We start from the raw sequence: 56,825 nt of genomic DNA, 5'->3' as shown, positions 1-56,825 counted from the left end.
GCACGAGAGGCGCTTGGGGAAGTAACGGATGCCTGAATTCGATCACGAGGAAGTAGGGAAATGATGTCACTCAAGGGAAAGAATGCGGTTGTGACCGGCGGTGGCCGCGGGCTGGGACGGGCTATCGCCTCCGTTCTGGCTGCGCAGGGCGCGGCGGTCGCGGTGTGGGATCTCAACGCGGAGGGCGCACAGGAGACTGTCGCGGCGATCACCGCCGCAGGCGGACGAGCGATCGCCGTCGCAGGTGATGCGGCCGATGCCGCGGCGGTTGCGGATGCAGCCGACCGCACGAGGCAGCAGTTGGGAGCGATCAACATTCTCGTCAACAACGCCGGTATCACCAATTACGTGCCCTTCACGGATCTCACCGAGGAGGCGTGGGACCACATGATACGGATCAACCTGAAGGGGCCCTACCTGGTCACGCGCGCCCTCGTTCCCGACATGCTCGAGGGTGGGTGGGGTCGGATCGTCAACATCTCCTCGTCCTCCGCGCAGACCGGTGCGCCGGCGCTGGGCCACTACGCGGCGTCGAAGGGTGGTGTCATCGGGTTCACCAAGGCGCTCGCCATCGAGTTCGCCGGCAAGGGAATCACGGTGAACAACGTGCCGCCCGGGTTCGTGGACACTCCCTTGCTCCGTGAGGGTTTCGATTTGGACTCGGTGGCTGCGAAGATGCCGATGAAGCGTCCGGGGAAGCCGGAGGACATCGCCTACGCGGTGGCCTATTTGGTGTCGGAGGAGGCCGCGTACGTGACCGGGCAGACGCTCAGTGTCAATGGTGGTCGGTACCTCGTGTGAGTTCCGCTCCGTAGGTTGGGATTCGATCGACACATGCGGCACAGCCAGCAGTTGATTTGAATGACCGGTCGAGATATGATCGTAGTCACATTCGTTCGCCAGTGAATACCGGGCCCAGTGATGCCCGGCTGCTGGAGTTCGGTGCGCCAGGCAGGGTCGCGTGAGTGAAATCAAGTGCGTCCCGTGGTGCGGGGATCGCCGCGCTCGCGGTTCTCTATGGCTGAAACAGTACGAGGAGAGTCATGAAGATTGTGATCGACGAGGAGAAGTGCGTCGCTGCCGGACAGTGCGTCGCTGCAGCGGGGGAGGTGTTCGATCAGCGCGACGAGGATGGAATCGTCGTGCTGCTCAACCCTTCTCCCTCTGCTGAGTTGGCGGAGGATGTCCGTCATGCGGCTGCGGTATGCCCGGCTCTCGCCATTGCCATCGAGGAATAGTCGCGCTCCCGCGATGTAGTGCGTAGAAGACTAGAGATAGAGGACGCATATGAATGAGACCGTCAAGGCTGCGGACCAGGTCGAGTTTCCGATGGCCAGGTCGCAGGAGTGCCCGTTTGCGCCGCCCCCGGAGCTTCTCGAGCTGCACAAGGAAGACAAGCCGCTTCGCCGAGTACGGACGTGGGACGGCAACACGCCCTGGCTCGTGACCGGATATGCGGCAGGGCGTGAGATCCTGACCGACCCGCGGGTGAGTTCGAACGTGTGGCGCCCGGGATACCCGCACACCACGATGGCCATGCAGGCACACGCCGGCCAGACGCTTCCGTCGATCAACAACACCGACGGTGCCGACCATGCTCACTGGCGGCGAATGCTGACGAGCTCCTTCACCCGGCGCCGGATGGAGAAGCTCAGGCCTGCCATTCAGCAGATCACCGACGACCTCATCGATCAGATGCTCGCCGGCCCCAATCCGGCCGAGCTGAACGAGGCCCTGTCGTTGCCGTTGCCGTCGCTGATGATCTGTGAGCTCCTGGGGGTCCCGTACGAGGATCATGATTTCTTCCAGGAGCACGCCGGCGTCACCAATGCGCTGAACAAGACGCCTGAGCAATCCGCTGAAACCTCCGCGACGCTTCGCCGGTACATCGCAGGACTCATCGAGGCGAAGATCAAGAGCCCCGACGAGGATGTCCTGTCCGATCTGGGTAAGCGCGTCCAGGACGGCGAGCTGACGCTCGAGGAGGCATCTCGCCTGGGTCATATCCTCCTTGTCGCCGGGCATGACACCAGCGCCAACATGATCACCCTGGGCACGGCACTGCTGCTGCAGAATGACGAGCAGCTCGCCCTGCTGCGTGAAAAGTCCGACGACGCGAAGTTCGTGACGAACGCGATCGAGGAACTGCTGCGGTACCTGACAATTCCGCATCTGATGGCGAAGCGCGCCGTGATCGATGACATCGAGTTCGGGGGCGAGACGATCCGGGCAGGAGAAGGACTGATCGTCTCCCTGCTTGCAGGGAACTGGGATCCGGAGGCTTTCCCCAATCCCGAAAAGGTGGACCTGGCCCGCCCGGCAGCGCACCACATCACCTTTGGGTGGGGTCCGCACCAGTGCATCGGGCAGCAGTTGGCCCGGATCGAGCTGCATGTCGTCTTCAGCACCCTCTTCCGTCGTATTCCGACACTGCGGCTGGCATGTGATCTCTCCGAGCTGAAGTTCAAGGAAGACTCGCAGGCATACGGGATCTACGAGCTTCCCGTGACCTGGTAGTCGGCCAAAGACGTGTCTTTGCGCATTGATTCATGCGTTCGAGTGCAAGACGGTTGTCAACGCCGCTCGAGCGTCTGAATCCGAGTGAAGGAGAGTACTTGTGTCGGATACTGACACGCAGAATTTCCGTGTAACGCGGCTGTACCATCCCAGTCATCACGTGACCGACCTCCGTGTGGCAGAGGAGTGGTTCGAACGGGTGTTCGGCCGTCCGAGTAGACCCATCTCGGAGATGACCAGTAGCGCTCCGGTGAGCGAGGGCTATCCGACGAACTACTCGATCTTCACCCCGATCAGCGACGTGCTGTTCGACACCATCGACCCGAAACGGTACGTCCTCAACGGCGTTCAGCAGTATGCGGACGTCGACGGGCCGACGCTCAAAGGATTCGGATGGTACGTCGACGGCATCGCCGATGCGTACCGCAGGTTCAAGGAACTGGGCATCGCAATGGTAGGGCAGCAGGGGGAGGTTGCCGACGGTGACAATCCCCCGTCTGCGCCGGGCTCCCCGATGCCCATCTTCTTCACCGTTCCGGAAAGCACAGGCCTGCGGTACGAGTTCCTGCCACAGATTCCGTTCCCCCTGGACCATCGTCTGGCGCCGGGCTGGGAAGTGCCCGCGGTATCCGACGACGACCCGCTCGGCATCGAGCGGGCCTCGCATCACACGATCCTGACCGATCGGCCGGATCGGGCGCTGCGGATGATGGTGGACGGACTTGGCGGCACGGTGATCCACGAGGGTCGCAACGAAGTGCTCAGTGCCACAAGCATCTACGTGCACCTCGCTGACGCGGTCTACGAGTACGCAGTCCCCGATGCAGGCAGTTCGGCCCACGAGGCATGGACGGTCAATGCGCCGAACGACACCTACCACTCAATCACCTGGAAGGTCGAGGATCTCGACCGGGTGGAGCGTCATTTGAAGGAGCAGGGTGTCGACCTTCGGGTTCGCACCGGCGAGGTCATTGTCACCGAACCCGCTACGAGCCTCGGAATCCCGTGGGGATTCACCACCGCACTGACGACCGGCGACCCGCGGAACGCGGGAGCGCATCGATGAGCGACAAGAGGGAAATGTTGATGAGTTCGTTGGATTCGATCACGAACGTCGATGTACTGGTGATCGGTGCCGGAGTCACCGGTATCCACCAGCTGTACCGGGCCCGCGAGGCGGGATTCTCCACCATTGCGTTGGAGGCGGGCGAGGGCGTCGGTGGAGTGTGGTTCTGGAACCGCTACCCGGGTGCGCGGCTGGATTCGGAGAGCTACACCTACGGATACCTGTTCTCCAAGGAACTGTTCGACGGGTGGGAGTGGACCGAGCGGTTCGCCGGTCAGGCCGAGAACGAGCGGTACTTCAACTATGTCGTCGACACGCTCGATCTGCGTCGCCATATCCGGTTCGGTGCTCGTGTGACTTCCGCGGTTTTCGAGGAAGACACGACGACCTGGTTGGTCCACGCGAGTGACGGGTCCGTGGTGCGAGCGCGGTTCCTTGTCGCGGCGACCGGTGTGCTGTCGATTCCGGCGTTCCCGGCGGTGCCGGGCCGAGAAACCTTCCGCGGCGTGTCACATCACACCGGACTGTGGCCGGACGAGCCGGTGGATTTCACGGGCAAGCGGGTTGCCGTCATCGGAACTGGTTCGAGTGGTGTGCAGGTCATCCCGGTCATCGCCGACCAGGTCGAATCGCTCACGGTCTATCAGCGGACACCGAACTGGTGTACTCCACTTGCCAATGAACCGATCTCGACCGAACAGTACGCACAACTCAAGGCCGACTTCGAGCAGATGCGAGACTGCCTGAACGAATCCGCGAGCGGCTTCCTGCATCAGCGTGACTCCCGAAAGGCGTTCGAGGACACCAAGGAAGAACGGTGGGCACACTACGAGAAGATGTGGGTGAGCCCCGGCTTCTCGAAGGTGATCAGCAACTACGCCGACACGATGACCGACTCTGCCGCCAACGAGGACTGGTGCCAGTTCATGGCAGAGAAGATCCGAAGCATCGTCGCTGACCCGGAGACCGCCGAGAAGCTGATCCCCAAGGACCACGGCTGGGCGGCCAAGCGGCCCCCCTTCACGACGGACTACTTCGAGGCGTACAACAACCCGAAGGTCTCGTTGGTTGACATCAAGGAAACTCCGATCACTCGTGTGACGGAGACCGGTATCGAGACTGCCGACGGGCTGCGGGAATTCGACGTCATCGTGTGGGCGTCCGGGTTCGACTTCGGGACAGGTGCGTTGACGAGGCTCGGTGTCCGCGGTCGTGACGGTTTGGCGTTGGAGGATCACTGGGCGGGCGGTCCGCGCACCTTCATGGGCGTCATGTGCCGAGAGTTCCCGAACCTCTTCTTCCCGGGTGGCCCGCATGGTGCGGCCGGCAACAACCCTCGCTACGCAGAGGATCAGGTCGACTTCGTTGCCGACGCGATCGAGTACATGCGCGAGCAGGGGTTCGTGAAGATGGAAGTGCCTGCCGATCTGGAACAGAAATGGAACCAGATGGTCGAAGAACTGGCCGTCCATTCATCATTCGGGGACGGTAGCTACTTCTACGGCACGAACATTCCGGGGAAGGCCCGTAGCTTCCTGCTCAATCCAGGCGGCAGGCCGAAGCTGCGCGAACAGCTGCGCGAGGTCCTGGATTCGAAGTACGCGCGTTTCCTTTCGTGAACCGGCGACCAACAGAGAGCATGGCAATGCAGGAATACAGATTCGACGGCCGTGTTGCAGTGGTGACCGGTGCTGGTCGCGGGATTGGGCGGGCATACGCCCATCTGCTGGGTGATCTCGGCGCGAAGGTCGTCGTGAACGACCTCGGCGGCACGATCGAAGGTTCGGGTTCGGACGCCACTCCTGCACAGATCGTCGCGCAGGAGATCATCGACGCAGGCGGGGTCGCCGTTGCCGATGTCAGCGACATTTCGACTGTGGCGGGCGGCAAGCACGCGATCGACACCGCCCTGGAGAACTTCGGCAGGATCGACATTGTCGTCAACAATGCGGGCAATGTCCGGTTCGGCGGACTGCCCGATGTGGATGCGGACAACATCGAGAACCATCTTGCTGTCCACGTCATGGGCGCGTTCAACACCTCGCACGCCGCGTGGCCGCACATGATCGAGCAGAACTACGGTCGCATCGTCATCACGTCCTCGATCGGGATGTTCGGGCTCCCGGACAACACCGGGTATGCCACTGCGAAGGCAGCTGTCCTCGGTATGGCGAACAGCATGACGCTTTCCGCGGGCGAGCACGACATCAAGATCAACGTGATCGCGCCGAATGCGATGACGAGGATGGGTGGCGCGCCGTCGGACGGGATGGCTCAGATACGCCACAAGACGGACGAGCCGAAGTCCGACATGGATCCTTCGCTCGTCGCGCCCATGGTGGGATACCTTGCCCACGAGGTGTGCAACGTCAGTGGCGAGACCTACCTCGCGGGTGCCGGACGATTCGCGCACCTGTTCTCGGGTGTCACGGAGGGCTACCTGCACCCCGACCCGCACAACGCCGGTATTGCGGATGTCGTCGACAACCTGTCGCAGATCAAGGACCGTACCGGCTACTACACTCCCGACAGTCTCATGGACTGTGTGAAGCACTACATGGCACACCGATGAGGAGGAACCATGAGCGATGAGAACGTTTGGCCGCATCACGAACTCGGTCGGAAGCTGAACAACTGGGGCCGATGGGGTGACGACGACGAGATCGGTACGCTGAACTTTGTCACACCCGAAAAGCGTATTCAGGCAGCACAACTCGTCCGTACCGGTCGCGCCTTCGACCTCGGGATGCCCTTCGACAAGGATGGACCCTTCAAGGGTGGGGGGTTGCGGACCAACCCGATCCATGTCATGACCCTCCTCCCGTCGGACACGGCGAAGTCCCCGGACGGATTGATCTCGGCCGACGACATGATCGTCACCGGACTCCAGTCGGCGACGCAGTGGGACGGCCTGGCGCATGTGGGTTACGGCGGAAAGTTCTACAACGATGTGCCGTCCGGCGCCGTCAACAACTTCATGGGTGCTTCCCGCAACTCCTTCCACAAGGCGGTCGATCGTCTGATCTCCCGTGGTGTCCTCCTCGACATCGCCCGGCTCAAGGGCGTCGATCGGCTCGAGGATTCCTACGAGATCACAGAGGCGGATCTCCTTGCGGCCGAGGAACGTCAGGGGGTGCGTGTCGAGTCCGGCGACGTGGTGTTGCTGCGTACCGGCTCGTACAAGTGGTTCCTCGAGGGCGACCGCGAGCACTTTCTCGGCAACGCTCCCGGCCCCTGCCTGGACACGTGCCAGTGGCTGTACGACCGTGAAGTTGCGGCACTGGCCATCGACAACCATTCGGGTGAGGTGTGGCCGAGCCCGATCCCCGGCGCCACGATCCCCTTCCATCAGGTCGTCATTCGAGACATGGGACTCACGCTCGGCGAGATGTTCAACCTCGAGGAATTGGCTGAGGACTGCGAAGCGGATGGGGTGTGGGAGTTCCTGTTCTGCGCTCCGGGCCTGAAGGTCACCAATTCCGCCGGCTCGCCCGTCACCCCGATCGTTCTCAAGTAGGGACCGGTTGATGGGGACATTTGCCGAGGTGTACGCGCAGATTCAGTCGACGATCGCGGAGCACGCCCAGGCTCAGGACGACGGCCGTGTCGATGACATGGTCGCGCTGTACTGGCCGGACGGTGTGGTCGAGATTCCCGGCTTTCCGCTGATCGAGGGCGCCGATGCAATCCGAGCAGCCTTCTCACAGCCTGGATGGCAGCCGGATCCGGCCAAGCCTCAGCGTCACGTGGTCACCAACACGGTGCTCACGGAGTGGACTGACAGCGAGGCGAAGGCGACCAGCGACGTCGCAATGCTCAAGAACGACGGGGTCGGGTGGTCGGTGGCGATCGTGGCGCGCTACCACGACCATTTCGAGCTGTCCGGAGAGCGCTGGCTGCTCCGTCGCCGATCCGACGAGTACGTCGGCTTTCAGCCTGTAGCCGGATAGGTCGCTACAGAAGGTTGGCCCGGCAGGACTGCTACTGCCGGGCCAACCTTTCTGACAACCGGGCTCGTAAGATATTCGACTGGCGCACAACGGAACACGTCTCGCCGAGGGTTCGGCATCGTGTTCCGACGACCACTCGAATCCGCCCCACGCAGTACTGACGCGCACGTGCGAAGTTCCTCTGGTTGAGGGTGGTGTTGGTAACCCCGAAACCCAGAGTCACCGCACGTGCGCGTCGCTCATTTCACCGGCGACAGGCCGAAGATCACAGGTGTCGGCTATCCGAGTGCGCCGGCATGTGAGCCAGTTCCTCACTGGCACGTCGGCGGCCTGGCCGGGTGCATGGCTCACGCAGGGAAACGTGCCGCGAAGTGCGGCGATTGTTCCTGTGTCACTGATGTAGGAGCGCACGTTCAAGCGGCGAGCGCACAGCGTCTCAGCGCACCGCCCGCTACGCCGGTGACGTGCGGCGCTTCCGCGGACGGGCTGACGCTTCGGGTGCAGAGGTTTTCCTCCGGCCCAAGTAGTCGAGCATGCGGTTGTCCAGTCCGTCGATCTCGAAGCTCTGGCTGCGGAAACCGGAGATGAGCGTCGTGCAGTACTCCCGGGACAACGTCTCCGCATCCCACTCGCCGCCGGGTTTCACCCACTGATACGTGTGGTTGTGCATGTTGAGAAACTGAAGGGTGGCCAGACGTGGGTCGAGTTTCCGAAACGATCCATCGTCCATGGCAGCGAGAAGAATCTGTTCGATGATGTCCTCGAATTCCCGCCGTTGCCCCAGGAGGCGGGAACGGTTCGCTCCACGCATACTCTTGTAATCGTGTTCGTAGACCCAGACGTGATCGAGGCGGGCGAGGATGTTCTCCAGCAGCGACTGGGACAGCATGCGCAGCTTCAGTACGGGGTCGACCTCGAGATCAGCTATGCGCCGGGCGGCCGTGAGAAGCGGGTTCATGACCCGATTCTGGATCTCGACGAGAAGATTCTCCTTGGAGCCGATGTAGTAGTACAGCGCTCCGCGTGCAGTCCCGGTCGCCTCGCTGAGTTCGGCGATGCCGGTACCGGCGTACCCCTTCTTGGCGAAGAGGCTCGCAGCGATGTCGATGATTTCCTGACGCTTCACTTCGTAGGCGGGGCCGTGCCCTGGTGGTCTTGCCATGCCGTCGCAGCCCATCTCCGTTGTTCGGTCCAACTCCAGTGGTGCCGACGCACCACGTTGACGTCGGCCTATCGGGGCTCAGTGTGTAATACCGACCGGACATCCTAAATCAACCGATCGTATTATCTCATATTCGTCCCACTCTGGACGAAGTGGGCGCCGGGGATCCGTCTGTCACGTCTGGGGGAGGACTCGTTGCCGCGAAGGCAGAGGGATGCCGTCCGTCCGCCCCGTCGCAATGACCGCTCTCAGGGTGTGTTCGGTTCCCAGATTGCAGGACTATCCGTTGGGCGGCAACGGTTGTCGGCGTCAAATTTCTTTGCCCGATCGGTCGGCTGATTATACGATTTCGCGAGAGGTTCATGTGGGTATTCGACGAGAAGAGGAACAACAGTGACGAAGAGGTGGCAGCATCGCCCGCCCGGATCCACTTGGGGAGATTGGGGCGAGGACGATGAATTGGGGCGAATCAATCTGCTCACCCCGGAGAAGGTCCTCCAGGGCGTGCGGGAGGTCGAGCACGGGATCAGCTTCAGCCTGAGCCTTCCGCTCGACTACCCCGGCGGATCTGCAATGAATCAGCGTCGTTATCCGCCAATCTTGCGGCCGACCGAGGACCTCGCACACAATCAGGACACCTTCTACAACGTTGTCGCGCGGGACGAAATCGACCCGAACTTCATCGATGTCTGGTCCGACGACGTCGTGACCATGTGGTTGCAGTACTCCACTCAGTGGGATTCCCTCGCGCATCAGGGTGCTCTGTTCGACGCAGACGGCGACGGCGTCGCCGAGGCCGTGTACTACAACGGTTTCCGCGCCGGAACGGACATCGTGGGCCCGAAGGAGGACGCGAAGGGTGATGGCAGCGGCAGCAAGAGTTTCGCCCGCCACCTCGGGCTCGAGCACATGGCCGCCCACGGTGTTCAGGGACGAGGCGTCCTGGTCGACATCGCCCATCATCTGAACTCCGACTGGCAGCCCGTCGACCTGAAGACCCTGCAGGACATCATGAAGGCGGACAACGTCGTTGTCGAGCCCGGTGACATGCTGTTGCTGCACACCGGGTTCGCGACGCAGGTTCTCGCGTGGGAGAAGAACCCGGACCCGGACAAGATCAAGGCGATGTATCCGTACCTCGATGCAACGGACGACGACCTGCTGCAGTGGATCACGGACTCGCAGATCTCGGCCCTCATCGCCGACAACTACGCGGTCGAAGGCTGGCCGCCGGGCAGCGACACCCCGCACTCGCTTCTGCCGATCCACAATCTGTGCCTGTTCAAGCTGGGTGTCCCGCTGGGAGAGCTGTGGTACCTCCACGACCTCGCGAAGTGGCTCCGGGAGCACAATCGGAGCAGGTTCCTGCTGACTGCGCCGCCGCTGTACCTGCCGGGAACCCAGGGGAGTCCGCTCACTCCTGTCGCGACGGTCTGAGCGAGTCGCGAGACCGCTCACACCCGGAGTGAACAGTTCGGTGCAGATCGGGGCTTCCGATCTGCACCGAAACTGTTTCCGTGGGTGGACGCACGACGAATTGCCGGTGGGTCAGGCGGCCACACCCGGCAATGTCGTCACATCACAGCAGCGAGTATCCGCCGTCGACCGTGAGCGTGGACCCGGTGACGTATGCCGACGCCTGAGAAGCGAGGAAGAGATAGATCCCCGGCAGGTCTTCCGGAGTGCCCCACCGCCCGAGCGCGGTGTGCTGGGCGATGTCGTTCTCGCGCTCGGAGTCGCGATGCCAGTGAGCGCCGAGACCGGTGTCGAACCATCCCAGGGCGACCGCATTCACGGTGATTTCCCGCGGTCCGAGTTCCTGCGCCAGAGCCTGTACGAGTGCGTGGGAGCCGCTCTTGGAGGCGGCGTACGCGGCCAGCCCTCCGCGGGGTCGGACACCGACGACCGAACCCGTGACGATGATCCGTCCGCCCGCTTCCATGACCTTGGCTGCTGCACGCGCGCCGAGGAAGGTGCCCGTCAGATTGACGTCGACGATGTCGCGCCACACCGCGGGATCCGTCTCCTCCACGGTGGCGACCTCGGGTGACACGCCGGCGTTGCAGATCCACACGTCGATGCCGCCGAAGCGGTCGACCATTTGTTCGGCGACGCTTTCGTTGAAACCGTCGGCGCGCACGTCGCCCGCACAGATCAGTGGGTCGCCCTCGAGGGCGGACGCCACCTTCGTCAACGCCTGCTCCGACCGTGCCACCAGGCCGAGTTGAGCTCCTGCGGCATCGAAAGCCGTTGCCAGAACTCGCCCGAGCCCGCGCCCGGCCCCGGTGACGACCACTCGTCGCCCCGCCATGTCGGTGTTCGTGAAGCCCATTCCTTCTCCGTTCATCGCTTCCCGCGTTCAGGCGGGAGTTTCGCGCAGGACCCGCTTGAGCACCTTCCCCGAAGGCGTTCGGGGAAGTGACTCGATGCACTCGATCTCCGCGGGAACCTTGTACTTGGCCAGTCGTGTACGGCAGAACTCCTTGAGTGCCTCCGAGTCGGCGGTGCTGCCGGCACGCAGCACGACGAAGGCCCGGGGCACCTCGCCCCAGCGTTCGTGAGGCATGCCGACCACCGCGGCTTCGACGACGTCGGGGTGCTCGTAGAGCACGCGTTCGACCTCCGGCGTGGCGATGTTCTCCCCACCGGAGACGATCATGTCCTTCTTCCGGTCCTCGATGTAGAGGTACCCGTCGGCATCGAGACGACCGATGTCGCCCGTGTGGAACCAGCCGTTCCGGATGGCTTTGCGGGTTGCCTCCTCGTCCCGCCAGTACCCCGCCATGACCTTGGGTCCGCGAACGACGATCTCGCCGAGTTCCCCCGATGCGACCGGCGTCCCCTCCTCGTCGACCACCGCCACCTGGACGTGGGCCACCGGCCGCCCGACCGAACCCACCTTCGAACGCATGTGCTCTGCATCGTTGACGGTGTCGCCGGACACCGTTTCGGTCAGGCCGTACGCATCGGCGAACCAGGCGCCGGGAAAGGCCTCGGAAATGCGGTCCAGCAACGGGATCGGCATCTTCTCGCCACCACCGGTGATGAAGCGGATCGACGAGGTGTCGCGAGTGGAGATGTCGGGCAGTTGCAGGAGCGCATTCATCATCGAGGGCGCCAGCCAGACGTTGGTCGGACGCAGGGTCTCGATCGCGTCCGTGACGCCCGCCGCGTCGAACTTACGGAGCAGGCTCAGCCGTCCACCGACATGGAAGGTGGCCAACCCCGGCAGATCCATCCCGCCGACGTGGTACAGCGGACCGCAGATCAGGGTGTTGTCGTCGGCGGTGAGTGAGAACTCCAGGATGTGGGCCAGGTTCTTCCAGATGAGGTTCTCGTGAGAGATGATGACGCCCTTGGGACGTGACGTGGTCCCCGAGGTGTACATCAACCGTTGCAGTGAGTCGGGCGTGACATCGACAATCTGTGTCGTCCGACCGCGGCCCGCGTCGACGAGCGTCGCGTACTCACTCCAGGTTGAATCGGCGGCACGGTCCAGCGTCACCTTGTTCCGGAGGTTCGGCAGCGACACCGCGACAGTGTCGACGGCGGCAACGAATTCTGCCTCGGTGACGATGACACTCGCGTCCGAGTGCTCGAGGATGTACTGCCACTCGGCGGGCGAGAGGCGGTAGTTCAGCGGCAGAACGGCAGCACCGATCCGGTTGGCTGCCAACATCGTTTCGATGAACTCGATCCTGTTGTACAGCAGCACCGCGACGATGTCACCGGACGCGACGCCGAGGTCGCGGAGGGCGACGGAGGCGGACTGCACGCGCGATTGCAGGTCACGGTACGTCAGCTCGCGGTCGCCCTCCGACACGGCGATCCTGTCGCCGAACCGGTGTGAGTTCCGCTCGAGCACGGAGGCGAAGTTGAACATGGTGAGGGCCTCTATCGGGTCGGAACCTGCCGGCCGGTCTGGCCGGTCAGGCTGCGTGATCGGGTGTGAGTCCGTCAGGGCAGGGAGTACCCGCCGTCGACGACGAGTGAGTGACCTGTCACCCACCGTGATTCGTCGCTTGCCAGGAAGGTGACCGCCCCGGTGAGGTCGGCCGGTGCGCCGAAGCCGAGTGGATGCCGAGCCTCGATCGCACCCAGCGCCTCAGCGGGCAGGCTGTCGTGCAGCGCGGTGGGGAAGGTACCGGGGCACACCGTGTTGACCCGAATGCCCTCCTTGGCGTACTCGAGCGCGGCAACTCGGGTCAGGTGGATCACGCCCGCCTTCGACGCGCAGTAGGGGGCGGCGTAGGTCCACGCGGTCAAGCCGCTGACCGACGCGATGTTCACGATCGACACGTTCGCCTTCTTCCGCAGGGCACGCGCCACCGCCCGGATACCGTGGAACGTACCGGTGAGATTGACCGACATCGATCGCTCCCAGTCCTCTGTGGACAGGTGGTGGATCCGCGCGTTCGGCGACACGATTCCCGCGGTGTTCACCAGGGTGTCGACCGTGCCGAATCGTTCTGCTGCGTTGCTGACCACCGCATCGAATGCATCGCCGTCCGTGACGTCGAGGCGCTCGGTGACCACTTCGATCCCCTGGCCCCTCAGCGTCTCCGCGAGTGCGTCGACGGCGTCGAGGTTCAGGTCGGCGAGAACCAGCGCCCGCACGCCTTCGGTGGCGAAGTGTGTGGCCACTGACGATCCCAGCGCGCCGGCCGCACCTGTGACAACAGCGGTCTTGCCTTCGAGTCTTGTGCTCATGGAGCACTCCTGTCCTTGGATTCGAGACGAATGTGGGGTTCGCGACGGAAGCGTCACGGGTGGGCGTCGAACGACTCTCGGATCGCCGCTTCGATTCGGGCCTCGTCGGGCAGCCATTGTTGTTCGAGAGGCGGTGTGTACGGCGCAGGCGTCGAGCCGGCGGTCACCCGGATCACGGGCGCGTCGAGATGCCAGAACCCTTCCCGCACAGCTCGGGCCGCGAGTTCTGCTCCGACACCGAACTCACCGACGGCCTGGTGAACGACGACCAGGCGGTTGGTCTTGCGGAGCGATTCGAGCACGGTGTCGAAGTCCAGCGGACTGATCGTGCGAAGGTCGATGACCTCCACGTCGATGCCCTGGTCTGCGAGTCGATCGGCGACAGCCAGGCAGTCGTACATCATCTTCGAGTAGGAGACCACGGTGACATCGCGGCCGGGGCGGCGCACGATCGCCTTGCCGAGCGGAACGATGTGGTCCGCCGGCGGCGTCGGCCCCTTCTTGCCGTAGAGGAGACGGTTCTCGATGAAGATCACCGGGTTGGGATCCTGGATGGCGGCCCGCAGCAATCCGTAGGTGTCGGCGGGTGTCGACGGCATGACGACGGTGAGACCCGGGATGTGCGCCAGCAGGGCCTCGAGGCTCTGCGAGTGCTGACTGCCCGAGGACTTTCCGGCGCCGAACTGCGTCCGAACCACGAGGGGCATCGAAACGGCCCCACCGGTCATGAAACGCATCTTCGCTGCCTGGTTCATCAACTGATCGAGGCACACGCCGATGAAGTCGAAGTACATCAGCTCGACTACCGGCTTGAACCCAGCCATCGCCGCGCCGACCGCGGTTCCCATGATCGCGCTTTCCGAAATAGGCGTATCCCGCACTCGTCCGGGGAACCTCTCGGCAAGGCCGCGTGTCAGGCCGTAGACGTTTCCGCCCTTGCCGACATCGATTCCGGCAAGGAACACCGCCGGGTCGTTCTCCAGCTCGTAGGTCAGTGCGTTGGTGATCGCGTGCATGACCTTCGCCGATCCGTCGGTGGGGGCCGGTGGCTCAGGGATGAAGGTTCTCGGGGTCGAAACATAGTCAGCCACAGTGCTGTCTGACGGGTAGGGAGCGTCGGAGGCTTTCGCGACGGCGTCCTCGATCGTCGCCTCGACCTCGGCCTCGATCGCTGCGATTTCCGGAGCCATCCCGACCTGGCGCATAGTGTCGCCGAGAACGATCAGGGGATCGCGTTTCTTCCACTCCTCGAGTTCGTCCGTGGTCCGGTAGCTCTCCGGATCGCCCTCGTAGTGGCCGTGCCACCGGTACGTGGTGGCTTCGACGATCATCGGGCCGCCGCCCTCTCGTAGCCGGTGCACGAGGGTCCGCTGCAGCCGGGCGACCTGTAAGACGTCGTTGCCATCGACCTCGTGGAACTCGACGCCGTAGCCGGCTGCTCGCTCTCGTAGCGTTGCGCGATGCTGGTCGGCTGCAGCAGAGAACTCGGAGTAGCCGTTGTTCTCGCAGAAGAAGATCACCGGAAGGTCCCACACCGCGGCGAGGTTGACCGATTCGTGGAACACGCCCTGGGCGACTGCGCCGTCGCCGAAGAACGCGACCACCACCCCGCCCGTGTCCCGCAGTTGGGCTGCTGTTCCCGCACCTACCGCGATGGGCAGCCCGGCGCCGACGATCCCGTTCGCACCGAAGATCCCCTTTCTGGGATCCGCGATGTGCATCGAGCCACCGCGGCCCTTGCAGGTGCCGGTCTCCTTCCCCATCAGCTCCGCGAACATTCCGTGGACGTCGAGACCTTTGGCAATGCAGTGGCCGTGCCCGCGATGGGTGGATGTGATGACGTCCCGGTCGTCGAGCGGCCAGCACGCGCCGACGGCGGTTGCTTCCTGTCCGATGGACAGATGGAGGAAGCCGGGGATCCGGGTATCGCGGTACAACCGGGAGGAGTGCTCCTCGAATCGCCGAATCGTGAGCATTCGGCGGTACAGCTCTGCCAACGTGGCCGGGTCATCGAAAAATTCTGTAGTCATTGAGCTTTCAACGATGGTCATGGTGTTGTGCCGATCCGTGGGGGAGCCTCGCGCGTGAGTCGACGCTTGACTGGGACGCAGTGCGCTAAATATTATACCGAATGTTCTAAAAAACAAGAGTCGCCGTCGGCGACCTATTCACGGGACGGACCCGACATGGATCTAGACCTGCCTGCCGAAGCAATCGAGCTTCAGAAGCTCTGCCGCGACTTCGCCGAGAAGGAGATCGAACCCTACGCCGAGTCCTGGTCAGAGGAAGAACGCTTCCCTTCGGATGTCTTCCTGAAGATGGGCGAACTGGACCTGACCGGGCTGCTGATTCCCCACGAGTACGGCGGTACCGATGCAGGCTATGTCTCCTACGTAGCAGCAATGGAAGCGATCGGCGCAGCCGATCAGTCGTTCGCCGCAGCATGGAACGCGCACTCCACGATCGCGTCGCTGCCGCTTGCGGTTTTCGGCACCGAGGAGCAGAAGCAGAACTGGCTCACGCCGCTGGCCTCCGGGAAGAACATCGGCGCATTCGGGTTGACGGAACCCACCGCGGGCTCCGATGCGGCCGGAATCAGGACGAACGCGCGGCGGGACGCCGGTGGCTGGCTTGTCAATGGCGCAAAGATGTTCATCACCAACGCCGGAACCGATGTGAGTCTGGGTGTGACGATCCTTGCGGTCACCGGGACGAATGAGGACGGATCCAAGCGGTTCGGCACCTTCTTCATCCCCACTGGGACCGAGGGTTACACGGTCGGACGTCCCCTTCGAAAGCTTGGCTGGCACGGGATGGACACCCGGGAGCTGATCTTCGACAACTGCTGGATTCCCGACGGCAATCTGATCGGTGAAGAAGGTAACGGACTCCGGCAGTTCCTCGACGTACTCGACGGTGGTCGGATCAGCGTCGCCGCGCTGGGGCTGTCGCTCGCCCAGGAAGCACTCGATCTTGCGACCGTGCACGCGACGCAGCGGGAACAGTTCGGCCGCCGGCTCGCTGACTTTCAGGCGGTGCAGCACAAGCTGGCCGACATGGCCACCGAGGTCGAAGCTGCCCGCAGTTTGGTCTATCGCGCCGCGTGGCTGGCCGACAACGGTCGTCCGTTCGCCAAGGAAGCAGCGATGGCCAAGCTGTACGCTTCGGAAGTTGCCAATCGCGCCGCCAGCGCCAGTGTTCAGATCCACGGCGGGTACGGCTACGTTCGTGAATCGAAGATCTCTCGTTTCTACGCGGACGCGAAGGTGCTCGAGATCGGTGAGGGAACGAACGAAATTCAGCGCAACGTGATCGCTCGAACCGTGATCCGGTCTGCTCGCGCCTGACAGGCGCGCCGCTCGGTGGCCACTCCGCCCTGCTCGTCGTATGGGGGAGTGGCCACCGGTGTGTCGACCCGAAGACCCGGAGAGGGCTGTCTTCACAGATGCGCATGGCCTCTTGCTCCCGATGAGGAGGGCAGTCTCCGCGACCTCGGGATCTTGCTCTTGCACTGTTCGGGGCAAGGTGAGATCGCGGGCGACGATGGACTTCCCGGATCCGTTCAAGTCGCTCAATCCGCGCGCCCAGATCAGGTACTCGGTATCCGAGCAATGCTCGCGCAGGGCGGAGACACATCGGCCAATCGTGGTTCACGTGAGATCTGCTCGGCGGAGGCGTCCGCTCAGTCCTCGTCGGACCGCAGACCGTAGTGCTCGATTGCCATGATCGAAGTCATGTCGAATGCGATGGGATGTCATTCGTAGGCTCCGGTGGGTGGAAGGCGCGCCGCCGAGGGTGGGTCCATTCCGCTTGGTGGAATTTCGACAGCGGCGGGGTGCCGCGCTGCGCCTAGCGTTTCGGGGGATGGCCCGGCGGCGGGCTGATCGCGGAAGCAGCCAACGGAATGGAAGAACAGTGGACGATCCGGCACAGGGCATTGTCGAGGCGGGTGACCGACGCTCGATCTACGAGAAGATCATGGCAACCACGAAGGGTGGTGGCCCGACCTCCGTGCTCGCGCAGGCAGGGGAGGACTTTCTCTTCGGCGAAGTGTGGACGCGCCCTGGACTTTCGATCCGTGAACGTCGGCTGATCACGCTCTCGTGCATTGCCGCTGTCGGGGCCACGAAACCGATGGCAGCGCACGTTGCTGCGGCGCTCGACACTGGTGATCTCTCCCGTGAGGAACTGGAGGAGGCAGCGCTGCAGTGCGCGGCGTATCTCGGGTGGCCGCTGGCCTCGTCGCTGGATCAGGCGATTCGACGGCACGAGGGAGGATCGTCGTGAAGCCAGAACCGCCGTGTGCCTCCGATCAGTGCGACCGAAGCTCGGACAGGAATTCGAGCAACCCGACGCTGAGGACGTCGTTGTCGTCACCGCTGACCATGTGTCCGGCGCCGCTGACATCGATATGACGCGAGCCGGGAATCAACTCGAGAAGTTCGCGCGCGCCCTCGGTGCTCACAACATTCGACTGCGCGCCTCGGATCAGCAACGTCGGAATCGTGATGGTTCGAGCCGCGGCGCGGGCACGCGCTTCCCGCGCCGGCGCCAGCGCCAGGGTCCTCTCACGATCGGAGATCAGTTGAGGATCCCAGTGCCAGTACCAACGACCGTCGCGTTCACGCAGGTTCTTGAGCAGGCCCTCGGCTCGCGGCGGTCGGCGACGCCGGGGGTTGTACGCGACGACGGCGGCGAGGGCGTCGTCGAGGCTGTCGAAGCCGGCGAGGCCGCGTTCGAGGAATCCGGTGATCTTCGCCAGCCCCTCCGCTTCTGCCTTGGGGACGACGTCGACCAGTACGAGTGCACGGCTCGAGCCGGGATTGTCGGCCTCCGCGATGAGTGCGGCAGTCCCGCCCATAGAGGCTCCCACCAGGACGGGCTTTTCGCCGAGCGCGCCGATCACAGAGACGAGGTCACGGGCGTATGCCTCGGTGGTGTAGTCGCCGTCGACGGCCCACTCGCTGTCGCCGTGGCCGCGGGCGTCCACGGAGTAGGCGCGCCAACCGTGTTCGGCGATGCGAATCCCAGTGCGCTGCCACGAGTGTCTGGTCTGGCCACCGCCGTGCAGGAGCACGACGGTTCCCTTGACGGTCGGCGATTCCGGGCTCCATACATCGGCGGTGAGGGTGAGTCCGTCGCCTGGAAGGACGGCTCTGTCGGTGGTGATCGGCATGTCTGAGGGCCGCCCTTCGTTCGTCGACCGCTCGCCGAAGGCTGCCCTCCGGTTGCGCCGACCGGTGCACATCGGGATTCTCTCGCGAAATGTATCAGCCAGGTGACATAGATAACTAATTGCACTAGGTCAGCGCTGGCTTCAACGGCGTATCTGATAGGACAGTGCGGACGGCCGATCCGGCTGGCTCCTTCCTGCCGGATCAACCGTCCTTCTGCTCGTTGCACAGCGTGCTCATAAAGGAGTAGGAATGCCCATCCGGCAGGCTCTTCACGGCAAGGTGCTCGTCATCACCCTGGATCGTGAAAACAAGCGCAATGCGATCGACCCGGAGATGGCGACGGGGATCAGTGCCGCGCTGGACCGACTGGACGACGACGACGACATCTGGGTCGGCGTGATCACCGGAGGCGATTCGGTGTTCTGCGCCGGATCGGACCTCAAGGACGGTGCGCAGGCCCGTACCGAACGTGGCGGCGAGTACGGGATCATTCGGCGTCGCAGGATCAAACCACTGATTGCGGCGGTCGAGGGCCCGGCCCTGGGCGGGGGATTCGAGATCGCGCTGGCGTGCGATCTCATCGTCGCGTCCACCACGGCGCGATTCGCGCTCCCCGAGACGCAACGAGGAGTCGTCGCGACGTCGGGTGCGTTGTTCCGCGCGATCCGCGCGCTGCCGATTCACGTGGCCAAGCAGCTCCTCATCACCAAGGACGGACTCACCGCGGAGCGTGCGTTCCAACTTGGACTCGTCAGTCGTGTCACCGAACCGGGTGACGCCCTCCGCCAGGCCCGCGATCTCGCCGACGAGATCTGCGAGTCGGCTCCGGTCGCCGTCCGACAGACACTGGCCGCGATCACATCCCAGTACGAGGAGGCCGACGAGCGAGGGTGGGAAGCGACGGCCCGAGCGATCGCGGCGGTCAAGGCATCGGACGACATGGCAGAGGGCATCACTGCCTTCTTCGAACGTCGCGCTCCGCAATGGCGTGGGCGCTGAGAGAATCGAGGCTCCAAATGACAGAAGTGAAGCAGCAGCGTCGCGGGCGATCGATCGCGATGACATCGGAAGAGATCGACGTCTTCCTCGGTGAGGAGCGGACCTGCCGTGTCGCAACGGTGGACGCCAACGGGACGCCGCATGTCGCACCACTGTGGTTCGTCTGGGACGGTTCCTGCCTGTGGCTCAACTCGATTGTCCGAAGCCAGCGTTGGAAGGACATCGCCCGTGACTCCCGGGTGTCGATCGTCATCGACGCCGGGCACGGGTTCGGAGAACTTCGCGGAGTCGAGATCTGCGGGCACGCGGAGAGCGTCGGCGAGGTACCTCGGGGATCGTCCGAGGACAGCCGACTCACCGACCCCGAACTGCGCTTCGCGCGAAAGTACACGGGCAGTGACACCTTCACCGCTGACGGTCGTCACGGATGGCTGAGGGTGACGCCGAACAAGATCGTGAGCTGGGACTTCCGGAAGACACCGAAGCGATGACCATGGTGGCGGCTCGTCGCGCGGACCGACGTGGAGACGTACCCCGGTGACTGCGGACAACATGATCGGTTGGGCGCAGGACGCCGACGGCATTGTCGTACTCACCATGGACGATCCGAATCAGCGCACCAACACGATGAACGATCTGTGCAAGCGATCGTTCCTCGCGACAGTCGACCGACTGTACGCAGAGCGGGACACCGTCACCGGTGTCGTGCTCACCTCCGCGAAGAAGACCTTCTTCGCGGGCGGCGACCTCAGGCGCACGATCACGATCGGGCCGGACCAGGCCGACGAGGTCTACGCGAACGTCGAGTCGTTCCGAACGATGCTGCGTCGCCTCGAGACCATCGGCAAGCCAGTGGTCGCCGCCATCAACGGCGCCGCCCTCGGTGGTGGTCTGGAGATCGCGTTGGCGACCCACCGCCGCATCGCCGCCGACGTCCGGGGCGTCAAGATCGGCTTCCCCGAGTCCACTCTCGGAATGCTGCCGGGCGGGGGTGGACTGGTGCGCAGCGTGCGGATGCTCGGCCTGCACGCCGCCGTCCTGCGTGTGCTCGTTCCCGGGGTGACGCGAGGACCGTGGGATGCGAAGGACGTGGGCCTCGTCGACCAGGTCGTCGGTTCGGTCGATGAGCTGGTGCCCGCCGCGAAGGCGTGGATCAAGGCGAATCCCGACGGGGGTGTCCAGCCCTGGGACAGGGCGGGCTACCAGATTCCCGGACCAGGCTCCGACACGCCCGCGGATCCCGCCGACCTGGTGCTGCCGGCGAACCTGCGAACGCCGTTCAGGGGAGCTCCGATGCCTGCGCCCCATACGATCCTGACTGCCGCTGTCGAGGGGTCACAGGTGGACTTCGAGAGCGCGATGGACATCGAGGCCCGCGGATTCGTGTCGCTCGTCACCGGCCAGATCGCGAAGAACATGATGCAGGCGTCGTTCTTCGACCCGCAGACGATCAGGGCTGGACACTCACGGCCCACGGGTGTCGCCACGACACCGATGGCGAAGGTCGGGATTCGGGGCGCGGGTGCTCTCGGCGCGGCGCTCGCGTACCAGTCCGCGAAGGCGGGGCTCGAGGTCGTCCTCGTGGATGACACACCCGACGCCGCGCTGGCAGGCAAGTGGCACGCGGAACGTGCGGAAGCCGAGTTGCTTTCGACCGGAAGCACCACGAAGGAGCGATGCGATGAGCTGTTGGCCAGGATCGTATCGACCGGCGACGCCGCCGATCTCGCCGGAGTCGACCTCGTCGTCGAGACCCGGCCCGAGTCGGTCGAACTCGAGCAGGGGGCATTCCGCGGAATCGAGGGCATCGGGGAGTGCACTGCGGTGCTGTGGTCGACGATCACGACCGTCCCCGGCGCCGATCGCGCGCGCGAGGACCGGGTGGGCCTGCACTTCCCCGAGCAGGTCGGCGAGGTCCCGCTCGTGGAGGTCGTTCACGGTGAGATGACATCCGACGAGGCGTTGGCTCGGGCATTCGACTACGCCCTGTCGATTCGTCGAACCCCGATCGTGGTCACCGCCTCGCCCGGGCTGTTCGTCTCGCGCCTTGTCGGTGCCTATCGCGCAGAGGCCGCGGCAATGCTCGACGAAGGCGTTTCCCGGACGGCCGTCGAGGATGCTGGGAAGCAGGCGGGTTACTCCACCGCGCCACTGCCGACGAGTGCACGGAACCCTCCTGGTGACGGTCGCTCCGGGCAGCCTGGTGTGGACGGCGTCGACGGATCCAGGACCCCGAGCACGTCGCCTCGCGACCTGATCGACCGCCTGCTGTTCATCGTGGCTGTCGAAGCGGTCCGCTGTCTCGACGAGGGCGTCGTCACGTCCGCAGCGGAGGCGAATCTGGGTTCGATCATGGGCGTCGGCTACCCGGTCTGGGCTGGCGGCGTCAATCAGTTCGTGACAGCATACGAGAGCGGGGTCGCCGGTTTCGTGGCCCGTGCGCACGAGCTCGCCACCAGGTACGGCGATCGGTTCGCTCCACCCGAATCGTTGATGTAGGAACGCGGGAAAGTATCAGGTGTGCCGAGCCGAAGTTGGCGCACCGCCGCACTACGCTTGTGACTTGCGGCGCCGGGGACTGGTCGACTCGGGTGCGGAGGTCTTTCTACGATCCAGATTGGCGCACATACGGCCGTCGAGGCCGTCGATGGACAACTACTCACTGCGGAATCCGGAAATCAGTGTCGTACAAAACTTCCTGGACAGCGTTTCCGCGTCCTACTCGCCGCCAGGCTTGATCCACTGACAGGTGTGGTTGTGCATGTTGAGGAACTGCAGCGTGGCCAGCCGCGGGGTCGAGTTTGCGGAAATGAGCCGTTGTCCATCGCGGCGATGAGGATCTGGTCGACGATGTCCTCGAATTCTCGTCGCTGTCCGAGGAGACGTGAGCGGTTTGCGCCCGCAGGCTCTTGTAGTCATGCTCGTTCCGATGGCGAATCCTGTTGCCAGAAGAATAAACCCGACGGTGACGGTGATCTTCGCTCCGACCAGAGCGGCGACCCGGTCCGCGGGAGCTGCGCCGACCACGAGACTGAACCGCCTGTAAGTGTTGGCAGTGGCCGGCCCGGGGCTGGCTGACAGGATCGGTGTCGTCGCCTCGTCCGATGTGACTCGTGAATCGCCTTGCCCCCTGCCTGGGTGCACTTCCCGGGATCTGTCCATCGTTCGAGGGCGGCGACGCCGGCCCGGTCTCGCTTCGGTGGCTTGATTAGAAGCCTGCCCGACCTGTTGCCTCAGGTCGTGGCCCGTTACAGGCCTGCCTCGAAGTTTCCTTCCGGGCCGACGCCGGAACACGACGTCCGCCTCTGGAAGGAGAACCGCCGCAATGCCCATCGTCGCAGACCAATACAGACAAGTCATCGGCGTCGACACACACGCCGCGACCCACACGTTGACCGTCGTGACCGCAGCCACCGGTGCCCCCGGGGTGTCGGCGACCTTCCCCACCAGCACAACAGGACTCGACCGCGCCCGCGACTGGATCGCGCGATGTGCCGAGCAGGGTCCGACGCTCGTGGTGGTCGAGGGCATCGGATCCTACGGTGCCGTGCTGACCGACCGCCTTCTCGCAGCCGGGTTCCCCGTCGTCGAACCTGCGGCGATGGCCGCCGCGGACCGGCGGGGCGTGGGCAAGACCGACGCCCTCGACGCCGTCCGGATCGCACGATCGGTATTGAGCATCGATCTGGCGAGACTTCGGACGCCCCGGGCAGATGGTCCGCGCGTTGGCGATGCGTGTCCTCGTCGTCGCCCGGGAGCAGATGACCTGCGAACGCACCCGCATGATCAACGCCTTGACAGCACTCGTCCGCACCGTCGAACTCGGAGTCGATGCGCGAAAGCCCTTGACCGGAAACCAGATTGCAACAGTAGGGGCATGGCGACGTCGGGCGGAGAGCCCCGTTCTGCAGACGTGCCGGGACGAGGCGATTCGCTTGGCGAAGAGGATCGTTGCCGCATCCTTGTGAGTTGGAAGGATGAGCACCATGCCTGAGAAGATCGACGCTGGGATCCTCGCCCGTGCGGTCCGCCTGGTGATCGAGCACCGTGATCAGTACCCGTCGGCGACCGCCGCGTGTGCTGTGTCGCCAAGCAGATGGGTCTCGTGAGCCGGTCTGCTTCGCGCGACAACAAGGGGGATACGGAAGCCTGCTCCCAACAGCGCGTGACGTGCGACTGCTCGAGCATCCCCGAGGGTGGTGGGGCCTGAACATCAAGTCCCGGATCCGGCGAGCGCCGGATCCGGCACATTCACTGTCGAGGACGACGTCTCCGGTGCTCGGGCCCTTGCTTGCACACTGACCAGAGTGCCGGAGACGTCCTGCCTCAGAGGGAAGTGCCGATCACGCCGTCGCTTGCCGCAACAGCGTGTCGAGCCCCCCTACATGCATGTCTTCGATCAGCGGCCCTGCCAGCGCGGTGCGCGGCGCTCGGTGAAGGCTGCGGCACCTTCGACCGCGTCGGCGGAGGCGAAGACGGGGTCGGTGTACACGGACTGCCGTTCGAACGACTCCTCGTCGGTCCAGGTGCGGGCATCGAGTGCGAGCGCCTTGCTGGCCCGTACGGCCAGTGGCGCGTTCGCGCTGATGGCAGCGGCCAGCGACCGAGCGGCCTCGAGCGCGGAGCCGTCCTCGACCACGCGATTGACCAGACCGTGCGCCTGCGCATCCTGAGCCGTGATCGGCTCGCCGGTCAGCAGCATCTCGAGCGCCACCGCCCGGGGCAGCACCCGCGGCGCTCGGAAGATTCCCCCCGCGCGCGCGGCGAGGCCACGCTTGACCTCCGGCAGTCCGAACTTCGCGCCGGCACCGGCGACGACGAGGTCGCAGGCGAGGACCATCTCGAAACCGCCGCCCAGCGCCCAGCCCTCGACCGCGGCGATCAGCGGCTTCGCCGGGGGTGCCTCGACGAGACCGCCGAAACCGCGGCCCTCGACGATCGGTCGTTCCCCGAGCTGGAACCGCTTGAGATCCATACCGGCACAGAAGGTTCCGCCGCCTCCGGTGAGGACTGCCACCGACAGGTCGGGATCCTCGTCCAGCCGTGTCAGAGCCTCCGCGATGAGGGTCGCCGCGGCCAGGCTCATCGCATTGCGCTGCTGGGGCCTGTTGATGGTGATCGTGAGAATCCCCGAGTCGGCCTCTACGAGAACTTCACTTGTAGCCGCCGTGGTCATCGCGGAGGCATCCGGATCGCACCGTCGAGACGGATCGTCTCACCGTTCGCGTAGCCGTTCTCCAGCAGGGCCAGTGCAATTCCGGCGTAGTCTTCCGGACGGCCGAGTCGCTTCGGGAAGGGCACTCCGGCGGCGAGGCCGTCGCGGATGTCGGAGCGCAGACGCGCGAGCATGGGCGTGTCGAACGTGCCCGGAGCGATCGTGTTGACACGGATGCCGACACTGGCGAGGTCACGCGCCGCGACGAGGGTGATGCCGTGCACGGCCGCCTTCGACGCGGTGTAGGCGGTCTGGCCGATCTGGCCGTCGAAAGCCGCCACAGAGGCGGTGAGAACGATGCTGCCGCGTTCGCCGTCGATCGGTTCGTTGCGGGCGATTCGCGCTGCGGCGGCGCGAAGCACGTTGTACGTACCGATGAGGTTGATCTCCAGGATGTTCCGGAAGCTCTCCAGGTCGTTCGGATTGCCTTCCTTGTCCAGGATGCGGAGCCGGTCTCCGCCGCGGCCGGCGCAGTGCACGACGCCCCGCAGGGGGCCCAGCTTCTCCGCCGCGTCCAGGGCGGGGGCGAACGAGTTCTCGTCGGTGATGTCGATAGGAGCGAAAATCGCGGCGTCGCCCAGGCGTTCGGCGGTCGCTTCGCCGTCGGAGGAGGCGAGATCGGCGACGACGACCCGAGCGCCCGCGGCGACGAGCGCAGCGGAGGTCGCCTCGCCGAGGCCGGACGCACCGCCGGTCACCAGGAATGTGTTGTCCTTGAGTTGCATGCTCTGGCTTTCTGTGGAGTGAACGAAATCTGCAGGGGTGTGGTCGGCTACTGGGAGGGGTATCGTCCGGCGATCTCGCGGCCGATGATCTCCTTCATGATCTCGGTCGTTCCGCCGACGATCGTCTGCACGCGCGCGTCCGCGTAGGCCCGCGAGATCGGGTACTCGTCCATGTACCCGTATCCGCCGTGCAACTGCAGGCATCCGTTGACGATCCGGTTCTGCAGCTCGGTGGCCCACCACTTGGCCTTCGCGCCCTGCGTGACGTCGAACGTGCCGTCGTTGTAGGCGAGAATCGACTGCTCCAGGAACGTCCGGGTGACATCGATCTCGGTCGACATCTCGGCCAGTCGGAACCGGGTGTTCTGGAAGTCGATGATGCGTTCGCCGAACGCCTTCCGCTCGCTCGTGTACCGGATGGTCCACTCCAGGGCAGCCTCGGCGGCGCACAGTGCACGCCATGCGATCGAGAGCCGTTCGAGTGGAAGCTGCGCGGTGAGGTGGTGGAATCCGCGCCCTTCCTCGCCCACCAGGTTGGACACCGGAACACGGACGTTGTTGAAGGCGATCTCGGCGGTGTCCTGCGAATGCAGACCGAGCTTGCGGAGTTTGCGTCCGCGGGAGAAGCCGTCGGTGGAGGTCGGGACGAGGATCAGGGAAAGGCGGGGACGTCCCTCGCGCTCGCCGGTGCGCGCGGCGGCGAGCACGACGTCCGAGGAGAACCCGCTCGTGATGAAGGTCTTGGCGCCGTTGATGACCCACTCGTCCCCGTCGCGCACCGCGGTGGTCTTCATGCCGCGCAGGTCGCTGCCCGCCGCCGGCTCGGACATGGCGATGGACGCGACGATCGTTCCCTCGGCCATGCCGGGCAGCCACTCGCGCTGCTGCTCCGCCGTACCGAATGTCGTCAGGTACGAGGCGACGATGTCCTCGTTGATCGAGAAGCCGGAAGCCAGGGATGCTGCGCCGACCGCGGCGAGCTCCTCCTGGACGACACACCGGAACCGGTAGTCCTTCATTCCGCCGCCGCCGAGCTCCTCGGCGATCCGGATGCCCAGGACGCCGTGCGCACCGGCGGACTTCCAGACCTCTCGGCCGGTGGCGCGGTCCTCTTCCCAGCGGTCCAGGTTCGGGGTGACTTCACGCTTGACGAACTCCCGGACCACTTCGCGGTAGCGCTCGTGATCCTCGTCGTAAAATGATTGAGGCACTTGGATTCTCCTACATCAGTGTGCTCCGGGCTCATCGCTGGCCCGCTTGTCTACTTGGGTAAACCTGCGGTTCAATCTACCGACAGGAAAATTGATTCCAAGGGATGAAACTATGAAATATCCTGCACCACTTGCGGGTTTGCGGGTCGTCGAGTTCCTCGGCCTGGGTCCCGCGCCCTTCGGTTGCATGATGCTTGCGGACCTCGGTGCGGAGGTTCTGACGCTGCGTCGGCCGGGATCGGAACTGCCCGCGCTGGTGCGCAATCGGTCCACGCTGGAGGTCGATCTCAAAAACGAGGATTCGATTCGTCAGGTGCGTGAGGCGATCGCGTCCGCCGACGTTCTGGTCGAGGGGTTCCGTCCCGGAGTGATGGAGCGTCTCGGGTTGGGACCCGCCGAGATGTCGGCCGTCAACGAACGCCTGGTGTACGCCCGGATGACCGGTTGGGGACAGTCCGGGCCGTTGGCGTCGACCGCCGGCCACGACATCAACTACATCGCGTTGTCGGGTGCGCTGCACTCCGCGACGCGGCGCGGCGGTACCCCGATGCCGCCCGCCAACCTCCTCGGCGATTTCGGTGGCGGCGCCATGTATCTGGTCACTGCCGTGCTCGCGGCGGTGTACGAACGTGACCGCACCGGGCTGGGGAGCGTGCTCGACATCGGAATCCTCGATGGCACGACGTACCTGACGTCGATGCTTCACGAGTACCGCTCCACCGGACGGTGGTCCGACGAACCCGGAACGAACAGGCTCGACACCGGTGCTCCCTACTACGACGTGTACCCCTGTGCCGACGGGAAATTCGTTGCCATCGGCGCGCTCGAGGATCCGTTCTTCGCCGTCCTGCTCGAGGTTCTCGGGCTCGAGCCGGAACTGGCGAACGGCAGGCACGACCCGTCCTCGTGGCCGGCGCTGCGAGAGCGTATCGCTGCTGCGGTGCTGCTGCGGACCCGCGACGAGTGGGCCGAGCTGGCCGAGCCCACCGATGCGTGCCTGACTCCCGTCCTCGGCTTGGACGAGGCCGCGAGCCACCCACAGGTTCGCGACCGGGAGATCCTCGTGGAGGACGGCCGAGGCGGATGGACGCCGCGCGTCCCGCTCGGATACCGCGAGAGCGGACCGTCCGCGCAGGACCTGCTCCGCTCGTGGACCTCGGATTCCCGGGTTCCGGTCACACCGGACGCCGCCGGGCGTTAAAGCTGCACGAGATCCCGCCCTGCCGGTCCGTGAACCGGGCACGGCAGGGCGGATCACGAGCGCTGGTCCGACGAGATCACTCGACGAGTTCGTAAATCGTGGCATTGGCAGTTCCGCCACCCTCGCAAATGGTCTGCAGCCCGTACTTGATTCCCTGCTCGCGCATGTGGTGAACGAGTCGGGTCGTCAGGATCGCGCCGGATGCGCCGAGCGGGTGTCCCACCGCGATGGCGCCGCCCAGCGGGTTGACGCGTTCGGGATCGGCCCCGAGCTCGATCTGCCACGCCAGCGGAACGGGCGCGAACGCCTCGTTGATCTCGATGGCACCGATGTCGTCGATGGTGAGACCGGCTCGTGCGAGGACCTTCTGGGTCGCCGGAATCGGGGCGGTGAGCATCAGGATCGGATCGGCACCGACCACCGAACCCGCGTACAGGCGGACGATGGGTGTCAGGCCCAGCTCTGCCGCCTTCTCCGGCGTCGTGATCATCACGGCGGAGGCGCCGTCGGAGATCTGCGAGGCGTTGCCCGCGTGGATCACACCGTCCTCACGGAACGACGGCTTCAGCTTGGCCAGGCTCTCCGGGGAGGTGCCCCTGCGCAGGCCCTCGTCGACGTCGAGTTTCGCCTCGCCGATGGCCACCGGAACCAGCTGCGAGTCGAAGGCCCCGCGATCGATCGCATCGGCTGCGAGCTGATGAGACCGGGAGGCGAACTCGTCGAGGGCGTGCCGCGACAGGCCCCACTTCTCGGCTATCAGTTCTGCGCCCGTGCCCTGGTCGAGATGATCGGTCTCGTACCGGTCGAGGACGGTCTGACCGTAGGGGAACCCGCTGGCGCGGGTCGCGCCCAGCGGAACCCGGGACATCATCTCGACGCCGCCCGCGATCGCGATGTCGTAGGCGCCGGACATGACGGCGTGCGCGGCGGACTCGATGGCCTGCTGCCCCGACCCGCAGGCCCGGTTGATGGTGACGGCGGGGACACTTTCCGGCCATCCGGCGGCCAGGGTTGCGAACCGTGCGACGTTGCTGGACTGGTCGCCGAGCTGCGTGACGCATCCCCACATGACGTCGTCGATCGATCCGGGGTCGACGCCGGTCCGCGTGACCAGTTCGTTCAGGACCAATGCCGACAGGTCGACGGGGTGGACGGAACTCAGCGAGCCGTTCCGCTTACCGATCGGGGTACGCACCGCCTCGACGATGACGGCTTCTCTGATTCGCATGCTTCGCTCCTGGGATGCGGCGACCACGTATCTAACGATCTGGACCCTAGCAGGCGAGGCGGTGTACGTCACTCATGCCGTGAAGCCGATGAAGTGAAGTCTCCGCCTCGTGGGCAAAATTGCGCATACCCACCTGGTCGTTCCAGGAAGTCTGCTGCTCGTGGAGGGGCGCCGGGGAGCGTGCGGTGTGTACTTCGAGGAGCGGATTCCAATTGGACGGCGGCTCTGATGAGAACTGAAAGTAGTTAACTAAGTGTCCCTCGTCGGTCTCGATCGAGGACATAGTGGGTGCGGTGGCGCCGGCGACTGGGTTGGGGAACGGGCTCCGATGTTTCCGGTGCCCAGCTCCTTCGGGGCGGTGATGGTTGTGAAGTCGACCTCGGCTCAGTGCACTCTACTTGTATGAGCAGGATCACATTCAGCCGTAGGTGTCTCAACGGTGCCGGTGTCGACCGTGCTCACGGAGGAGTTGCACTGTCCAGCGCGCATGACCATGCGGCCGCCTATGGCCGCGGCCAGCGACCCGAGCAGCACACCGCACAGACCGTTGTATCGAGTCGGATCGGCTTCTTCGAGCGGTGTCAGTGAAAGCAGGGCCGTCTGAGTCAGGACGAGAAGGATCAGCGCGGCGGCAAGGCTGGTCAGCTTCACGGCTTCCTGGACGACGTCCGCGCTGCGTCGAGCCGACACGTATCCGTACAGGGAGAATCCGAGTTCGAAGAACGCTACCGTGGCAATCGCGAGCGCTACAGAGTGCTCGTAAGCGTCGGCCCGCTCCGTACGCAGGAGCATCGGAACGCAGGCGACGACGTACAGGACGGAGCACCCGAGCACCGTCCACCCGGCGGCGCGGTACGCGCCCGCTTCAGCGTTCGGATGCGCCCCGGGGTTGCGTGACGCACCGCCGCCTCGTCGGTGGGCGATGACTGCGACGGTCTTCACGCCTGCAAGTGCCAGCGTGAACAGCACGTTCGCGAGGAGGAACGCAGACGGAGCAAGGACGAACACCGAGGCCTTCCACGCGGCAAGCGCCAGGTGGCCAGGGACCGCCGCCGCCGTGACAAAGGCGGTCCGCCGCCTCCTGTCGGTCAGCGCGCTGCGGCAGCGGTGCCACCTCCGGGCGCCGGGCGTACCCGCCGCCCGTGCAGCGAACTCGAGTGGCGTCGGCATGGGGGTTCCTCTGCTCGGGTGATGCCCGCGTCACGGGCCCGATGGCTTCACCGGCAAGTTCAGCCTCACAGAGCCATGCGATTCTCGAATCGTCTCGATGGATCCGCCGTCGTACTGCGTACGCAGTAGCTCTCGCTCAGCGTGTTCCTCGGATACCTGCTCGGACTGCGAGCGAGACGAGTTGAGCACGATCGCGGGCACCGACCTTGACCATCGCGCGATTGGCATGTGTCTTCACCGTGTACGGCGAGATGAACATGATGCGTCCGATCTCGGCGTTGCTCAGGCCGTCGGCGATCTGCTCGACGATTTCGAGTTCGCGGGGAGTCAACTCTGAGAATCGCTCCGCGACCTCGGGGTCCGCCGGCTCGATTGGCGGAGACGTCACGTGGCCGACCACGGCCTCGATGGCGTTCTGGGACAGGACGCGTCCGCCCTGTGCGGTGCGTCGGATGCCGTCGGTGAGTTCGGCCGGCCCGGCGCCTTTGCCGAGGAAGCCGTCCGCGCCGGCTCGGAGTGCTGCGAGTACGTTCTCGTCCTGATCGAAAGTGGTCAGGACGAGTATCCGGGGTCGAGGACCATCGTGCTCAGTGCGGATGCGCCGAGTCGTCTCGACTCCGTCGATTCCGGGCATGTTCAGGTCGAGGAGCACGACATCGACATCGACCCGGCGGAGTTGCATCAGCGCGCTCATGCCGTCGGCGGCTTCGGCGACCACATCCATGTCGGGATGTGCGTCGACGATGACCTTCAGACCTGTCCGGATCATCTCCTGATCGTCGACGAGCATGACCGTGATCACAGTTCAACCTTTCCTCGGGCGGGGAGCACTGCTGTGGTTCGGAAGAGCGGCGGATCGGCGTGGATTTCGAGTCGGCCTCCGACGGAGGCTGCGCGTTCCCGCATTCCGACGAGTCCGTTTCCGATCCGTCCTGGTGCGTCGGTTCGAGCGGTGTACAAGTTGGCGACCTCGACCGTCACCGTCCCGTCGCCGCTCTGCTCGACTTTCACGGACACCGCGCCGCTCCCGTGGCGTTGTGCGTTCGTCAGTGACTCCTGGACGATGCGGTAGGCGGCCACGCTGACCCGCGGACTCACGGCCTTCTCGAAATCGTCGACCTGCGCTTCGACATTCATACCCGCCGTGCGATACGAATCGATCATTCCGCGAATCAGTTCGTGCCCGGGGGTGGGCTCGAGCTGCTCACCGCGGTCGCCGACGCGCAGAATTCGCAGTATCTCCTGCACTTCGGTCAATACGGACTGCACGGCATCACGAGCACTGTGGAGATCATCGCGCACGGCCGAAGGGTCTGTCTCCAAGTGGACCTCCGCAACCCCGAGTCTCATGTTGACGACCGCGATCTGGTGTCCGACGCTGTCGTGCAGATCACGGGCAATACGTAAGCGTTCCTGTGCGATTCCGCGCTCGACGGACGCAATCCGGGTTGTCTCCGCCACACGCATGCGCTGCTCCACTTCGCTGCGGTAACGCCAGTTGTCCCGCACCGCGCTCCCCGCTGCTGCGGCGGCGAGGGCCGCGAAGGCCGCGATCGATGCGCTCGCGTCGACGCTCACGTCGACTGTCCCCGCATGTAGGCCCACAGCAGCGAAGTTCGCCGCGGCGAGGGTGCCGCCCGCAACGAGTGCCCGCATACCGTGCAGGGTGAACAGGAGTGCGGCGAAGCACGCCATCGACCAAACCGCCGTCGGTTCCCGATCTCCGAGAGCGGTAACGAGCGGGCCCGTGGCCACCAGCACCAAGCCTCCGTACGGCTGCCAGCGACCCACGATCGTGCCGGCCACCACGAGAAGGACGCCTACGAGTCCGATCCACGCTTCCTCGCGGATCGCGGAAACGATGTCCACGACCGCCGCAATCGCGATGACAGCCGACACCGCATAGGTGATCACTGATGGAGCGAGTTTCCACAATGGTGGCAGCGTCCGGCCCTTCTGTGGCGTGGTGGTGTCGTTCACTCGCTCATCGTCCCATTCGGATACGACGGTGGGGTACTGCAAACGCAGTAGTCAGGGGAGTGCGTGTGGACGATTCGCGATCGTCGCCGCGACGCCACTATCGATGGTGTACCGAATCGACGAACACACCGAATGTCGTCGCCGTCGTTGAAATGAATGGAGAGATCGTGACCGTCTCGACCCCTGAGCCCGCAGCGACACTCAATACCTTCGTCGCCTACGACTACGCCACAGAGCACGTTCCCCACGCGGTTGAGTCGATTTACCGTGACACCTATGAGGGATTCGGGTGGAAGACCGAGTCTGTGGAGTCGCCTCGGGCGATTCGTCCGCTGCCCCTGCTTCCCGCGATCCGACCTGACCGCGTGACCTTGAAGTTCAAGCGAGACCAGCGAATCGGGAACAGCCCGATGGTGCAGGAGATGCAGAAGAAGGCCGATGACTCACTCGCTGCGATCGGTCGGATGGAGCGGCAGAAGAACCTGGCACCTCGGATCGTATCCGCAGCACTCGGAGTGATCGGTGCCGTCTTCCTCGCCCTCTCGATGTTCCTCGGCCCGGCCGGAGGGCTCGCAATCGCGGTCGGCGCAGTCGGTCTTGCCACCTGGATCGGCGGCTGCGCCGCATACTTTGGGGTCAAAGCGCATCGCCGGTCCGTACTCGCGCCCAGGATTCAGCATGAGAAGGACATCATTCGCAGTGTCGGCGAACAGGCCACACGAATGATGACGTAGCACCGTCGCTGCACCAACAGCCATGGGCGTTCGAGCGTAGTCCGCTGTCACGTGCACCGATCGCATGTGACATTCCCGGGACGAGGAGGTGGTGCCAGCGTGAGGCCGCCGACTCGCCGAGCGCCGGCTGCTGTTGGAACCAGGCCGTGTTTCGAATGTGCGCGGCGCGAACCCACTGGCTGATCGCGGCGATTCGAACGGTGGCGGTGTAGCGGACAGTGAGTCCGTCGTATCTCGTTGCCACCGTGGGGTTCTGCTTGATCAGATTGATGCCGCACCCGACAGCGTGCCGCTGCTTGTAGTGCTCGAGATCGAACATCGGAGGTCGTCCACCGGGGAACCTCTACGTTTGCGGTTGGCTGCAGACCACGATCTCCTACAGGAATTGAACAAGTTGATACGAGGTGATGGCCGCGTTTCACGGCGCCGCGCAGAAGCTCGTCCCGAGCATGTAGCCCGGGCAACGGCTACGCACCGATGCCCGGGCCGCCCCGGTTGTCGCCGGCGTGAGGTTACGGCGTGCCGCTCGCGCAGATCGCCTCGACGAACCGCCCGACCGCCTCCTCGGGAAGATGGGACGCCAGATCGGCTTCGCTGATCATGCCGACCAACCGATGCTCTTCGAGCACCGGGAGACGGCGGATCCTGTGCTCCTCCATCACGCTGAGCACCTGGTCCACGTCGGCGTCGGCGTCGACGACAAACGGCTTGCCTTGCGCCAGTTCGCCGGCGGTCATCGTTTTCGCGTCCAGGCCTTCGGCAAGGCACTTGAGCACGATGTCGCGGTCGGTGATGATGCCGTGCAGACGATCGTCCTCACCACAGATCGGTAACGCGCCGACATCGAGTTCGCGCATCCGTTTCGCCGCGGATTCGAGGGTGTCACGCTCGCCGATGCAGGTGGCGTCGCGGTGCATGATTTCTCGGGCAGTGGTCATCATGCCCTCCTTGGTCGAATAGGAAGATGAGCAATTCTCATTGTCCGTCCGGCGTCAGGGGATCAGGAAGAGGAACGTGGCCTCGGGACGAGCGCGCACCGCGGGTATCGACGGCATCGACCCCCGAACCGACCCGGCGCGAGACCGCGTTGGACACGCAATGAGACGGCATGGACGCCGCAAGCGGGATGTGCGGCGCCACCGGTGCCGATGCCGGGAGTGAGACCGAAGCCGGCCGAGGGGCCGGGCGCGGGGAGGTGTTCGGCAACCTCGTCCGCTGGGACGCATCGGGCTGCGAGTGGCTCAGGTCGTGGTTGGTCGCACCGCCCCGGCGTGGCCTGTTTTCCTGGGGTTGGTCCCGGAAGCGTCGACTGGCTTCGGCCACTGCGCTCGCCGGACGTGGTGGTCGGTGCTCGACGTTTCGAGGGAGCCGTACAGTGGGTTGCGAGCCACGTGGGTTTCAACCCCGGCGACCTCAGTACGCCAGACGACCGCTTTCGGTGATCGAGCCTTTCGGCCGTGTACAGGACGTCTTCGACAAGGCTGTGGAAGTCTCGTGCGGGCTTGTAATCGGCCAAGTTCCGGCTGCTGCCATATATGCCGGACGACAAGTGAGGACCACTTTTGATCAAGACGACTGATCTGGACGGACCACTGTTCTCCGACCTGCGGGCCGAGCGTGCCCGCGGGAACGACATGCCCGCAGGAGCATTCGTCGGCGGGCGTGCTGCCGAACCCACTCCCGGGAAGAGGACCAGCGAGGAAATCCACCGCGCTCTTTTCAGCGCGCAATAGCAGTTGCGGGTCATGACGTTGTAGACACCGGCCAGGATCTGGGCCGAAGGAGCGGAGGGGTCTTCGGCGGCAGGATGAGAAGTGCCACCAACTCGTCCGCCGACAGAAAGACCCGTCCGTGACCCACGGTAATGCGCCGCTGTCCGTTGAAGGACGCAGACTCGTCCAGCGATGCCAGCACCGCCCGATCGCCCACATCGCCGCCGAAATAGGCATATCCCGAGCCTGCGCCAGCAAATGGGTGAACCGGGACCGCCAGTCGCCAACTGGCGTTCTTCGCCGCCCACGGTATCGCCCGGTTCACCCGGGTGGTCACCGACAACGGCGCCTGCTGCCGCTCAGCGGTGTTCGCTCGCGCCCCCACCGGCACACGACACCAGTTGATCCGGCCCTACATCCATCCACTCGTCTCACGAGCGATCCCGAATCAGTTCTGCCTGCCATCGGGTAGCGTCGCGTCATGTTGATCGAGAGGTCGATTGCACGATCGTTGTCCGCCTACCGGCCGGCGAAGCCGACCTCGTCGACCACCTTCCCGGTGTACCACGATCTCGGTGCGACCCTTGCCGGGGTCGAGCAGCAACCGGACCCGACCGTGGCCCACACCCTTGCAGTCGCAGCCGGTTACGCCTACTCGGACGCCGAGACGGTGGCGATGATGCTCGCGCGGATGGGCCTGGTCGACAATCACTGCCTGCGGGTGGAGATGTCCGTGGACGCGATGTTCATCAGGTCCACCGCGTACCTGATCCAAAGCAGCGACGGCAGTGTCGTGATCCTGGCCTACCGCGGCACCGAACCGACGAACGTGGTCAACTGGTTGACCGACGCCGACGTGCACCCCGACAAGATCGCCTTCCCATTTCCGAAGACCGAGGGCGCGGACGCAGTCGAGGCCGGGACGTATGCCGTCCATGCCGGGTTCTACCGCAACGTGCGCGCGACCCGGTTCGCGGTGGTCGCGGCGCTGCAGCGGGCGCTCCAGGGGCGCTCGGTTCTCGACGACGACGAGGAAACACCGTTGAAGCCGATGCCGGGTCCGATGACCACGCTCTACCTCACCGGTCACAGCCTCGGCGGTGCGATGGCCGCGCTGATGGCCGTGATGCTGTCGGTCGAGAAGGGGTACATCGAACCCTTCGAGCCGGTATTCAAGGGCGCCTACACCTTCGGCGCACCGATGGTGGGCTCGCCGGAGTTCGCGGCGGCCTGCGCCGCGCACGACTTCCTCGACCGGAACGTGCTCCGCTACGTCTACCGGAAGGACCTCGTGCCGCACCTCCCGCCGAGCGACTCCGACCACTTCGAGCACTTCGGACGCGAGTACCGCTACGGCGACGCGTGGCGGGACACCTCCGACGACCCGATCACGCAGATGGGCGATCTTCTCGGTCTCGTCGAGGCCCCGTTGGGGTTCGTGGCGAGCAAGTTCCGGCTGCTGCGCGGCCTGCCGTTCCGGTTCTCGCTGAACGACCACGGCCCGCAGCACTACATCGCGGCCCTGACCCCGCGCGGGACACCCAACGAGTTCGGCGACGCCCATCTGATCCCGGCGACGTGATCTCGTCACGTACTCGCCGGCGCGGCGTTCCGATGTTTCGTGACGCCGAAGGCCGAGATTGCCCGTTGTGCTCGGGTTCGGTGGCAGGTGGTCCACGGCCGGGGCCGTGGTGCGTCGTTGCAATCGCGAGGATGTCGTCGCGATCGAGGCGGATCGTCACGCCAGCCGCTCGTTCAGCTCGGCCGACTTCGTGAAGATGTCCGCCAGGAGCCGACCTCGCATCTTCTTCCTGCTGCTCGCGGCCTCGACCACCGCGTGATGGGCGAAGGTCTTCGACAACCCTCGCTGCGATGCAGCCGACGGATCTCTGCCCAATCCTCCACTGATATCACCCTCCCGGCATTGGAGAGGGGTCAGTTCCCGTCGTTACGGGGTCATTCTCAGCCCGTCGTCGACACTTGTCGATCGGCGACGGGAGCTGGTCGACAAGGGTGTCGGTGACGGTGCGGGCCTCGTCGTCGGTCAGCCGACTGCGCAGCAGCGCGATCAGCGGAATGTAGTCCTGCTCGGGCACACCGCCTCGATACCCGGCGCGGAGTCAGCCGAGAACCGAGGTGAGAATCGGTGGAACGCTCTCGGGGGACCCCGTCCTCACGGTGCGGCGTCGCGAACGGTGAGGGTGAGCGAGGCGGCCCGCCCGTCGATGTCGGCGGAATGGTCACCCGCCCGTCGTCCTCGCCGCCGGTTCTGCCGGCGGTGAGGACGCGTGGTGTTCCTGTCCGTGCGGGCGCATGATGTGTTCGCCGAGGCGGATCGGCCTGCGGCGGGGGCCGCGCCGGTCGCGGCGGCGGAGGGTCGCCTGGGCCGCCGCCGTGCCTGCGATCCCGGCGGTCAGGACCAGCAGCAGCTGTGCGACGTTGGTGTTCACGCGGACCTGCTCTCGCGGGTTCGGCGCGGGGCGGGTGCGGGACGGTCCGCGTACATGGCCTCGATGCGGGCCTTGATCTCCTCGGTTCTCATCGAGCCGCCGTGCGTCGTGGTGCGGCGGGGGAGTGCTGGGGTCGCCGATGCGGTCATGGGTGGGTGTCCTGTCGCTGGTTTCCGATGATTCCGGTTGCGCCGGAAACGATTTCGATTGCCTGTGGGTCACGTGTGGGTTTCGAGGGTGACGCAGGCGACGGTGAGCACCGCCGCCGCAACGCCGAGGGCAACGGATCCGCTCGACACGACGGCCGTGCCGGCGGTGGCCGCGGCCACCGCCGGGGAGGGCGCCGCCGCGGCACTGGGTCGCGCGCGGCCGGTGCCGGGCCGGTCGGGTCCGTGGCGGTTCATCGCCGCGGCCACTACAGGCCGACGGCGTGTTCGAGGGCGCCGAGTTCGTCGTCGAGGTGGTCGAGCATCGGCGCCAGGTCGGGCAGGGTGCGGCGGCAGCCGGTGAGCCCGAACGCGATCTCGTCGTCGGTGCTGGTGCAGGTGATGTTCAGGGCCTGCCCACGGACCGGGATCGACAGCGGGTACAGGGCGGTGAGGCGGGCGCCGTTCCAGTACAGGGGCTCGCTCGGCCCCGGCACGTTGGAGATCATCACGTTCGCGGGGCGGATGAACGAACCGATCCCGAACATGCCCAGAGCCAGCGGGACGGTGCCGAGGGCGCTTGCGGCCAGGTTCTGGGTGCGGCTCATGGTGCGCATCGCGTTCTTGCCGTCGGTCATGGCGGCGTGCACCGTCTCGAGCCGCAGCGCCGGATCGTCGAGATGGGTGCCGAGGTTGCACGAGAGCATCCCGATCTCGTTGCCCGTCTTGGTTTCCCGCTTCTCACCTCGTAGCGAGACCGGAACCATGGCGATCAGCGGATGCTCGGGCAGCACCCCGAGAGCGCCGATGAACGTACGCAGAGCGCCCGAGCACATCGCGAGGACCACGTCGTTGACGGTGGCGTCGGCGTGCTTGGCGACCAGGCGCAGCCGTTCGAGTGGCCAGGAGCGGGCCGCGAATCGTCGGGCCCCGCCGATCGGCACGTTGAGCATCGAGTGCGGTGCGGCGAGCGTGAGCGCGCCGCCGCGGTGGTGCAGCGCCCGGTCGACGGTGCCGGCGAGGGCGGGCAGCAGACCGGCCACCTCGCCGACGGTGTCGCGGGCCACGCGCAGGGCCGCCGCGGGCACGTCGAGGAGGGGGTTCGTGCCGCCGGTGGGTGGGTCCGTGACGAGTCGCAGCGCGGGGCGCTCGCGCACCGACGGTTCCCAGGGTGCGGGCATCTCTCGTGCGTCCGGGTTCTCGCTGAGCGCGGCGCGCAGCAGCTTCATCGCCGACATCCCGTCGGCGAGGGCGTGGTGGATCTTGACGTACACCGCGAGGCGTCCGTCGGCGAGGCCCTCGATCAGGTGGATCTCCCACAGTGGGCGGCTGCGGTCGAGGAGGCCGGCGTGCAGGCGGGCGACCAGATCGAGCAGTTCGGTGATGCCGCCGGGTTGGGGGAGGGCGTCGTGGCGGACGTGGTGGCCGAGGTCGACCTCGGTGTCGGATTCCCAGCCCCACTGGCCCAGCGTGGTCAGCGACCGTGCGGCCCGTTTGCGCAGCAGCGGGGACACCTCGCCTCGCGTGAGCGCCGCGTCGAGCATCGCGCGGACGTCGCGCGCATCGGAACCCTCCGGTGGGTCGAACACCGCCAGGCCCCCGACGTGCATCGGATGGCGGCGGGACTCGCCGATCAGGAACATCGAATCGGTCGGCGACATCGGGAGCAGCACGAGCCCTTGCCTTTCCGTTCCCCCGGACCCGGATCAGGCAATGGTCCCCCCCGGAAGAACTGTGGTTGCGGTGTGTTCTGGACGTGTCCGGCCGTAACGGCTAGATGTGAGTCAAGTCACGAATCGGCGTCTGTTGTATCCCAAGCCATACCTCTCGGTCCACTTGGACATTCGTCCAGTCGGGGCCGCCTGGTCAGGGTCCCGCGGCCGGCCACGCCGCCCCTGGCGCCGGAACCGGCCCCTTGTTTCGTTTTCGCTTTCGCCTGCTCGCCCCGGTGTTTTCGCCCCTGTCCGGGCTCTCGTACTCAGGCAGCATCCGGCCTGCGTGACACCCGGTCTGCCAGCGGTGGCGTCGCCGAATGTTCGTGCACCCGACGCGGCCCGTTGGCGTCGTCGTCAGGCGCGATTTCCTGCCACTGTCACTGCCACTGCCCACTGCCACTGCGGGAGGACCGCCCTCTCGGGGCGACAACGCGGCCGATCGAACACAGGTGCACTGCGCACCACAGATGACAACGCAGGTCCCGCTGGTCAGTTCTCGGGTTCTGGCCCACTTCCGTGATGGATTCTGAGTGCGTCAGTGGCTGAGGCGAATTCGCTTTCGGAGTAGATCGAATCCGGCGCGACCGTACATCTGCCGTGGGAGCATCTTGATGCGGTTGACGTGGCTTCGACGGTGCCGGAGCTGTAGGGCAGAGTAAGCCCGTTGCGGACGGCGTCATGGTCGGTTTCCAGGCCGCGGACGAATCGGTGCAGCTTCGTTCAGGTCGTCAGCTCTGACCGCGGCCATCCAGGAGTGGAATTCTCGCCGCGGCGTTCGGCGAGTATCTCCGCGAATGCCGCGATCATCTGGTCGGCAGTCTCCCGCTGCTCTTCACTGTGTACGGGCGTCACCCGATTCCGGTTCGAGCGCAGTACACAGGCAACGATGATGGGCGGCAACGGTTTTCTCCACCACCTCGGCCAAGCTGTGCCAGAGGTGCCATCGGTCGGCGACCTCGACCGCCTCCGGTGCGCCGGCGCGGGCCGCTTCGGCACAGGCGCCGGCGCGATCACGACAGATCACCTCGGTCCCAGGTGCGCTCTGAGCCGCTCGGCGACGGTCTCGGCTCTGCGGTCGGCGAGAACATCGATCGGCCGGTGGGTGCTCATGTCGATGAGCACGGTGCCGTATCGATGCCGGCGCCGCAGCGCACAGTCGTCGACGCCGAGTACCTCGACAGAGTTCGGCGGCGGGTCCGGCAACGCTCGGACCAGTCGCAACAAGGTGCCTGTCGACGACGGGGTGAAAACTAGTTCTAACCCGCCGTTGACACGACCCCCGGTATTGGCGGAAGCCGCGTTCTTTCCGCGCGGGGGGTGACGGCATCCGGCGTCGGAATCGGGGCGGTGACGGCACGAGTGGTCGTCAACGCGATCTCGGTCAGCCCTGGTGCGGGTCCTGCTCGTGGTCCCACGGGTCGGCGAGTGGCCGGCCGCCGCTATTTATTGGGTGATCGACCGGCGGCGCCGATACCGCAGCTCCTCGAGCCGCTCAGCGAACCGGCGGGGTGTCATCCCGAATTCGACGAGGATTTCGGCGGTGCTCGGACCACCGAAGGGCTCCCAGCGTCGTGCGAATTCGAGCAGTTCTTGGTCGTGTGGGTTCATACGATCCTTCTCCTGGTGTTGGCAGGCCCTCTGATCAGCGGGGCCAAGGGATCTGCCCGGCGGTACCCGCGTCGCGAGACCGAGGCGGCTCGAACGGGTCGAAGCAGGCGGGTGGATCGAGGTTGACCCCGTCGTCGGGCGTGATGCCGGCGAACAGGGTCAGTACGTCGTGGTCCTCGAACAGGTGGTCCAGGGGCCGACCCGGTCGGGCTGCTCGGGAAGGCCGGCCAGTTGGTCGTCGAAGTGACCGTCTGGTGTGGGGCGGGGGGCGCGTTGCACGGTCAGGCGTAGTGCCATCTCCTGACCGGTACACATGTCGGTCGAGGTGGATGGCCGGTGCAGCCCTGACCCGATCCTCGGGGCGGCAGCCCTCCCCGATCCTCGGGGCGGCGGCCATCACGCGACCATCTGCGGCCGCTCGTCCAGCACGGCGGCCATCGCGTTGCCGAAGCCGTCCGGGTCACCGATCAACCAGCCGTGACATCCGGCGACCGTGTGCACCGGCGGGTTACGCAACGCCGCGCGCAGCGACTCGAAGCTCGCGCGTGGGATGAACGTGTCGCAGTGGCTCCACAGCAGCGTCACGGGCAGCCCGCGGTCGGCGAGCTCGACCAGCTCGCGCCGTAGGTCCGCGGTCCGGGCGAGGTCCGCGATCCGGAGAACGGCACGCGGGTTGCGCACCGCGTTGACCGCCGTGTCGATCGCGATGGTCACCAACGCGGCCACGGGCGTTCGGGTCGCCAGGGCGTCGCCGGTCGCCGCGGCGCCCCACTGCCACAACGGCCGCTCCCGGATCGGGCGCACCCGGCCGCCGGCGGGCGACCACGCGGCGCCGCCGACCGAGTTGATCAGCACCAGCCGCGCGACCCGGTCGCCGAGGTCGTGGGCCGACTGGATCGCGACGCCACCGCCGAACGAGTGGCCGACGAGGGTCACCGGCTCGTCCAATCCCAGCGCGTCCAGGAACGCCGCCAACCAGTGGGCATAGCCGGCCAGGTTCCGTCGGCGCGGTGGGAGTTCGGGGGTGCCGCCGAATCCGGGCAGTGCGGGTGCGTACACCCGCACGCCCATGCCGGACAGCCGCCGCAGTGCGCTCGCGTAGGTGCGGTGGGTGAGGCCGAACCCGTGCAGGAACACGACGGGCGAGCCGTGGCCCACCACCCCGTACGCCACCGGGTGGCCCCCGACCTCGACCTCTCGCCAGGACATCTCGGCGGTGAGGCCCGCTTCCGGGCTGTGTTTCGGCTGGTGCTCGTACATCGGGGACCCCTGGGGTGACTGTGGTGAACTGGATCACAGGGTTCCATCCGCGTAGGCCTGCCCGCGACGGTGGAACTACCGGGGCCATATACCTGTCTTTCCGGAACGTACCCACTCACTCGACCCCATCGGTGCTGGTCACGGCCCAGCTCTACGACCAGGGCGGTCTGCGTAGGCGAGGGAATTCAAGCTTGGACAGCACGTGCTCCACCTGCCTGCACGCGGTTACCTGGGAGATCAGCAACATTTCAGCGATCGCCTTGGTGGTCAGGATCTGCCAGATCGGCCACCTGGCGCCCGGAAGAAGAGACTCCGGCGGATGCAGGATTCCCTTCAAGGCGGTCCTGTCTCCTGCCGTACAGCTCTCCCGGAATTGGCGGTTCTGATCACAACGGACGCTCTCGGCACCCTCGCCCCACTGGCGGTCATGTGGAGGTGTTGTCTCTACTGGTGGAGTGAAGTTGTGGCGGTTCACCGGAGACATCGACCGAGACAGTTGCGGTCACTGATGGTTCGTCGCGCAAGCGCGCGGTCATGGTGTGGCGGCCGGGAGTCATCGGGGGCAGGACGGTGTAGAGACCTGCCGCGGTCAACACTCCGTCGATTAGCCATTCGACGGGCATGGCGTCGTGGCCAGTGTCGGGGCGGTCGCGATCTGCCCCCGGTGCCGGACATCGACGGGCTCGAGATCACGGTCGGTGGTCACGTCGGTGCGCGCGCTGGCGCTGCAGGAACAGGGCCCGGTGACGGGCGAGGGTCGCGTCGGCGGCGGCCCGGGTGCGGAGCTGCTCGCGGGCCAGGGCGTAGCGGACCGGGGTGGTCCGTGCGGACAGGTCGGCGGCGTGCGCGGCGGCCGACTCGTCGTCGAGCAGGCCCGCGGCAAGGCGGTCGCAGTCGATCAACAGCCGTTCGAACGCCAGTCGGACCGGCCTGTCGGCATCGAACAGGACCGGCACGATCAGACCATCGGCGATCCGCAACGGCAGCATCGTCAGGCGGTAGCCGATCCGCGCCACGGCCCGCGATGCACCGAGTAGCTGGGCACCAGGATCGGGGTGACAGGGCCAGCTCACAGGGTGCGCCCGTGCTCCGCCCCCGCGGCGGTGACCGACCGCCCCCGATCGAAGTCCGCCGCTGACAGCAGTATCAGCAGTTCGGGCACGTCGGCGTTCACGGGCGTTCGCCCGGTGAGGAGTCGTCGGACATCCACCCGTATGCGGCGTGCACGCTCAGATAGCGCAGGCCGGTGGCGTCGATCTCGTGCAGGATTCGTTCCTGCGCAGGTGAACGGGACCCACCCAGGACCTCGGCGGTCGCCACGACGTACCGCACCCCACCTGCGGTGGGGGTGCGGGTGCACTCGAATCCTCGCTGGGTCGCCAACTCCCGCAGTGCCGCCCACTGTGCCACTTCGTCGGTGCCGGGGCTCCCGACGAACAACACTCGCTTCTTCGGTGAGCTCATCCGAACCCCTTTCCCGACGTCGTCCGTGTGCGAGTCTCCGGTCCCGATCGGGTCCGGACACGGTGGGATCGGGACGGCGGCTGTGGCCGCCGACCACATCCGTGGCCGTACCTCTCGTCACACGAAAGTGACTGGTGTCACACATTGTTTCTATCCCGGGGCGCGGCGGACCGCCACTCGAACACACCCCGAAGGCCCGTGCCACGTGGTCTGACTCTGTCCGCGGATGTGCGGCAGGCGCACCACGGCGCGGTGTACGTAAACGGATCCCTGTGCATCGAGCGGCTCCGATCACTGTCGGATGCGTCGACCCGTCCCGGCGCCCGCCGTCGTGTCCACCCCGGGTGCGACCGCGGACGAGATCCCGGCGATCGACGGGTTGCACTTCGACGACACTTGTTCGACGGCGACTTCGGGTGGCGCGGTGCGATGACCTCGACGCGGTTGCGGCGGGGCGACGTGCTCGATCGGGTCGTGGGGGAAGTGGGAAGACGGAGCCGGTGATTCCCGAGCCGGCGTGCTCCACCGGCCCACACCTGGCCCGGCCGGCGGGCGGTTCGCGGCCGAGTCGCCATTGTGCTGCGGTGCCAACGACGTTCATTCGCGGCATCATCGCACACACGAACGGAACAGAGGCGGGAACGGTGGGTCGTGGTGTGCCGGTCTCGCCCGCCAGAATCTGGCTGACTCGAGCTCGGGCGGTCGGTGGCGGCTTGGGTGAGTCAGGCTCGGTTGTCGAGGCGGTCAGTACCCAGGATCCGCGATTGTCAGGAGACCAACCAATTCCGAGCGCGGCGGGCGAAAGACCCGGAAACCACGGCGATATCGGGTGTGAGCCAGAACCACGACCCCAGCGATCCCGGTGCCGACGAGCGTTGCCCGAGCCCAAGTCCGGTTCGGCCGACGATGAGGATGAGGCCCGGCCGCTGCCCGGACTTGGTATAGCTGTGCACATGCCGCTGGCTTCTTGCCAGCGAACAGGTTCTGCAGGAACGTCCGCCGAACCGTGGCGGCGGCGGCTCGCTTGTTCCACTCGCGCACACGGCCGTCACGGATGTCGGGCAGGAGGCGCACGGTCCGGTGCGAGCCGATGATGTCCGCGCGAGCTGGGAGACGATCATGCTCGAGTGGTGGCCCTGGTGACCGCGCGGAGTGGCCATGCCCGATCGGTGCGGCTCGCCGGCCCAGAGGGGTGTGGACCGGCGAGCCTTCGCCGTGCGCAGAGGGACGACAACGGCGCACGGAAAGGGTAGGTGAGAGCAGCGATTTCATGCGAGTCGCCGGGGAATGTCAGCGGGCGGCTGCCTTCGCGTCACCCGGTGGCTGGGTGACGGTCCACTTTCGGCTCTTGCGACGGGCGAGCGCGCGGTGACCTGCAGCCCGATCCTCCGGTGCTCGGACACCGAATTTGTCGTTCACTTCGGCGTTGCGACTCGAGGGGTCATCGGGTGGCGGCCCACGTGTCGTAGGCGGTGAGCATGTCGAGGTAGTCGGGGCAGGCATATTCGGCCTGCAGGATCAGCCCCTGCCGGATCTGGGCGTCGGTTGCCGGGTACCGAGTGTGCAGGTCACGGACCAGGTCATCGAGGCCGGTCGCGTTCTGCCGTGGGCTGTGGGTGGAGGAGAGGTCGTCGGAGGCGAAGAGGTGGCAGTCGTCCTCGGCGAGCGCCACGGCCGCGGACACTTCCGCAGCCGGATCCTCGGCCGACGAGAGTTCCATTCCGACCATCGTCTGGACGAACTCGGCGGCGTACCACGTGTCGGACTTCACCGACGACACGGCGACGACAGAGGAGCCGACGCGGGACTCGATCCCGCTCTCGCACCCGGCCCCCAACACAACGGCGGTGATGCCTGCGACGGCCGCGGCCACCTTGGACACATACGAAAGTCAACCCGACTCGACATGTGTGGTCCACCCGTGAGTGGCGCTGGCCACGTCAGCCTCGGTGACGAGGTGAGCGCGGGCACGTCACTCGACGAACAGCGGGATGGACTCGGGATGGGGCCTTCGTCGAAGGTCGGTGTGCCTGCTCAACCAGGTCGATGTCGCTGACCTTCGAATGCACGGTGTCGGCGTCGGCAGGGTCGCGATCGGCACGACGCGTCTTGGGCGGGGGAGGCGTGGTGGAGTCCCGCAACCGCATCACCGGCGGATGGTTGTTCGGTCAGATGGTCGGAGGGGAATGCCGAGTTCCTTGTCGGCATGTCGTTCGACGAGCAGCGGCACGAAGTCGCGGATGGGTTTGCCGTCGAAGTGCACCCGAGCGCGCGTGACGGCGTCTATGACTTCGGCGAAGGATTTGTCCGTGTGTTTGGCGGCGAGGCGCAGGATCGCCAAATCGATCAGGTGCTGTTCCGCGTGACCGGCCGGGGACGGGTTTCGGTTCATTCTTCCGGCGGGTGTGTCGTTGCGCCACCGGTGCCGTCGTTGCGGGTTTCGATGGCTTTGACGGACTTGCGAAGTTCCTTGCCGAGGATCCGTGCGCCGAACAGGCCAAGGACTGCGGCGAGGAGTCGTCCCCGCAGGTTCTTGCCGTCGCGGACCACGACGACGTCGACGTCGGTGGTGCCGGTGGGTTGTGGGGTGAGGGTGTAGGTGTGGCCCGAGGCGCCTCCCCACAGGTTGGAGTCGGTGGTCGTCATCAGGACGTGGTGGGGGTCGGTCCAGTCGTAGTGCAGGCGTTCCCAGATGCCGTTCGAGCCTTCGGTGACGTCCGCGTCGTGGGGGCCTTGACTGTGCACTTTCAGGTAGCTGTCGGTGCTGTTGCCGAACAGCTCGTGGCGTCCTGGCCCGAAGTCGGTGAGGCCGGAGAGGACCTGCTCGGGTGTGGCGGTGGTGCTCTGGTGGAGATGGATCGTGGTCATGGCGATTCCTCGGCTCGGGAGTAGATCCGCGGGCCTCGACGGCCACGCGGTGCATCCAGGACACCACTGTCACGGGCGTTGTGGAAGGCGTACCGGCGGCGATGCGGCAGGAGTGGGACGTGACCCCGGCCCCAGGAGCCGGGGACCGGGTCGCGGCGGGGAACTCGCGCCTCCTATCCGTCGACCAGCTCGGTTCTTTGTGGCGCGGGACCGGGACGCAGCGGCGCCGGTCATCGCGTGGCGGGTCGGAGGGGCGCGGCGTACGCCGCGATGGTGGCGGCCAACGCGTCGTCCAGGGCGGTGGCGTGGTCACCGAGGACGGCGGCGTACGCGGTGTGGTCGACCACGTGGTCGTCGTCGAACTGGTAGAGCATCTCGACCGTCTCGCGGGCCGCAGGCACGAGTGTGCCGAGCAGGCGCAGCTGCCAGGGCCGGACCGGGCGCAGCCGCAGCGGCTCCGCGGCGAGAGTTGCTGCGCGTTCGGCGAATTCGCGGGTGGTCACGGTCGCGGGGTTCGGTACGTGCCAGGCCCTGCCCCAGGTCGCCGGCGTCTCGCTCAACCGGACCAGGGCCTCGCCGAAGTCAGGGACGTAGGTGTAGGTGTGGCGTCGATCGGGATCACCGGCCACGGGCACCGGTTTCCCGCGGACGATGGGCGTGAAGAAGCGGGCACCGACCGCGGACGCCGTGACGCCGGGTCCGAAGAAGTCCGAGGCCCGCCCGGCCACGACGCGCACCTGCCCGGCCCGGTGAGCGTCGGAGAGGTCGCGCCACATCTGAGCGCGCACCTGGCCCTTGCGTGTCTCGGCGGACAGGGGAAGCGCCTCGGTGAGCGGGCCGGGGACGACGCCGTAGCCGTAGACGTTCTCGGCCACGACAAGCAGCGCTCCGGCCGCGGCGGCGGCTCCGATCACCCGACTCTGCAGAGCCCGGAACTCCTGTGGCCAACGGTGGTAGGCGGGCTGGGCGCATTGGAACACGACCTCGGCGTCGGCGACCGCGGCGGCCGCAGCGGCCGGGTCGGTGAGGTCCGCTCGCCGACTGGTCGCTCCGGGCACGGCGTGCCCGGACCGGGTCACCACGGCGGGTGTGATCCCGCGCGTGGTGAGCGAGGCGACGACGGCGCGGCCGACCGGACCGGCACCGAGCACAACGTGGGTGGTCATCGGGTCCACTCCCTGTATCTGGTTTCGGACTGGCGAGAGTCAGGCGGTGGCCGACGAACGGATCGCGACCAGGCGCCACAATGCGATCGGTAAACGGATTCCGAACACTGATCGGATATCGCACGAGTAGTGTTTCCGATCAGTGTTCGGATGTCAATCGCTGCGCGGTATTGTGGGGCGATGTCAACCGAGAACGGGGAGACGCGTCGGCAGCGGCAGCGGCGCGAGCTGCTGGCCGACATCGAGGCGGAGGCGCGGCGGCAGCTCGCCGCGGGTGGACCATCGTCGGTGTCCATGCGTGCGATCGCCCGGGGCGTCGGACTCAGCTCCGCCTCGCTCTACACCTACTTCGACGGCCTCGACGACGTATTCACCCTGCTCCTGCTCGGCAGCTACCGAAGCCTGGCCGAGGCCACCGCGACCGCGGTCACGGCCTTCGGCGACGCACCCCCGGCGGACCGTGCGCTGGTCGGGATCCTGGCTCACCGACGCTGGGCCCTGGCCCACCGCAGCGAGTTCAACCTGATCTTCTCCGACCAGCTGCCCGGCTACCAGGCCCCGCCGGGCGGTCCGACCGTCGCCGCCCAGACCGAGGTGTTCGAGCCGATCGTCGATGCGCTGCGGAGTCTCCGGACCCCCGATCTCAGTGCCGAGGAGCTGACCGTCGTCTGGGCGGCGTTCCACGGGGCGGTCAGCCTGGAGGTGAACCACCACCTCGACTGGCTCGGCGACCCGGCCGCGATGCACGAGCTGGCGGCCCGCCGAGCGTTCACCGGCGTCGGGCTCCCCGACCCCACGTCGAACCTCCGGGAACGCTTCGAGAAATGGGCGGCCACCGCCACTCCCTGACATCCACTCACCTGGGTGGCCCGGGCCGAAACGTGGCGTCTCGGGCCGGTAACCGGGAGCGTCGGGAGCGCATGTCTCGCAGCAGGATCCATCAACGAGGCTGACTGCCGGTCGCCTTCGCCAGCACGGCCTCCCGGGCGCTCTCTCGGGTTCCATGAGGGGTCGGTCGTGATCGCCTGTTCTCCCTGTCTTGCCGGCCGGGTGGGCCGGCACCATCGGAGTCGGCGCCGACCGCGTCGAGGGTGATCGTGACTGGCCGCACGCCGCCACCGAGCATGGTCGTTCGACTGAAATTTGTTGCGTAGCTTCCGGTCCCGGTCTGAGTTCGGGCTGCGCTCGCCGAAATCTCTGCTGGTCAGAGTTCGCCGAGGAGGGCGGTGATATTGCCGCTCAGGGCCGCCCGTAGCCGGTCCGGGTCGTCGCCATCGAGCAGGATGACACCGGCGTCGAGGTGCACGGTGGCGCGCGCCAGCTCGCGCAGGGCGCGGTGAATCGCCGCCTCCGGCACCGCCACGACGAGTACACCGGTGGTGTCATTGTCGGTGGCGGTGCGTTCGATCATCAAGGACCAGGCGGCGATCAGGGCGGTCGCCTCGCGGCCGGCATGCACGATCGCCTCGCGATCGAGCCGAGCGGCAGCGGCTGCGGCTGCGGTGGCGAGTTCGGAGGTGATGGTCAGGCCGACGACAGTGCGGGCCGCGACCGCCAGCGGCACGGTGTGGGTGACCGGGATGTCGAGCAGGCCCTGACCGGGCTCCTCCTTCGCGAACCCCACGGAGGCCTCCCTCGCCATGTCCCGGATGTTGTCCACGGAGATCCGGGTGCGTGCAGTTGTCACCGTGACACCGAGCCGGGCCGCAACCTGGGCGGTGTGCCGGTCGATGATACCGGCGACCGCGGTACGGGGCGCGGTCAACCCGTGCCGTCCGGCCTCGTCGAGAAAGACGTCGATGAACTCGTCCGACCAGTTGTTCCGGGGCTCACCGCAGCTGACCCTCACGAACGAACCCGTACCTGCGGCACCGCCACACCCACCCACCATGCGTCGGCGACGAGGCTCGCTTCGCACGCCTGAGTCTCGGGCGACGTTCTTCCTGCGTTGTCGATGTGAGGCGAGGAGGTCGTTGACCGCATCTGGTGACCTTCCATTTTCAGTGTTCCCGAACCGGAGTCGCCGATCCCGTCGGCGACCGAACGCGACCGTGGTGGGTTGATCACGCTCCGCAGGAGTACGCCGCTCGGGCAGTCCGCATGTCCATCCCGGATGAGTCCCGGCGGCCGATGCCGGCCACCACGTCCACATCGAGCTGCCCCGCGCAGATACGGGTGTTCGTTAGCTGTCGCCGGGGTGGTCGGGGCGAGCCGACGCCCGGCGACGGCCCGTGAGGCGAGTCGGCGAGACGAGCAGAAGAAGCAACAGCGTGGCACTGATGCGCGCTCAGACGCGGTCGGCGCATCCGACGCAACAGTAGAAGTTCCGTTCCGCCCTGAAACTGAGCAGTCCCGGCCGCAGTAGCCGCAAAACAGTCTCCGCACAGCTCGTCTCGCCTTGACCGCGCAGATCATGCGCGCACCGCGGTGACGGACCGGTGTACTGGACACCAAGGAGATGGGGACCATGACGACTCCAGAAGATGTCCGGAGCCCGCCCACTCCGGTGAACGATCCGTTCCTCGGTCGAGGCCCAAGCTGCTGCTCCATGGTCGATCGGGCATTCGCCCGACGGGAAGACTCACCCCTGGAGTGCGGTGATGGTGCCCGCCGGGCCCAGCCCGGGTGTGAACCGGTTCGCGCGACCCGCGCGGCTCTCGTCAGCGCGGGTCGCGCGGGGTCAGAGGGTCTGCGGGGTCGACCCGGTGGACCACTGGATCGACTGGATCCTCGCGTCGAGGAGGCTGGTGGTCGTGGTCGGGGTCTTGACGATGTTCATGTCGTGCCTCTCGTGAGGACGGCCGATCCGGTGCTCGGTCGTGCCGTCGGGCGGGTGGCTCGACGAGCCGAGACCCGAGGTGGATCCTCGGCCAGGATGGTGGCAGTTGGGTAATGCCGGACCAACCGAGCATGTCGGGAAGGTAACGATCTAGAATATACTCAAGGATCAGATGTATCGAAACATGTTGCAGTTCAATTTAATTAAATGTTCGAAAGGCCTCGAATGCCAGGCCTGACCTCGTCGAGGACCACGTCGGTGATCTTCGAGATCGTCTCGTGCGAAAGATCGGTGCCCAGCGGCGATTCGAGGTGGAAGACGATGTCGCGCACGGTGGTCGCGCCGGCGTAGAGGGAGATGATCATCTCGTCGAGGCAGCCGAGGTGGTTTACCGGGCCGCGCCCGACGCCCGAGGGCTGGGTGCCGCGCATCCTGATCCGACTCTGACCCGACACTCGACGGTCCGTACTTCTCGCGCGCAACCCACCCCGAACAGTTCGCGGTGAGGGACGGTCACTCGCAGCGAAGCGACAAACGTAGTGGCAAGGCGACGTTCTCAACTAGGACGAAGGAGGTCCCCGGTGTTCAGGCTTGTCTTGGTCGATCAACTTCTCACCGGGGACCTCGATCATGCAGTTGTCACGACAACCCGGCCGTCCTGGCGTGTGATTCCCGCGATCGGAACCACTTTCGAAACACGGTTAGATCAACGTCGCGGATCGCAGGGCGTCGATTGCAGCGTAGTCGTAGCCTAGCTGACCGAGGATGGAGTCCGTATGTGCTCCGAGGGCAGGAACCGGATCGAAGCGCGGTTCGACGCCTGCGAGGGTGGCGGGCGGGAGCAACGCGCGCACCGGGCCTCCCGGGGTGTCGACCTCGCGCCATCGATTGCGCCCCTCCAGCGAAGGGTGCGTGAGGAAGTCGGACACCGAGGCGAGCCTGCCGTTCGCGATGGCGATCTTGTCGAGCAGGGAGAGTGCGTCGTCTGTCGTCATGGTGCGGGTCTGTTCGGAGATGAGAGCGTTGCACTCTGCGCGGTTGGCAACCCTCGCGGAGTTGCATTCGAAGCGTGGATCCGTTGTGAGCGAGGCATTTCCGAGAAGTTCGGTGCAGAGCGTCACCCACTCGCGCTCGTTCTGCACGGATAGCAGGATCGTGCCGTCGGAGGTCGGGAAGGCGCCGTACGGTGCGATTGTCGCGTGCTCGGCACCGACCCGGCGGGGTTGGGTCCCACCGCATTCGGTGTAGTACGCCGGATTGCCCATCCACTCGCCGAGGGACTCGAACAGCGACACCTCCACCGCGCGGGCGACACCGGTGGTCGCGCGCGTGAACAGGGCACTCAAAATACCGCTGTAGGCGTACATTCCCGCGGAGATGTCGGCGATCGAGATGCCAACCCGAGAGGGTGTGGACTCGGGACCGGTCAGGGACATCAGTCCGGATTCCCCCTGTACGAGCATGTCGTACGCCTTCCGGTCCGACCACGGGCCGGTACTGCCGTACCCGGAGATATCGCACGGGATAAGGGACGAGTGACGCTGCTGCAGCGACTCGGCGTCGAGGCCCATGCGTGTCGCTGCGCCGGGGGCCAGGTTCTGGACGAACACGTCGGCGGTGCCCAGCAACTGCTCGAGAATGGCGCGGCCCTGTTCGGACTTGAGATCAAGGGTCAGTGACTCCTTGGAACGGTTGAGCCACACGAAGTAGCTCGATTGTCCATGTGCCGATTCGTCGTAGCGTCGGGCGAAGTCGCCGCCGTCGGGGCGTTCGATCTTGATCACTCGTGCGCCGAGGTCGGCGAGCTGACGTGTCGCGAACGGTGCAGCCACAGCCTGTTCGATGCTCACCACGGTGATTTCGGAGAGTGGGAGGGTGGGCGACTTGGGCACGAGGAAGACCCCTTCTCGATATATATACGGTCATTCTGACAAATCTGAAAAGGCCAAAGTCAATGTCGCCCGATAAAGGAAGGACCGGCGGGCGCTGCGCACGGGTGCGCCGCAGTCGGCAGTTCGAGGAAACGTGCCGCAATAGACGGTGAACACCCCTCGGAACTGCGGAGCCGGGGCACCGGGCAGACCGGTGGCCGCCGACGCAGTCCGTGGTCGTGGAAGAGATGGATGGAAGGATGTTCACCGTCTCGGCGTCATCCCGCATCCCGCGGGTCGCCCGGTGTCAGGACGGTGCTGAACCCCCAGGGTATCCCCAGGCTCGAAGCCGGGTCGGTGACGATGACCTCACCGGTGCGGACCGCAACGCCGACACCCTGCTCCTTCAGATGCCGCTCCACCCGATCTAGATCCACGACCTTCCAGGTGATCGCATGGTAGGTATCGTCCGGCGCCGCCCCCGCCCAATCCGCATACGCCGCGGTCCCCGCATCCGGAACCGCGTATTCGAACACTGCATCAGCCAGGTGCACATACGTGCTGCTTGCACCGAGCACCTCGTTGCGGCCCTGGTGAATCACGGTGCCGCCCAGGCCGTCCACCATCACCCGCAACGCCCGCTCCGGACGATCGGTCAAAACTGTGTGATGCGAACACCGCTCGATGCCCAACGGATCATCTTCGGACACCGGCGGCACCTCCCACCCCGGTGCCAGCCGATGATCCAACGGAAACGGAATCTGTGGCAAGAACTCGTACCGCAGACCTGCGCTCCCAGGCACCGTGAAGAAGATCGGCATCGGCGAACCCGGCGCCAGCGGTGGATCCTCACCGGCGGCGACCTCCCCCCGCTGGCCGACCATCGAAATACCCAGATCCCTGAGCCTGCGATACACGTCGACGATCCCCTCGACGTACCACCCGAACCCCTTCAGATGCGGTCGATCAACACTCGCGTACTGCTGAACACCGTCGAGCACATAACGTTTCGGATCAATCGTGTCGAACAGAACATCGCTGATCGGAGTGAACGTCGAATAGTCAGTCGGATAACCCTCACTCGCCGGAGCTGTTTTCGTCATCTCCGCAATCGGCCGGCTCGGACGACCGAAAACTCGCTCGAACCACACCTGCGCCACATCAAGGTCGGTCACGTGATGACTCGGATGATACAACCGGGTCAAAGAGAACTGGGGCGTGTCAGCGTCCGACATGGACGTCCTCCTCTAATCTGCTCCGGGGCTCGATGGCTCGAGGCCCTCTCGCTATTAACGAAGAATGAAACAATATACAGCGAAGTGTGTTTCGCTGAATGCAAGGTCACCGGCTGATCGTAGATCTCGGAGGCTTGTCCTCCGTGAGCCTCGGCTCGGGGAAGTCGCAGGCAAGCTGCAGTGTCGGGCTACGAAGGGAAGAGCGTGCCGAAGACGACGTGAAACTCTATGCGAGTCAGCTGCTGTCCGATGCGCTGGTGTGAGCCCGGACCATCGATCGGCGGAATGGCAGACTGTACAGAATTCAGTGAAGAGTCAGAACCGGTGCACGATTCGCTTCATCCTACTTCTGGATCCATAGCGTCTCGGGAAGCACCGACCCTATCCCGTACTGCCGAATTCCACCGACGTTGGCGCTGGCGATGACACCGGGCGCGGCGCGGGTGTAGAAGATGACGGGGTTGAGCTCGACCAGACGCTTCTGCACAGTCTCGTACGCCGCAGCACGTTCCGCTTGATCAGAGGCAGTGCGACCCGTATCCAGCGCTACGTCCATCTCGGGATCATTGGTGCCACTGGTGTTTCCGGCGGAGCCGCTGTGGAGCGACGACCACAGGCGCGGTTCGGGATCGGCGAAGGCCACCGTGCTCACCAGGGTGTCGTAGTCCTTCTTGGCCATGATCTGTCCGACCTGAGCCAAATCGATCGTCCGAACATCGACCTTGATGTTGTTCAACGTGCTCAGCTGCGTCTGGATCGCCTCACCCACAACCCTGTTTGCCGGGTACAGCGACATCGTGAACTCCAGCGGCTTGCCCTCTGCCGCCAGTTCGTCGAGGAGGCGCTGCGCCTCGGCCCGGTTCTGCTCTGCGAGCGGGATGTCCTTGTAGAACGGAGAAGACTCGTCGAACAACGTGCGCGGCAACTTGGCCGTGCCCTCGAACGCCGCATTGTTGATGCCGTCGAGATCGAGTGCGAACGCGAACGCCTTACGTGCACGCACATCATCGAACGGCGCCTTCGTGGTATTCAGAACTATCGTGGTGCCGCCGCTGAGTGGAACGACCGAGTTCTGCAGGCCTGCGTTCTTCGCCTTGTCGATGTTCGACCAGATGCCTTCGAGGGAGAGGTCGGCGCCGCCGCTGACGAGGGTGTTGTACCGCTGGTCGGCATCGACGATCGCGCGGATCTCGAGCTTGTCCAGGTACGGGCGCGGCGCGTCGTAGTACTTCGCGTTGCGGGTGAGTTTGATGACGTCCTGACGCGACCACTGCTCGAGCGTGTACGGTCCCGCACCGATCGGGTTGGAGTCGATGGACTGCTGGCCGCCCTGCAGTGAGGCAGGGGAGGCGATCCAGTTCATCCCGGTCTGCAAGATGGCATTGGCGAAGTTCGGGACCGGTTCGACCATCGTCACCTGTAGGGTCCGGTCGTCGATGACCTGACTGCTTTCGATCAACGATGCCTGAGTGATGTCCGCGGAGGCGGTTGCGCGGTCCTTGATGCGGTCCCAACCGAACTTCACCGCTTCGGCGTTGAACGGGCTGCCATCGGAGAACTGGACACCGTCACGCAGTGTGAGGGTGAATGTCTTGCCCGCGTCGGTGGATGAGAAGTCCTCCGCCAGTTTGTATTCGATGTCACCGGTGTCCGGATTGTCGATCATCAGGGTGCCGTACAGCGCGTTGCCCAACACAGGGGAGTTCGCCCAGGAGTTGGAGATGAGCGCCGGGTCGAGGCTGCGGGGTTCGGCCTGTTCGATGATATGGCCGGTCCCTCCGCTGACCGGGTCGCCGGAGGGGCCGCCGACGGCGGCGGTGTCGGTTGAGTCTCCGCTGCTACACGCGCTGAGCATGAGAACTGCCGCGGCAACGCCGGCCACGAGCGCACGTTTTTTCGAGATCACAAGGTGCCTTTCATGGGTTCGAGGGTGAAAGAACCTGAGACAGCGTGGATATCGGTCAGTTCGGTCCCGCGTGGTGCGGTTGAACCGCATGTGCAGGTGATTGCCGACCAGGCAGATGGAGTGCGAAGACGTGAAACTGGCGGAGAGTCGCGCACGACCCCGGCAGCATCACTCCGCCTCGTATGACAGGAAATTCAACATCGGCTGACACCTCACCGAGGTCTCCCGGCGCACGATCGCAACGAGACGAAGGCTTCGGCACCTCCAATCTGTTACGTACACAACATAGTTTCCTATGTCCGAGTTGGCAAGAGTATCCTCTTCGAAGTTTCACCGTAGAGACCGTGGCGCGAGATCGCGTCAGGTGGCGATCCGACGCCTCGGGTTCAGTCCCGCGACGCCGAGCGGTTCACTTCCGAGATGTCCGCTACGCGCACGCCGTGCCCCGAGGCCGGAATCCGGGACCCCGCGTCATGAGGTCGCCCCGACTCCTTCTCTAGGGGTCGGGGATGGCTGACTCGTTACCAATGGTTCAGCGCCACTGCAGATTCGCCGTCCATCGAGCACGACTGCCACAAACTGAATTCTGCGTTACCGGATGTTCAGCGTGGCCTGAGGCCGTCGAGTAGCAGATGAACGGTGAAGTGCACTCTCTGATCGACTTCGTCCCGGGTCGGTGTTTGGCCGCTCACGATCGAGCGCACGGAGTTGCCGACCGCCATGTTCATGAACGCGATGGCGGCGAGTTCGGTTGTGGTGGGAGCGATGTCGCCTGCTGCTGTGGCCCGGTCGAGCAGACCGGCGACGAAGTCGAGCACCGGCTTGGAGCGCTGTTCGTAGTTGGCGGTGAATATGCTCGGAAATCGGTAGCTTTCGGTGTTGATGATCCGCTGGAGACGCAGTCCGTCTGGCGTCATCACTTGGTCGATGTGCAGCCGGGCGATCGCTTCGAGTGTTTCGGCGAGATCACCGCGATTGAAGTCTTCGAGCACCCGGCGAGGGATGATCTGCCGGTTGATCGCCCGTTGCACCGCTGCGAGGAACAACGACGCTTTGTCTGAGTGATGGGCGTAGACCGTGCGTTTGGTCATGCCGACGTGGGAGGCGATCATCTCGATCGTCGTCATCTCGAAGCCGTGCTCCAGGAACAGTCCGAGTGCGGCATCGAGCAGTTCGTCCTGGCGTGCCTCGGCCTGCTCGCGGGTGGGGCGTCCCGCGCCGCGGCGGGGGGCTGGCGTCGTTCTCGTCACTTTGGTGTCACCGAAATTCGCTCTTGCATAACACTCCCGCCTTCGCCATGATGAGGTTACAAATTAATGATACGCAGGAGTGGCTATTTATTGCAACGTCTACCGAAGGGACGCCCCGTGAACTCACCCACGGCGCTATCCACCGCACTGCACAACAGGACCGTGGGTGTCGTCACCGGCGTGGGCTACGGACTGGGAGCAGCCTGTGCGCGGCAACTTGTCGACCATGTGGAAACGCTGCTGCTCACCGACCGGGATCCGCACGCCGCCGCGGCCCTCGCCCGCGAACTCGTGGACGATGCCGGCGTGGACGCCGAGCCGTTCAGTCTCGATGTAACGGACCGAAAGGG

54 protein-coding genes and 2 pseudogenes (2 of these 56 cut by a window edge) are annotated in these 56,825 nt (G+C 65.5%); 22 read left to right on the top strand and 34 right to left on the bottom strand.

The genetic code is table 11. From position 1 onward, the window contains the following. From ACFYVR_RS18995 to ACFYVR_RS18955, 9 genes are all read left to right on the top strand, one after another. Positions 1-36, top strand: partial view of a carboxymuconolactone decarboxylase family protein gene (locus tag ACFYVR_RS18995; RefSeq protein ID WP_387475948.1) — the 3' end only. Its footprint begins 378 nt before the window's first position; 36 of the gene's 414 nt are visible here — the last part of the coding sequence; the start codon falls outside the window, past its left edge; it ends in the stop codon at positions 34-36. Positions 37-60: 24 nt separating this feature from the next. Next, a complete protein-coding gene (locus tag ACFYVR_RS18990) occupies positions 61-801 on the top strand; it encodes an SDR family NAD(P)-dependent oxidoreductase (protein WP_387475946.1) in 741 nt (246 codons plus the stop codon). 242 nt (positions 802-1,043) lie between these two features. After that, a complete protein-coding gene (locus tag ACFYVR_RS18985) occupies positions 1,044-1,238 on the top strand; it encodes a ferredoxin (RefSeq protein ID WP_387475944.1) in 195 nt (64 codons plus the stop codon). Positions 1,239-1,287: 49 nt separating this feature from the next. Beyond that, complete coding sequence (locus ACFYVR_RS18980; RefSeq protein WP_387475942.1) at positions 1,288-2,517, top strand: cytochrome P450; 1,230 nt, start codon at positions 1,288-1,290, stop codon at positions 2,515-2,517. A gap of 301 nt (positions 2,518-2,818) precedes the next feature. After that, positions 2,819-3,583 carry a VOC family protein gene (locus ACFYVR_RS18975; RefSeq protein WP_387475940.1) on the top strand — a complete coding sequence of 255 codons (765 nt, stop codon included), beginning with the start codon at positions 2,819-2,821 and terminating at the stop codon, positions 3,581-3,583. 20 nt (positions 3,584-3,603) lie between these two features. After that, complete coding sequence (locus tag ACFYVR_RS18970; RefSeq protein ID WP_387475938.1) at positions 3,604-5,202, top strand: flavin-containing monooxygenase; 1,599 nt, start codon at positions 3,604-3,606, stop codon at positions 5,200-5,202. Then, positions 5,199-6,155 (top strand): SDR family NAD(P)-dependent oxidoreductase, encoded by a 957-nt coding sequence (locus tag ACFYVR_RS18965; protein WP_387475936.1) that lies wholly within the window; start codon positions 5,199-5,201, stop codon positions 6,153-6,155. The genes ACFYVR_RS18970 and ACFYVR_RS18965 overlap by 4 nt, the downstream gene beginning before the upstream one ends. A 9-nt stretch (positions 6,156-6,164) precedes the next feature. Next, on the top strand, positions 6,165-7,100 hold the full coding sequence (locus ACFYVR_RS18960) for a cyclase family protein (RefSeq protein WP_387475934.1): 936 nt from the start codon (positions 6,165-6,167) through the stop codon (positions 7,098-7,100). 10 nt (positions 7,101-7,110) lie between these two features. Next, positions 7,111-7,533: a nuclear transport factor 2 family protein gene (locus ACFYVR_RS18955; RefSeq protein WP_387475932.1), complete on the top strand. Its 423-nt coding sequence runs from the start codon at positions 7,111-7,113 to the stop codon at positions 7,531-7,533. 451 nt (positions 7,534-7,984) lie between these two features. On the opposite strand, the gene ACFYVR_RS18950 is transcribed toward ACFYVR_RS18955, so the two are convergent. After that, positions 7,985-8,695 carry a TetR/AcrR family transcriptional regulator gene (locus ACFYVR_RS18950; RefSeq protein WP_387475930.1) on the bottom strand — a complete coding sequence of 237 codons (711 nt, stop codon included), beginning with the start codon at positions 8,693-8,695 and terminating at the stop codon, positions 7,985-7,987. A 459-nt stretch (positions 8,696-9,154) separates the two neighbouring features. Here ACFYVR_RS18950 and ACFYVR_RS18945 point away from each other — a divergent pair, with 459 nt between their 5' ends. Then, positions 9,155-10,132: a cyclase family protein gene (locus tag ACFYVR_RS18945; RefSeq protein ID WP_387475928.1), complete on the top strand. Its 978-nt coding sequence runs from the start codon at positions 9,155-9,157 to the stop codon at positions 10,130-10,132. 142 nt (positions 10,133-10,274) lie between these two features. Here the strand turns inward: ACFYVR_RS18945 and ACFYVR_RS18940 are convergent, their stop codons facing one another. The 4 genes from ACFYVR_RS18940 to ACFYVR_RS18925 all read right to left on the bottom strand — a co-directional run bounded on the left by ACFYVR_RS18940 (position 10,275) and on the right by ACFYVR_RS18925 (position 15,435). Continuing rightward, complete coding sequence (locus ACFYVR_RS18940; protein WP_387475926.1) at positions 10,275-11,027, bottom strand: SDR family NAD(P)-dependent oxidoreductase; 753 nt, start codon at positions 11,025-11,027, stop codon at positions 10,275-10,277. A gap of 27 nt (positions 11,028-11,054) precedes the next feature. After that, entirely contained in the window at positions 11,055-12,578 is a 1,524-nt protein-coding gene (locus ACFYVR_RS18935) for a long-chain fatty acid--CoA ligase (RefSeq protein WP_387475924.1), read from the bottom strand. Positions 12,579-12,652: 74 nt separating this feature from the next. Then, on the bottom strand, positions 12,653-13,405 hold the full coding sequence (locus tag ACFYVR_RS18930; protein WP_387475922.1) for an SDR family NAD(P)-dependent oxidoreductase: 753 nt from the start codon (positions 13,403-13,405) through the stop codon (positions 12,653-12,655). 53 nt (positions 13,406-13,458) lie between these two features. Beyond that, positions 13,459-15,435, bottom strand: a complete 1,977-nt coding sequence (locus ACFYVR_RS18925) for a pyruvate dehydrogenase complex E1 component subunit beta (protein ID WP_387475920.1) — start codon at positions 15,433-15,435, stop codon at positions 13,459-13,461. A gap of 156 nt (positions 15,436-15,591) precedes the next feature. Here ACFYVR_RS18925 and ACFYVR_RS18920 point away from each other — a divergent pair, with 156 nt between their 5' ends. Both ACFYVR_RS18920 and ACFYVR_RS18915 read left to right on the top strand, forming a co-directional pair. Continuing rightward, the gene (locus ACFYVR_RS18920; protein WP_387475917.1) at positions 15,592-16,752 is read left to right on the top strand and encodes an acyl-CoA dehydrogenase family protein; all 1,161 of its coding nucleotides are present in this window, start codon (positions 15,592-15,594) and stop codon (positions 16,750-16,752) included. 568 nt (positions 16,753-17,320) lie between these two features. Beyond that, positions 17,321-17,692, top strand: coding sequence for a carboxymuconolactone decarboxylase family protein (locus tag ACFYVR_RS18915; protein ID WP_387475915.1), 372 nt, complete (start codon positions 17,321-17,323; stop codon positions 17,690-17,692). 25 nt (positions 17,693-17,717) lie between these two features. Here ACFYVR_RS18915 and ACFYVR_RS18910 read toward each other — a convergent pair whose 3' ends face one another. Next, complete coding sequence (locus tag ACFYVR_RS18910; protein WP_387475913.1) at positions 17,718-18,581, bottom strand: alpha/beta fold hydrolase; 864 nt, start codon at positions 18,579-18,581, stop codon at positions 17,718-17,720. Between the two features lie 250 nt (positions 18,582-18,831). Between ACFYVR_RS18910 and ACFYVR_RS18905 the strand changes: the two genes are divergently transcribed. From ACFYVR_RS18905 to ACFYVR_RS18890, 4 genes are all read left to right on the top strand, one after another. Beyond that, positions 18,832-19,581 carry an enoyl-CoA hydratase-related protein gene (locus ACFYVR_RS18905; RefSeq protein ID WP_387475911.1) on the top strand — a complete coding sequence of 250 codons (750 nt, stop codon included), beginning with the start codon at positions 18,832-18,834 and terminating at the stop codon, positions 19,579-19,581. A gap of 26 nt (positions 19,582-19,607) precedes the next feature. Beyond that, positions 19,608-20,072 carry a pyridoxamine 5'-phosphate oxidase family protein gene (locus tag ACFYVR_RS18900; protein WP_387476006.1) on the top strand — a complete coding sequence of 155 codons (465 nt, stop codon included), beginning with the start codon at positions 19,608-19,610 and terminating at the stop codon, positions 20,070-20,072. Between the two features lie 61 nt (positions 20,073-20,133). After that, positions 20,134-22,080, top strand: a complete 1,947-nt coding sequence (locus tag ACFYVR_RS18895; protein ID WP_387476004.1) for an enoyl-CoA hydratase-related protein — start codon at positions 20,134-20,136, stop codon at positions 22,078-22,080. Between the two features lie 826 nt (positions 22,081-22,906). Further along, positions 22,907-23,575, top strand: a complete 669-nt coding sequence (locus ACFYVR_RS18890) for a transposase (RefSeq protein WP_387475909.1) — start codon at positions 22,907-22,909, stop codon at positions 23,573-23,575. A gap of 405 nt (positions 23,576-23,980) precedes the next feature. On the opposite strand, the gene ACFYVR_RS18885 is transcribed toward ACFYVR_RS18890, so the two are convergent. The 3 genes from ACFYVR_RS18885 to ACFYVR_RS18875 are packed head-to-tail and all read right to left on the bottom strand — an operon-like array spanning position 23,981 to position 26,732. Further along, complete coding sequence (locus tag ACFYVR_RS18885; protein ID WP_387475907.1) at positions 23,981-24,757, bottom strand: crotonase/enoyl-CoA hydratase family protein; 777 nt, start codon at positions 24,755-24,757, stop codon at positions 23,981-23,983. Further along, positions 24,754-25,521 (bottom strand): SDR family NAD(P)-dependent oxidoreductase, encoded by a 768-nt coding sequence (locus tag ACFYVR_RS18880; protein ID WP_387475904.1) that lies wholly within the window; start codon positions 25,519-25,521, stop codon positions 24,754-24,756. The genes ACFYVR_RS18885 and ACFYVR_RS18880 overlap by 4 nt, the downstream gene beginning before the upstream one ends. 47 nt (positions 25,522-25,568) lie before the next feature. Further along, entirely contained in the window at positions 25,569-26,732 is a 1,164-nt protein-coding gene (locus ACFYVR_RS18875; RefSeq protein WP_387475901.1) for an acyl-CoA dehydrogenase family protein, read from the bottom strand. A gap of 112 nt (positions 26,733-26,844) precedes the next feature. Here ACFYVR_RS18875 and ACFYVR_RS18870 point away from each other — a divergent pair, with 112 nt between their 5' ends. After that, positions 26,845-27,933, top strand: a complete 1,089-nt coding sequence (locus ACFYVR_RS18870; protein WP_387475899.1) for a CaiB/BaiF CoA transferase family protein — start codon at positions 26,845-26,847, stop codon at positions 27,931-27,933. A gap of 76 nt (positions 27,934-28,009) precedes the next feature. Here the strand turns inward: ACFYVR_RS18870 and ACFYVR_RS18865 are convergent, their stop codons facing one another. The 4 genes from ACFYVR_RS18865 to ACFYVR_RS18850 all read right to left on the bottom strand — a co-directional run bounded on the left by ACFYVR_RS18865 (position 28,010) and on the right by ACFYVR_RS18850 (position 32,311). Then, on the bottom strand, positions 28,010-29,161 hold the full coding sequence (locus ACFYVR_RS18865; RefSeq protein ID WP_387475896.1) for a thiolase family protein: 1,152 nt from the start codon (positions 29,159-29,161) through the stop codon (positions 28,010-28,012). Positions 29,162-29,545: 384 nt separating this feature from the next. After that, on the bottom strand, positions 29,546-30,331 hold the full coding sequence (locus ACFYVR_RS18860; protein ID WP_387475893.1) for a hypothetical protein: 786 nt from the start codon (positions 30,329-30,331) through the stop codon (positions 29,546-29,548). A 136-nt stretch (positions 30,332-30,467) separates the two neighbouring features. Beyond that, positions 30,468-31,133, bottom strand: a complete 666-nt coding sequence (locus tag ACFYVR_RS18855) for a response regulator (RefSeq protein ID WP_387475891.1) — start codon at positions 31,131-31,133, stop codon at positions 30,468-30,470. Beyond that, positions 31,130-32,311: a sensor histidine kinase gene (locus tag ACFYVR_RS18850; RefSeq protein WP_387475888.1), complete on the bottom strand. Its 1,182-nt coding sequence runs from the start codon at positions 32,309-32,311 to the stop codon at positions 31,130-31,132. Before ACFYVR_RS18850 ends, ACFYVR_RS18855 begins: the two co-directional genes overlap by 4 nt. 167 nt (positions 32,312-32,478) lie before the next feature. Between ACFYVR_RS18850 and ACFYVR_RS18845 the strand changes: the two genes are divergently transcribed. Continuing rightward, positions 32,479-33,045, top strand: coding sequence for a hypothetical protein (locus tag ACFYVR_RS18845; RefSeq protein WP_387475885.1), 567 nt, complete (start codon positions 32,479-32,481; stop codon positions 33,043-33,045). 512 nt (positions 33,046-33,557) lie between these two features. Here ACFYVR_RS18845 and ACFYVR_RS18840 read toward each other — a convergent pair. Then, the gene (locus tag ACFYVR_RS18840) at positions 33,558-33,983 is read right to left on the bottom strand and encodes a CBS domain-containing protein (RefSeq protein ID WP_387475882.1); all 426 of its coding nucleotides are present in this window, start codon (positions 33,981-33,983) and stop codon (positions 33,558-33,560) included. A gap of 913 nt (positions 33,984-34,896) precedes the next feature. Here ACFYVR_RS18840 and ACFYVR_RS18835 point away from each other — a divergent pair. Together ACFYVR_RS18835 and ACFYVR_RS18830 are read left to right on the top strand one after the other, a co-directional pair. Then, positions 34,897-35,037 (top strand): annotated as a pseudogene (locus ACFYVR_RS18835) (IS481 family transposase); the annotation flags it as partial. Between the two features lie 201 nt (positions 35,038-35,238). Next, positions 35,239-36,339 (top strand): lipase family protein, encoded by a 1,101-nt coding sequence (locus ACFYVR_RS18830; RefSeq protein ID WP_387475880.1) that lies wholly within the window; start codon positions 35,239-35,241, stop codon positions 36,337-36,339. 156 nt (positions 36,340-36,495) lie between these two features. Here ACFYVR_RS18830 and ACFYVR_RS18825 read toward each other — a convergent pair whose 3' ends face one another. The 14 genes from ACFYVR_RS18825 to ACFYVR_RS18760 form a co-directional block, all read right to left on the bottom strand. Next, positions 36,496-36,618, bottom strand: a complete 123-nt coding sequence (locus ACFYVR_RS18825; protein ID WP_387475878.1) for a hypothetical protein — start codon at positions 36,616-36,618, stop codon at positions 36,496-36,498. Between the two features lie 49 nt (positions 36,619-36,667). After that, on the bottom strand, positions 36,668-36,853 hold the full coding sequence (locus ACFYVR_RS18820; RefSeq protein ID WP_387475876.1) for a DUF3349 domain-containing protein: 186 nt from the start codon (positions 36,851-36,853) through the stop codon (positions 36,668-36,670). A gap of 144 nt (positions 36,854-36,997) precedes the next feature. Then, positions 36,998-37,207, bottom strand: a complete 210-nt coding sequence (locus ACFYVR_RS18815) for a hypothetical protein (protein WP_387475873.1) — start codon at positions 37,205-37,207, stop codon at positions 36,998-37,000. Continuing rightward, positions 37,204-37,356, bottom strand: a complete 153-nt coding sequence (locus tag ACFYVR_RS18810) for a hypothetical protein (RefSeq protein ID WP_387475870.1) — start codon at positions 37,354-37,356, stop codon at positions 37,204-37,206. The genes ACFYVR_RS18815 and ACFYVR_RS18810 overlap by 4 nt, the downstream gene beginning before the upstream one ends. 69 nt (positions 37,357-37,425) lie before the next feature. Then, positions 37,426-37,611: a hypothetical protein gene (locus tag ACFYVR_RS18805; RefSeq protein ID WP_387475868.1), complete on the bottom strand. Its 186-nt coding sequence runs from the start codon at positions 37,609-37,611 to the stop codon at positions 37,426-37,428. A gap of 11 nt (positions 37,612-37,622) precedes the next feature. Beyond that, positions 37,623-39,026, bottom strand: a complete 1,404-nt coding sequence (locus ACFYVR_RS18800; protein WP_387475865.1) for a wax ester/triacylglycerol synthase family O-acyltransferase — start codon at positions 39,024-39,026, stop codon at positions 37,623-37,625. A 1,062-nt stretch (positions 39,027-40,088) separates the two neighbouring features. Beyond that, a complete protein-coding gene (locus ACFYVR_RS18795) occupies positions 40,089-40,292 on the bottom strand; it encodes a transposase (RefSeq protein WP_387475862.1) in 204 nt (67 codons plus the stop codon). Between the two features lie 780 nt (positions 40,293-41,072). Then, positions 41,073-41,885, bottom strand: coding sequence for an alpha/beta fold hydrolase (locus ACFYVR_RS18790; RefSeq protein WP_387476002.1), 813 nt, complete (start codon positions 41,883-41,885; stop codon positions 41,073-41,075). A gap of 740 nt (positions 41,886-42,625) precedes the next feature. Then, on the bottom strand, positions 42,626-42,952 hold the full coding sequence (locus ACFYVR_RS18785) for a hypothetical protein (protein ID WP_387475860.1): 327 nt from the start codon (positions 42,950-42,952) through the stop codon (positions 42,626-42,628). Positions 42,953-43,106: 154 nt separating this feature from the next. Continuing rightward, on the bottom strand, positions 43,107-43,400 hold the full coding sequence (locus ACFYVR_RS18780; RefSeq protein ID WP_387475857.1) for a hypothetical protein: 294 nt from the start codon (positions 43,398-43,400) through the stop codon (positions 43,107-43,109). Positions 43,401-44,841: 1,441 nt separating this feature from the next. Next, entirely contained in the window at positions 44,842-45,282 is a 441-nt protein-coding gene (locus ACFYVR_RS18775) for a hypothetical protein (RefSeq protein ID WP_387475855.1), read from the bottom strand. Between the two features lie 264 nt (positions 45,283-45,546). Next, positions 45,547-45,792, bottom strand: coding sequence for a three-helix bundle dimerization domain-containing protein (locus ACFYVR_RS18770; RefSeq protein WP_387475852.1), 246 nt, complete (start codon positions 45,790-45,792; stop codon positions 45,547-45,549). Next, the gene (locus tag ACFYVR_RS18765) at positions 45,789-46,268 is read right to left on the bottom strand and encodes a hypothetical protein (protein WP_387475850.1); all 480 of its coding nucleotides are present in this window, start codon (positions 46,266-46,268) and stop codon (positions 45,789-45,791) included. The genes ACFYVR_RS18770 and ACFYVR_RS18765 overlap by 4 nt, the downstream gene beginning before the upstream one ends. Positions 46,269-46,498: 230 nt before the next feature. Further along, positions 46,499-47,434, bottom strand: a complete 936-nt coding sequence (locus tag ACFYVR_RS18760; RefSeq protein ID WP_387475848.1) for an NAD-dependent epimerase/dehydratase family protein — start codon at positions 47,432-47,434, stop codon at positions 46,499-46,501. A gap of 180 nt (positions 47,435-47,614) precedes the next feature. Between ACFYVR_RS18760 and ACFYVR_RS18755 the strand changes: the two genes are divergently transcribed. Next, a complete protein-coding gene (locus ACFYVR_RS18755) occupies positions 47,615-48,283 on the top strand; it encodes a TetR/AcrR family transcriptional regulator (RefSeq protein WP_387475845.1) in 669 nt (222 codons plus the stop codon). Positions 48,284-48,638: 355 nt separating this feature from the next. Here ACFYVR_RS18755 and ACFYVR_RS18750 read toward each other — a convergent pair whose 3' ends face one another. The 6 genes and pseudogenes from ACFYVR_RS18750 to ACFYVR_RS18725 form a co-directional block, all read right to left on the bottom strand. Then, positions 48,639-49,283, bottom strand: coding sequence for a hypothetical protein (locus tag ACFYVR_RS18750; protein ID WP_387475842.1), 645 nt, complete (start codon positions 49,281-49,283; stop codon positions 48,639-48,641). Positions 49,284-50,423: 1,140 nt separating this feature from the next. After that, a pseudogene (locus ACFYVR_RS18745) lies at positions 50,424-50,593 on the bottom strand (transposase); the annotation flags it as partial. Between the two features lie 321 nt (positions 50,594-50,914). Continuing rightward, positions 50,915-52,105, bottom strand: coding sequence for a CaiB/BaiF CoA transferase family protein (locus tag ACFYVR_RS18740; RefSeq protein WP_387475840.1), 1,191 nt, complete (start codon positions 52,103-52,105; stop codon positions 50,915-50,917). Between the two features lie 257 nt (positions 52,106-52,362). After that, positions 52,363-53,319, bottom strand: a complete 957-nt coding sequence (locus tag ACFYVR_RS18735; protein WP_387475838.1) for a hypothetical protein — start codon at positions 53,317-53,319, stop codon at positions 52,363-52,365. A 343-nt stretch (positions 53,320-53,662) separates the two neighbouring features. Beyond that, positions 53,663-55,201: an ABC transporter substrate-binding protein gene (locus ACFYVR_RS18730; RefSeq protein ID WP_387475836.1), complete on the bottom strand. Its 1,539-nt coding sequence runs from the start codon at positions 55,199-55,201 to the stop codon at positions 53,663-53,665. 626 nt (positions 55,202-55,827) lie between these two features. Further along, positions 55,828-56,475 (bottom strand): TetR/AcrR family transcriptional regulator, encoded by a 648-nt coding sequence (locus ACFYVR_RS18725; RefSeq protein ID WP_387475833.1) that lies wholly within the window; start codon positions 56,473-56,475, stop codon positions 55,828-55,830. 162 nt (positions 56,476-56,637) lie between these two features. On the opposite strand from ACFYVR_RS18725, the gene ACFYVR_RS18720 reads away from it, so the two are divergent. Continuing rightward, a protein-coding gene (locus tag ACFYVR_RS18720; protein WP_387475830.1) for an SDR family oxidoreductase crosses the window boundary here: on the top strand, positions 56,638-56,825 show its 5' end (the start). 703 nt of this gene lie beyond the right edge of the window; only the first 188 of its 891 coding nucleotides appear in the window; its start codon is at positions 56,638-56,640; the stop codon falls past the right edge of the window.

The sequence above is a fragment of the Rhodococcus sp. NPDC003318 genome (assembly GCF_042879035.1).
Classification (GTDB): Bacteria; Actinomycetota; Actinomycetes; order Mycobacteriales; family Mycobacteriaceae; genus Rhodococcus_G.
The sequence above is the reverse complement of the archived record's forward strand: the minus strand, read 5'-3'. Positions and strand labels throughout refer to the sequence as shown.

What these genes read in the sequence shown, in the direction of transcription:
- ACFYVR_RS18990 (WP_387475946.1), top strand. Translation starts at nt 61, where the DNA reads ATGATGTCACTCAAGGGAAAGAATGCGGTTGTGACCGGCGGTGGCCGC.
- ACFYVR_RS18985 (WP_387475944.1), top strand. Translation starts at nt 1,044, where the DNA reads ATGAAGATTGTGATCGACGAGGAGAAGTGCGTCGCTGCCGGACAGTGC.
- ACFYVR_RS18980 (WP_387475942.1), top strand. Translation starts at nt 1,288, where the DNA reads ATGAATGAGACCGTCAAGGCTGCGGACCAGGTCGAGTTTCCGATGGCC.
- ACFYVR_RS18970 (WP_387475938.1), top strand. Translation starts at nt 3,604, where the DNA reads ATGAGTTCGTTGGATTCGATCACGAACGTCGATGTACTGGTGATCGGT.
- ACFYVR_RS18960 (WP_387475934.1), top strand. Translation starts at nt 6,165, where the DNA reads ATGAGCGATGAGAACGTTTGGCCGCATCACGAACTCGGTCGGAAGCTG.
- ACFYVR_RS18955 (WP_387475932.1), top strand. Translation starts at nt 7,111, where the DNA reads ATGGGGACATTTGCCGAGGTGTACGCGCAGATTCAGTCGACGATCGCG.
- ACFYVR_RS18950 (WP_387475930.1), bottom strand. Translation starts at nt 8,695, where the DNA reads ATGGCAAGACCACCAGGGCACGGCCCCGCCTACGAAGTGAAGCGTCAG.
- ACFYVR_RS18940 (WP_387475926.1), bottom strand. Translation starts at nt 11,027, where the DNA reads ATGGGCTTCACGAACACCGACATGGCGGGGCGACGAGTGGTCGTCACC.
- ACFYVR_RS18935 (WP_387475924.1), bottom strand. Translation starts at nt 12,578, where the DNA reads ATGTTCAACTTCGCCTCCGTGCTCGAGCGGAACTCACACCGGTTCGGC.
- ACFYVR_RS18930 (WP_387475922.1), bottom strand. Translation starts at nt 13,405, where the DNA reads ATGAGCACAAGACTCGAAGGCAAGACCGCTGTTGTCACAGGTGCGGCC.
- ACFYVR_RS18925 (WP_387475920.1), bottom strand. Translation starts at nt 15,435, where the DNA reads ATGACTACAGAATTTTTCGATGACCCGGCCACGTTGGCAGAGCTGTAC.
- ACFYVR_RS18920 (WP_387475917.1), top strand. Translation starts at nt 15,592, where the DNA reads ATGGATCTAGACCTGCCTGCCGAAGCAATCGAGCTTCAGAAGCTCTGC.
- ACFYVR_RS18910 (WP_387475913.1), bottom strand. Translation starts at nt 18,581, where the DNA reads ATGCCGATCACCACCGACAGAGCCGTCCTTCCAGGCGACGGACTCACC.
- ACFYVR_RS18905 (WP_387475911.1), top strand. Translation starts at nt 18,832, where the DNA reads ATGCCCATCCGGCAGGCTCTTCACGGCAAGGTGCTCGTCATCACCCTG.
- ACFYVR_RS18895 (WP_387476004.1), top strand. Translation starts at nt 20,134, where the DNA reads ATGATCGGTTGGGCGCAGGACGCCGACGGCATTGTCGTACTCACCATG.
- ACFYVR_RS18890 (WP_387475909.1), top strand. Translation starts at nt 22,907, where the DNA reads ATGCCCATCGTCGCAGACCAATACAGACAAGTCATCGGCGTCGACACA.
- ACFYVR_RS18885 (WP_387475907.1), bottom strand. Translation starts at nt 24,757, where the DNA reads ATGACCACGGCGGCTACAAGTGAAGTTCTCGTAGAGGCCGACTCGGGG.
- ACFYVR_RS18880 (WP_387475904.1), bottom strand. Translation starts at nt 25,521, where the DNA reads ATGCAACTCAAGGACAACACATTCCTGGTGACCGGCGGTGCGTCCGGC.
- ACFYVR_RS18870 (WP_387475899.1), top strand. Translation starts at nt 26,845, where the DNA reads ATGAAATATCCTGCACCACTTGCGGGTTTGCGGGTCGTCGAGTTCCTC.
- ACFYVR_RS18865 (WP_387475896.1), bottom strand. Translation starts at nt 29,161, where the DNA reads ATGCGAATCAGAGAAGCCGTCATCGTCGAGGCGGTGCGTACCCCGATC.
- ACFYVR_RS18860 (WP_387475893.1), bottom strand. Translation starts at nt 30,331, where the DNA reads ATGCCGACGCCACTCGAGTTCGCTGCACGGGCGGCGGGTACGCCCGGC.
- ACFYVR_RS18840 (WP_387475882.1), bottom strand. Translation starts at nt 33,983, where the DNA reads ATGACCACTGCCCGAGAAATCATGCACCGCGACGCCACCTGCATCGGC.
- ACFYVR_RS18830 (WP_387475880.1), top strand. Translation starts at nt 35,239, where the DNA reads ATGTTGATCGAGAGGTCGATTGCACGATCGTTGTCCGCCTACCGGCCG.
- ACFYVR_RS18810 (WP_387475870.1), bottom strand. Translation starts at nt 37,356, where the DNA reads ATGACCGCATCGGCGACCCCAGCACTCCCCCGCCGCACCACGACGCAC.
- ACFYVR_RS18805 (WP_387475868.1), bottom strand. Translation starts at nt 37,611, where the DNA reads ATGAACCGCCACGGACCCGACCGGCCCGGCACCGGCCGCGCGCGACCC.
- ACFYVR_RS18790 (WP_387476002.1), bottom strand. Translation starts at nt 41,885, where the DNA reads ATGTCCTGGCGAGAGGTCGAGGTCGGGGGCCACCCGGTGGCGTACGGG.
- ACFYVR_RS18780 (WP_387475857.1), bottom strand. Translation starts at nt 43,400, where the DNA reads ATGAGCTCACCGAAGAAGCGAGTGTTGTTCGTCGGGAGCCCCGGCACC.
- ACFYVR_RS18770 (WP_387475852.1), bottom strand. Translation starts at nt 45,792, where the DNA reads ATGAACCGAAACCCGTCCCCGGCCGGTCACGCGGAACAGCACCTGATC.
- ACFYVR_RS18765 (WP_387475850.1), bottom strand. Translation starts at nt 46,268, where the DNA reads ATGACCACGATCCATCTCCACCAGAGCACCACCGCCACACCCGAGCAG.
- ACFYVR_RS18760 (WP_387475848.1), bottom strand. Translation starts at nt 47,434, where the DNA reads ATGACCACCCACGTTGTGCTCGGTGCCGGTCCGGTCGGCCGCGCCGTC.
- ACFYVR_RS18755 (WP_387475845.1), top strand. Translation starts at nt 47,615, where the DNA reads ATGTCAACCGAGAACGGGGAGACGCGTCGGCAGCGGCAGCGGCGCGAG.
- ACFYVR_RS18735 (WP_387475838.1), bottom strand. Translation starts at nt 53,319, where the DNA reads ATGTCGGACGCTGACACGCCCCAGTTCTCTTTGACCCGGTTGTATCAT.